Source organism: Pseudoalteromonas luteoviolacea (genome assembly GCF_021654285.1).
GTDB classification, from domain to species: Bacteria; Pseudomonadota; Gammaproteobacteria; order Enterobacterales; family Alteromonadaceae; genus Pseudoalteromonas; species Pseudoalteromonas luteoviolacea_J.
Map to the genome: position 1 here is coordinate 1 of NZ_JAKFZS010000038.1, position 46,395 is coordinate 46,395.

The 46,395-nt window shown below is 41.2% G+C and carries 44 protein-coding genes and 9 tRNA genes; 39 read left to right on the top strand and 14 right to left on the bottom strand.

The annotated features are described in order from the left end of the window. Positions 1–140: 140 nt before the first annotated feature. The 3 genes from L1077_RS24140 to L1077_RS24150 are packed head-to-tail and all read left to right on the top strand — an operon-like array spanning position 141 to position 2,465. Positions 141–533: a hypothetical protein gene (locus tag L1077_RS24140; RefSeq protein ID WP_237139373.1), complete on the top strand. Its 393-nt coding sequence runs from the start codon at positions 141–143 to the stop codon at positions 531–533. Between the two features lie 42 nt (positions 534–575). Next, positions 576–1,094, top strand: coding sequence for an Aca2/YdiL-like domain-containing protein (locus tag L1077_RS24145; protein ID WP_237139374.1), 519 nt, complete (start codon positions 576–578; stop codon positions 1,092–1,094). Positions 1,095–1,097: 3 nt separating this feature from the next. Then, positions 1,098–2,465, top strand: a complete 1,368-nt coding sequence (locus tag L1077_RS24150) for a hypothetical protein (protein WP_237139375.1) — start codon at positions 1,098–1,100, stop codon at positions 2,463–2,465. Positions 2,466–2,533: 68 nt separating this feature from the next. Here L1077_RS24150 and L1077_RS24155 read toward each other — a convergent pair whose 3' ends face one another. Further along, the gene (locus L1077_RS24155; protein ID WP_237139376.1) at positions 2,534–2,947 is read right to left on the bottom strand and encodes a LexA family protein; all 414 of its coding nucleotides are present in this window, start codon (positions 2,945–2,947) and stop codon (positions 2,534–2,536) included. Positions 2,948–3,076: 129 nt separating this feature from the next. Between L1077_RS24155 and L1077_RS24160 the strand changes: the two genes are divergently transcribed. From L1077_RS24160 to L1077_RS24185, 6 genes are all read left to right on the top strand, one after another. Further along, complete coding sequence (locus tag L1077_RS24160) at positions 3,077–4,006, top strand: hypothetical protein (RefSeq protein WP_237139377.1); 930 nt, start codon at positions 3,077–3,079, stop codon at positions 4,004–4,006. A gap of 274 nt (positions 4,007–4,280) precedes the next feature. Continuing rightward, positions 4,281–4,880, top strand: coding sequence for a rhomboid family intramembrane serine protease (locus L1077_RS24165; protein ID WP_237139378.1), 600 nt, complete (start codon positions 4,281–4,283; stop codon positions 4,878–4,880). A 130-nt stretch (positions 4,881–5,010) separates the two neighbouring features. Beyond that, a complete protein-coding gene (recR, locus tag L1077_RS24170) occupies positions 5,011–5,610 on the top strand; it encodes a recombination mediator RecR (RefSeq protein ID WP_237139379.1) in 600 nt (199 codons plus the stop codon). Positions 5,611–5,898: 288 nt separating this feature from the next. Continuing rightward, positions 5,899–6,273 carry a hypothetical protein gene (locus L1077_RS24175; protein WP_237139380.1) on the top strand — a complete coding sequence of 125 codons (375 nt, stop codon included), beginning with the start codon at positions 5,899–5,901 and terminating at the stop codon, positions 6,271–6,273. Positions 6,274–6,434: 161 nt separating this feature from the next. Continuing rightward, the gene (locus tag L1077_RS24180) at positions 6,435–6,986 is read left to right on the top strand and encodes a hypothetical protein (RefSeq protein ID WP_237139381.1); all 552 of its coding nucleotides are present in this window, start codon (positions 6,435–6,437) and stop codon (positions 6,984–6,986) included. Between the two features lies 1 nt (position 6,987). After that, positions 6,988–7,332 (top strand): hypothetical protein, encoded by a 345-nt coding sequence (locus L1077_RS24185; protein WP_237139382.1) that lies wholly within the window; start codon positions 6,988–6,990, stop codon positions 7,330–7,332. Between the two features lie 53 nt (positions 7,333–7,385). Here the strand turns inward: L1077_RS24185 and L1077_RS24190 are convergent, their stop codons facing one another. After that, positions 7,386–7,838: a helix-turn-helix domain-containing protein gene (locus L1077_RS24190; protein WP_237139383.1), complete on the bottom strand. Its 453-nt coding sequence runs from the start codon at positions 7,836–7,838 to the stop codon at positions 7,386–7,388. 189 nt (positions 7,839–8,027) lie between these two features. On the opposite strand from L1077_RS24190, the gene L1077_RS24195 reads away from it, so the two are divergent. Next, on the top strand, positions 8,028–8,330 hold the full coding sequence (locus L1077_RS24195; protein ID WP_237139384.1) for a helix-turn-helix transcriptional regulator: 303 nt from the start codon (positions 8,028–8,030) through the stop codon (positions 8,328–8,330). A 218-nt stretch (positions 8,331–8,548) separates the two neighbouring features. Next, on the top strand, positions 8,549–10,465 hold the full coding sequence (gene htpG / locus L1077_RS24200; RefSeq protein ID WP_237139386.1) for a molecular chaperone HtpG: 1,917 nt from the start codon (positions 8,549–8,551) through the stop codon (positions 10,463–10,465). Positions 10,466–10,603: 138 nt separating this feature from the next. On the opposite strand, the gene tpx is transcribed toward htpG, so the two are convergent. After that, a complete protein-coding gene (tpx, locus tag L1077_RS24205; RefSeq protein ID WP_237139387.1) occupies positions 10,604–11,191 on the bottom strand; it encodes a thiol peroxidase in 588 nt (195 codons plus the stop codon). A 188-nt stretch (positions 11,192–11,379) separates the two neighbouring features. Between tpx and L1077_RS24210 the strand changes: the two genes are divergently transcribed. Beyond that, entirely contained in the window at positions 11,380–12,384 is a 1,005-nt protein-coding gene (locus L1077_RS24210; protein ID WP_237139388.1) for a response regulator, read from the top strand. A gap of 4 nt (positions 12,385–12,388) precedes the next feature. Beyond that, positions 12,389–13,360 (top strand): sensor domain-containing diguanylate cyclase, encoded by a 972-nt coding sequence (locus L1077_RS24215; RefSeq protein ID WP_237139389.1) that lies wholly within the window; start codon positions 12,389–12,391, stop codon positions 13,358–13,360. Between the two features lie 467 nt (positions 13,361–13,827). Here L1077_RS24215 and L1077_RS24220 read toward each other — a convergent pair whose 3' ends face one another. The 4 genes from L1077_RS24220 to L1077_RS24235 form a co-directional block, all read right to left on the bottom strand. Next, positions 13,828–15,336 carry a SpoVR family protein gene (locus tag L1077_RS24220; protein WP_237139390.1) on the bottom strand — a complete coding sequence of 503 codons (1,509 nt, stop codon included), beginning with the start codon at positions 15,334–15,336 and terminating at the stop codon, positions 13,828–13,830. Positions 15,337–15,354: 18 nt separating this feature from the next. Then, positions 15,355–16,641, bottom strand: a complete 1,287-nt coding sequence (locus L1077_RS24225) for a YeaH/YhbH family protein (RefSeq protein ID WP_237139391.1) — start codon at positions 16,639–16,641, stop codon at positions 15,355–15,357. A 22-nt stretch (positions 16,642–16,663) separates the two neighbouring features. After that, positions 16,664–18,586 carry a PrkA family serine protein kinase gene (locus L1077_RS24230; RefSeq protein WP_237139392.1) on the bottom strand — a complete coding sequence of 641 codons (1,923 nt, stop codon included), beginning with the start codon at positions 18,584–18,586 and terminating at the stop codon, positions 16,664–16,666. Between the two features lie 192 nt (positions 18,587–18,778). Then, a complete protein-coding gene (locus L1077_RS24235; protein WP_063361989.1) occupies positions 18,779–19,360 on the bottom strand; it encodes a Fe-Mn family superoxide dismutase in 582 nt (193 codons plus the stop codon). A gap of 235 nt (positions 19,361–19,595) precedes the next feature. Between L1077_RS24235 and L1077_RS24240 the strand changes: the two genes are divergently transcribed. The 4 genes from L1077_RS24240 (at position 19,596) to L1077_RS24255 (ending at position 27,055) form a co-directional block, all read left to right on the top strand. Beyond that, positions 19,596–19,934, top strand: a complete 339-nt coding sequence (locus L1077_RS24240) for a Grx4 family monothiol glutaredoxin (RefSeq protein WP_237139393.1) — start codon at positions 19,596–19,598, stop codon at positions 19,932–19,934. A 433-nt stretch (positions 19,935–20,367) separates the two neighbouring features. Continuing rightward, a complete protein-coding gene (gene gltB, locus L1077_RS24245; protein WP_237139394.1) occupies positions 20,368–24,825 on the top strand; it encodes a glutamate synthase large subunit in 4,458 nt (1,485 codons plus the stop codon). A 10-nt stretch (positions 24,826–24,835) separates the two neighbouring features. Continuing rightward, complete coding sequence (locus L1077_RS24250) at positions 24,836–26,251, top strand: FAD-dependent oxidoreductase (protein ID WP_237139395.1); 1,416 nt, start codon at positions 24,836–24,838, stop codon at positions 26,249–26,251. A gap of 198 nt (positions 26,252–26,449) precedes the next feature. After that, positions 26,450–27,055 (top strand): cytochrome b, encoded by a 606-nt coding sequence (locus tag L1077_RS24255; RefSeq protein ID WP_237139396.1) that lies wholly within the window; start codon positions 26,450–26,452, stop codon positions 27,053–27,055. A gap of 53 nt (positions 27,056–27,108) precedes the next feature. On the opposite strand, the gene recN is transcribed toward L1077_RS24255, so the two are convergent. From recN to nadK, 3 genes are all read right to left on the bottom strand, one after another. Next, a complete protein-coding gene (gene recN / locus L1077_RS24260) occupies positions 27,109–28,785 on the bottom strand; it encodes a DNA repair protein RecN (RefSeq protein ID WP_237139397.1) in 1,677 nt (558 codons plus the stop codon). Between the two features lie 61 nt (positions 28,786–28,846). Beyond that, entirely contained in the window at positions 28,847–29,434 is a 588-nt protein-coding gene (locus L1077_RS24265; RefSeq protein ID WP_237139398.1) for a hypothetical protein, read from the bottom strand. A gap of 62 nt (positions 29,435–29,496) precedes the next feature. Then, a complete protein-coding gene (gene nadK / locus L1077_RS24270) occupies positions 29,497–30,381 on the bottom strand; it encodes an NAD(+) kinase (protein ID WP_237139399.1) in 885 nt (294 codons plus the stop codon). A 94-nt stretch (positions 30,382–30,475) separates the two neighbouring features. On the opposite strand from nadK, the gene L1077_RS24275 reads away from it, so the two are divergent. From L1077_RS24275 to L1077_RS24285, 3 genes are all read left to right on the top strand, one after another. Beyond that, complete coding sequence (locus L1077_RS24275; protein WP_237139400.1) at positions 30,476–31,420, top strand: HrcA family transcriptional regulator; 945 nt, start codon at positions 30,476–30,478, stop codon at positions 31,418–31,420. A gap of 58 nt (positions 31,421–31,478) precedes the next feature. Beyond that, positions 31,479–32,087 (top strand): nucleotide exchange factor GrpE, encoded by a 609-nt coding sequence (gene grpE, locus L1077_RS24280; protein ID WP_237139401.1) that lies wholly within the window; start codon positions 31,479–31,481, stop codon positions 32,085–32,087. 189 nt (positions 32,088–32,276) lie between these two features. Further along, positions 32,277–33,074, top strand: a complete 798-nt coding sequence (locus L1077_RS24285) for a M48 family metallopeptidase (protein WP_237139402.1) — start codon at positions 32,277–32,279, stop codon at positions 33,072–33,074. Positions 33,075–33,112: 38 nt separating this feature from the next. Here L1077_RS24285 and L1077_RS24290 read toward each other — a convergent pair whose 3' ends face one another. The 4 genes from L1077_RS24290 to L1077_RS24305 form a co-directional block, all read right to left on the bottom strand. Then, positions 33,113–33,619 carry a M48 metallopeptidase family protein gene (locus tag L1077_RS24290; RefSeq protein WP_063361979.1) on the bottom strand — a complete coding sequence of 169 codons (507 nt, stop codon included), beginning with the start codon at positions 33,617–33,619 and terminating at the stop codon, positions 33,113–33,115. 259 nt (positions 33,620–33,878) lie between these two features. Continuing rightward, the gene (locus L1077_RS24295) at positions 33,879–34,040 is read right to left on the bottom strand and encodes a hypothetical protein (protein ID WP_237139403.1); all 162 of its coding nucleotides are present in this window, start codon (positions 34,038–34,040) and stop codon (positions 33,879–33,881) included. 306 nt (positions 34,041–34,346) lie between these two features. Then, positions 34,347–34,544 carry a hypothetical protein gene (locus tag L1077_RS24300; protein ID WP_237139404.1) on the bottom strand — a complete coding sequence of 66 codons (198 nt, stop codon included), beginning with the start codon at positions 34,542–34,544 and terminating at the stop codon, positions 34,347–34,349. A gap of 68 nt (positions 34,545–34,612) precedes the next feature. Further along, the gene (locus tag L1077_RS24305) at positions 34,613–35,461 is read right to left on the bottom strand and encodes a DUF72 domain-containing protein (protein ID WP_237139405.1); all 849 of its coding nucleotides are present in this window, start codon (positions 35,459–35,461) and stop codon (positions 34,613–34,615) included. Positions 35,462–35,656: 195 nt separating this feature from the next. Between L1077_RS24305 and aspS the strand changes: the two genes are divergently transcribed. From aspS to L1077_RS24400, 19 genes are all read left to right on the top strand, one after another. Next, entirely contained in the window at positions 35,657–37,438 is a 1,782-nt protein-coding gene (gene aspS / locus L1077_RS24310; protein WP_039607797.1) for an aspartate--tRNA ligase, read from the top strand. Between the two features lie 111 nt (positions 37,439–37,549). Continuing rightward, complete coding sequence (gene ruvC / locus L1077_RS24315) at positions 37,550–38,071, top strand: crossover junction endodeoxyribonuclease RuvC (protein WP_046356426.1); 522 nt, start codon at positions 37,550–37,552, stop codon at positions 38,069–38,071. A gap of 2 nt (positions 38,072–38,073) precedes the next feature. Next, entirely contained in the window at positions 38,074–38,691 is a 618-nt protein-coding gene (gene ruvA, locus L1077_RS24320; RefSeq protein ID WP_237139406.1) for a Holliday junction branch migration protein RuvA, read from the top strand. Positions 38,692–38,693: 2 nt separating this feature from the next. Next, positions 38,694–39,695 carry a Holliday junction branch migration DNA helicase RuvB gene (gene ruvB / locus L1077_RS24325; protein WP_046356427.1) on the top strand — a complete coding sequence of 334 codons (1,002 nt, stop codon included), beginning with the start codon at positions 38,694–38,696 and terminating at the stop codon, positions 39,693–39,695. Positions 39,696–40,514: 819 nt separating this feature from the next. After that, complete coding sequence (tolQ, locus tag L1077_RS24330) at positions 40,515–41,219, top strand: protein TolQ (RefSeq protein WP_039607801.1); 705 nt, start codon at positions 40,515–40,517, stop codon at positions 41,217–41,219. Beyond that, positions 41,206–41,634: a protein TolR gene (tolR, locus tag L1077_RS24335; RefSeq protein WP_039607802.1), complete on the top strand. Its 429-nt coding sequence runs from the start codon at positions 41,206–41,208 to the stop codon at positions 41,632–41,634. The genes tolQ and tolR overlap by 14 nt, the downstream gene beginning before the upstream one ends. After that, positions 41,634–42,572, top strand: a complete 939-nt coding sequence (tolA, locus tag L1077_RS24340; protein WP_237139407.1) for a cell envelope integrity protein TolA — start codon at positions 41,634–41,636, stop codon at positions 42,570–42,572. Before tolR ends, tolA begins: the two co-directional genes overlap by 1 nt. A gap of 9 nt (positions 42,573–42,581) precedes the next feature. Then, positions 42,582–43,940 (top strand): Tol-Pal system beta propeller repeat protein TolB, encoded by a 1,359-nt coding sequence (tolB, locus tag L1077_RS24345; RefSeq protein ID WP_046356430.1) that lies wholly within the window; start codon positions 42,582–42,584, stop codon positions 43,938–43,940. A gap of 41 nt (positions 43,941–43,981) precedes the next feature. Next, positions 43,982–44,515 carry a peptidoglycan-associated lipoprotein Pal gene (pal, locus tag L1077_RS24350; RefSeq protein ID WP_237139408.1) on the top strand — a complete coding sequence of 178 codons (534 nt, stop codon included), beginning with the start codon at positions 43,982–43,984 and terminating at the stop codon, positions 44,513–44,515. A gap of 17 nt (positions 44,516–44,532) precedes the next feature. Next, complete coding sequence (gene ybgF / locus L1077_RS24355) at positions 44,533–45,288, top strand: tol-pal system protein YbgF (RefSeq protein WP_046356432.1); 756 nt, start codon at positions 44,533–44,535, stop codon at positions 45,286–45,288. A 151-nt stretch (positions 45,289–45,439) separates the two neighbouring features. Continuing rightward, a tRNA-Lys gene (locus L1077_RS24360) sits at positions 45,440–45,515 on the top strand. 24 nt (positions 45,516–45,539) lie between these two features. Continuing rightward, a tRNA-Lys gene (locus L1077_RS24365) sits at positions 45,540–45,615 on the top strand. A 22-nt stretch (positions 45,616–45,637) separates the two neighbouring features. Beyond that, a tRNA-Lys gene (locus L1077_RS24370) sits at positions 45,638–45,713 on the top strand. Between the two features lie 27 nt (positions 45,714–45,740). Next, positions 45,741–45,816, top strand: a tRNA-Lys gene (locus L1077_RS24375). A gap of 24 nt (positions 45,817–45,840) precedes the next feature. Beyond that, positions 45,841–45,916, top strand: a tRNA-Lys gene (locus L1077_RS24380). A gap of 25 nt (positions 45,917–45,941) precedes the next feature. After that, a tRNA-Lys gene (locus L1077_RS24385) sits at positions 45,942–46,017 on the top strand. A 22-nt stretch (positions 46,018–46,039) separates the two neighbouring features. Further along, positions 46,040–46,115 (top strand) — tRNA-Lys (locus L1077_RS24390). A gap of 25 nt (positions 46,116–46,140) precedes the next feature. Further along, positions 46,141–46,216 (top strand) — tRNA-Lys (locus tag L1077_RS24395). 25 nt (positions 46,217–46,241) lie between these two features. Continuing rightward, positions 46,242–46,317: transfer RNA gene (locus L1077_RS24400), tRNA-Lys, on the top strand. Positions 46,318–46,395 lie beyond the last annotated feature (78 nt).

Consider the following 46,395-nt stretch of genomic DNA (forward strand, 5'->3'; position numbering starts at 1 on the left):
CTGAAACCCCCGCCAAATCAGGGCTGGTGAAAAAAAACACAAAAAGATTAAAAAATAACTTGCCTTTGTTCGCGATTGCGAACATACTTAATTCGAAGCTTACGCAACGGTGCGAAGCAACTCTAAAGAGAGATTAAACAATGACTACATCTAAAACATTCGAACAAGCTCAGAAGTTCTACACTGAAAATAAAGAAGCGCTCTTAAATGTAATGCTTGAAGAGTTCACAGGTTCTATAGACTTCCAAGAAGAATACAATCAAGTCGCTGTCTGGTTTGATGGCTTTGTTATCTGTTATCAAGACAGCGATATGAACGGAGATGGCAAAGGTGAGCCGCACTGGGATAACGATGGCGCAAACTCAGGTCTTGATGATTTACTGGATATTTTAAAGCTAGATGAAAGATTTACAAAATTAGTTGCTAGCGAAGAGTATTGGGAAAATGAGTATTTGAGAACTTTAATCAATGATTTTTGCTCTAAATACGCAGAGGCAAACGATATAGAGTCAATGTTGTCAAACGAAGATTAATTATATTAAAGCGGCTACGGCCGCTTTTTATATGGAGTATTCATGAGTTGGTCAAAACTAAACAATTTTGAATTACAAGCATTGCGTAAATTGCTGTGCCTTGATGTAAGTGAAGCGGCGGAACTTATCGGGGGTGTGACAAACAGAACATGGCAATATTGGGAAGTTGGAAGAAATGAAATACCTTGCGAAATAGACTATGAGATGTACGGACTTACTTCGCTTCGTAATCAGTTAATAGATAAATCTGTAGAAGAGGTCGAACTCGGAGACTTAGGTCCTTTGCGTTGGTATCACATGTTCGAGCCAAAAAATGGCGAGCGCAAAGACGGCCATATTTATTTTATTGATGACTATCCAGCATGCAATAAAGTGCACTGGCGCCTACACCAAAGCGTTCTTGCTTACCTGTTTGCTGAAGGTGGTGAAGTCGAGCTTGATGCAAACGCCCCATTAAATAAAGAAAGCTATATTTATAAGTGGTTTAATTTCCTTACTGATGAGCAGCTAGAAGATGCGAAAAACGAAGAAATCTTTCGTCAAAAAGGGATTATCGATTAGGTTATGGGTGACATTAAGCAGGAACGAAAAGAGGTGTACAAAGAAGTAGTTAACCACTTTGATGTACACACCTCTGTTTTAATGAAAATACATAATGTAAGTAAAAACGTCATTGAAAAATGGCTGTATGTTGAAAACAGATACCCACCATTTGAAGCGCTGCTTGAGCTTAATCATCTTTTGATTAGGCTAAAATTAGGCCCAGTTAAAAGCCTTGAGCGATTGACGAAAAGACCTATTCACCGAATTAATCAGTACTTAAGTCAATTGGAAAGTTCACCTGTGCCAGGTGGAGTTTTTGAACCTAAACAGAGAGTGACTGAACGGTATTATGAATACGCAGGGGAAGTGATTCAGTTCGATGAAATTCGCAGAAAGCTAAGCTTATCAATCTCTCATCAAACAATAAATAAACGCATTATTGCGGCGGATGTTGAGGTTGGACAATCTATCGATCATGTCGATTTCACTGATCATGGCAGGCGAGGGCCTAAACCCACACTATATATATACAAAGGTATAAAAGCTACAACCGACGATATATCTGATTTGTCTAAAATCGGTATAAAAACGGTTTGTAACATTTGCCAAAACTCAAATTCAGGCGATGATGTAACTCACCTTATTAATGATTATATTTTGCAGTTGGATCGCCAGCCTGCTTATCAAAGGTATGGACTATCAGTCACAGAGTACAATCGGCTTTATAGAAAAATCAGAATTTTAAAGTCTAAAAATGTCAGTATTTCAGTTAAAGACATCGTGGAAAAGGCTGCTGAACTAGGTTTTTCATCAAATGACTATGATGTAATTATTGAAGATGGCGAAGTCGTGACAGCAGACAGTATAAGTATAACTGTGAGGCATGCTTATTTTTTAAATGGTCAACCAACTTCAATTCATGGACTATGCGGTGCCTCAAGCTTTTCAAGAAAGCGAGTAAAGGAGTATTTAGAAGTCAATCAAGTAACACTAGGCTCAGAAGTTGACCTTGAACATATGAAACAGTTCTTTGCTCATCAAGATGCCGAAAATAAATATATAAATAAATATGTTTATAACGGTGAATTACTCACAAAATCTGAAATCGCAAGAAGAACAAACAGAGATCCCAGTTCTTTTACTCGTCCTTTTCAGCAGCTTTCGGATGGTGACGATGTAACTGAGTTAGTTGACAATCTAGGTAGAAAAAAGCGGAATGCGGAGTTTATTTTTAATGGTGAAAGCATGACTCGAAGCGCTATAGCTCAGCGCTTAGGAATTGACTACACTGTGATAGTTAACAAGATGGCTTATTACAAAGTTAAGGCTGGTAACGATGTGACCGAGCTACTTTCTCACTTAGCCGAAAAAGAAGAAAGCAGGACCTAGAGCCACGCTTTCTTTGTCTATATTGGAATATTTATAACTGTTAGTCGTCATTTAAAAGGCAACTCAATTTAGCTTAAGCGGGACTTAAATAAACGACCCGCTCTAAACATACGAACTGAACTTGTAACAACACCCTCAAAGCTAAAATCGTCACAGTCATTAATTTGCACTGGTGGGTATTCTGGTGACGCAGATAACAAACGACCATTTTTAAAATCCAGTATTTTACATACGAACTCGCGATTATAAGACGCAACAATCACATCGCCTTCTTGTGGGCGCGTACTTCGGTCAATAATAAGTAAGTCACCATCAAAGATACCTACGCCCTGCATTGAGCTTCCAGAGGCCATGCCGATAAAAGTAGCGCCTGCATTTGGCATCACTAAGCTATCAATGCCTTGTTCAATTTCTGTGTACTCAGCAGCGCCGTGACCGAAACCTGTGATTCCAGCGCTCGCTTTGATGGGGATTACTTTCATACGTTACCTATACTGTTTATATATACAGTATATATCTATAGGTTGAGGTAAAGCAATAATTGGTGGGTTTGATTGATGCTTTTGTAGTAGGTAGGCATAATTGGCTGCATCACTGAAAAGGACTATATTATGAGCCAAAAAGAGCAGGACCAAACCGACATAGCACAACAAGAAAAGAAAACTTTGCAAGTCATCATTACATCTGTGAAGTTTATTATCCCAATGGTATTGGCTGTGTTGTTACTTACTTATTTTTTAAACTTTAATGGTAGCTTTGGCAATCAAGGGGATTTTGGTGCTTTTGGTGACTTTATTGGTGGGATATTAAATCCAATCCTCACGTTCTTAACAATTGTTATTCTGGTTTACTCTATTCGTTTACAAGTCAAGGAGTTAGAGTTAACTCGAAACGAGATTAAAGAAACTAAAGATATTCACCGTGATAATTTATTGCTCGCTCATGAAAACCTAAAAGCTCAAGAGAAGCAATACGCATTAGAAGTACTTACTGAAAAGATTAAATCTAAGTTGGTGCGAATCGATGAGTTATTGTTAAGCGACATTCAAGCTGAAAATCTATCAAAGACAATAGATTTAGCGTCCGTAGGAGAAACTGATAAAGTTCAAATAAAGCTACCTAGCAACCTCAAGCAATTAAATAAGAATACACCTGAACGAACATTACGATACTTCGAGAGCGATTATCTGCAAGACTACTATTTTCATATGAGTATAAACCTTAGGCTAATGGTATCACCAATAGAGGATATTGATGATTGTATTGCTTATTTAGATAGTATGAAAATGGATCGCATACTGTTAGATGACGTCAGTTTGAACAAGTTGTTTGTGGATATTAAAGTGTTATGCATGACTGTGCGATTAGTGGTTGATTGGGAGTTAGCGAAACCTCGCAAGACAGTTGAAATTAATAAGCATATAAGAGGTTTGCATGATCATCTAAAGGCCTTGGAAGTCTCTATTGATAACTTGCAAGAAAGGCTTAACCCCACACCCAAGCCGCCCCATATGAAAAGCACACCTTTTAAAGTCGATTGATACCATTGGGACATATATGGGACATGAATTTAAAGAGTTTGAAAGAAGCTCAAAGAATCACCACAAAAAATACCTATACTTTACAGTCAGTTAAAAAAGACAAAAGAGCCCAAAAAGGCTCTTTGTATTCGGCTTCAAAATGCCGTTCTAATTAGAAGCGAATTAACTTCTAACTTATCTATAGCGGCTTTTATTTGTCATTTGCAAATTATGAAGACTTCTTCTTCAAGCCGCTATATTATTCCAATTACATCAAGCAGTAAGATAAATTGGAATGCGCATCTCAAAACTTCTTTTTCCAAATAATTTTAAATACGTTCTTTATGCATCTTTGGTAATGGTTATCTTGATGTTTGTAGACTCGTTAGGGTTGCCTGTCGATAAGCTAGGTATTATTCCTCTAAATCAATATCGCCTTACAGGCATTCTCACAGCGCCTTTTGTACACGATTCTTGGTCACATTTGAGTGGGAATCTAGTGGGTTTGTTTATTTGTAGCTATTTAGCTAGTCGCTTACCCAAGTTTGAGACTGCCAGTTTGAGTATAATGCTATTAACTGGGTTGTTTGTTTGGTTATTTGCAGGTAGCGGCAATCATATCGGTGCTTCGGGTATTGTTATGGGGTATTATGGTTTCTTGATTGGTTTGGCCTTTTTTCAACGAAACTTACTAAGTGTGATCAGTTTAGCTTTATTAGCTGCAGCTACTTACTATGCAAATATCAATTTCCTCGGTACATTATTTGATTTTTCTGAAAATATTAGTAGCGAAAGTCACTTATTTGGGTTTTTAAGTGGTGTATTCACCGCTTATTTTTTGAGAGTTAAGAAACAAAAAAATAGTAAGCCCCAAAAATATTCGAATAAAGAGTGAGCATTCAATGATGATTTTTGAACGCTTGGCAGTGACGCTACTTTGATAACTTTCAATCAAGCGCGTGATGACTTATGATCTCATTTTAAAGATAGAAGTAATTGGTGTTGAACACCTAACTTGAGGAAATATGCAGTTATCACCTAAATTAGCGGCTTTAGTAGAAGCGCTAAGATGCTTACCGGGGATTGGACCTAAATCTGCTCAACGTATTGCGTTTCATTTATTGGAAAGAGACAGAGAAGGTGGCTCTCAATTAGGTAATTGTCTAACAGAAGCAATGCAAGATATTGGACACTGTGAGTCGTGCCGTACTTTTTCTGAAACGCCAATTTGTGATATTTGTAGCAGTGTAAAGCGTCAAGACACAGGGCTGCTCTGCATTGTTGAGTCGCCAACGGATGTATTAGCTATCGAGCAAACAGGCCAATATACTGGCTTATATTTTGTGTTAATGGGGCATTTATCTCCTCTCGATGGTATTGGTCCGCAAGAGATTGGCTTGGACAAATTGCAACTGACTTTACAAAAAGGACAAATAGAAGAGGTTATCTTGGCTACAAACCCCACCGTAGAAGGGGAGGCAACTGCACATTACATCGCTGAGTTATGCAGTAACTTAAATGTAAAAGCATCGCGAATTGCGCATGGTATGCCTGTCGGTGGAGAGCTTGACTTAGTAGACGGTATGACATTGATGCATGCATTTTCAGGTAGAAAGATACTGTAATATATACATATTTTGTTAGCCTTTTGTCTAATTCAGATGTATTTTTGAACGGTATTGTATTAATTAACGTCTTTTGGTTAGGTTTGTTTAAAAGTTGTAAAATTAAAAGTTGCAATTAAGTTTAGAGAAATTTATTATCGAGTAGCTGATAGTTTTTACATGATTAGATGGCCAAAAATTTGTTATTTGACCTTATCTTCTTGGTTTTTATAGATACATTATCGTTAAATAACAACCAAAAGTGCTGCTCTAATCCTCTATCTTATCTGGATATATAAGGTTTTCATTGTGATAATGCTCATCGCCGCTACATTGCTTTATATTATTGTTATCGCTATCTGTATTTCAGTGATAATTAAAGGACATAGTTTAAATTTTATTGAGAGAAAAATAAAAAAAGCGGTTGTACAAAACAAAGCTTCTACAGAAAAAGAAATTACCGAAAAGGACTACCATCAAGCATATGAGATAGTTGATGATCTTGCTGTTGTATTGGAATGTGATAATGATATGGTTAAATACAATGGCGTAAAGAGCGTTTTTAAGCGTGTTGAGGCGTTCAGAAATCAAAAGCATGATAACTTAAGTCAGCGACATTCACTGGATGATGTAGCGAAGAAGCCTATTGAACAAAAGAAAGCCAGTTTATGGGTAGTTAAATAATATTATTATGCCTAGTAGAATTAAACTCTGTTATATAAATGAAGTTTTTCATGAGATTAAGTATATGTGAGGTCGATTCTTTTAGTATTCAAACGTAGCAATGCCATGACAAACCTCTGGCAATGCTTACGTTTGTGTATTTAAAACAATAGTTTAACTGTATGAATGAATTGATAGGTATAATAGATTGGATCTTAACTGGATTTGGCTGTTTTATAGTATTTAGTTTCTTTTACCTTTTTAAAGAGCGTTGGGTACAGCTTGTTTTTGCTGGTAATAAAAGTTTAAAAAGCAAATCTGATCATGAGTTACATTCTTGTTTCTTGACCACATTAACAACTGTTGCCATTTTTATCCTGTTTCAGCAACTTTTAGATTTTTTACTTGATTTGCAAATTGATGAATTAGTTAGAAGGCAAATATTTTATTTTATTGCAGCATGTGGTAGTGCATCTTTTATTATTGCATTGACTTTGTTACATGCTATTAGGGAGTGTACTTTTTCACAGGATGCAAGGTATGCCTGCTATTTGTCATATACAGCTATGATTATAAAAACCTTCCAGCTCGTCCTTCACGGATATTTAGATATTGAATGGTCTGCTCCGTACTATATGGTTTCTATATTGATACTTAACACTGCGCAATGCGTTTTAGTTGCTAAATACCCATTTAATTTCTTTATGCAGCGTAAGTATACAAGGGAGTACTAGTATGTCGTTTCTGATCGTTATTTTACTGATACATTGCCTTGTTATTTGCTTTATTCTTGCCTCGATTATTAATGGTCATAACTTGAATACGTTAGAAGAAAAAACAAGAAGCTTATTTATCAAGCCTAACTCAGATGAAGGGGTACCTGAGGAGCTCTATGATGAAGCGTACGAGATAGTTATGGATTTAGGGAAAGCGTTAGAAATCGATAACGATATGACAAAACATGATGCTGTTCAGTTGGCGCTTAAGCGCGTTGAAGATTTTAGAGATGAATCTAAGGACTATCAATTAAAGCCATCTGATGAAGAGCATCAGCACGCAAATTTAAAAGTTGTAAAATAAGTGTATTATTAAAAAATCATTGGTGCATTTATCTGGGCATTAATTTATATACATTAACCAGCCTTTTTATTTTGAATATCAGTTTGTTTATCAAGAAACGGCTCCAAGTCACGAAGTAAAATTTTTCCACAACTCTCAAAATTAACTTCTTTTCCTGTTTTAAACCAACCTAAGTGGCAAATAAACAATAGACTTTCTTTTATTGTCTTAATGAATTGTGTTTCAAAATCTTTGTTATACGATTGGGTTATATTTTCATGTGTTACATTCTGGTTAGATGTGGTCGCATTGGGGCGCTGCTCACCAGTGATTAACCAATGTGCGTGGTTTTCTGTTAACGGGTGTGAAAAAAACTTTTCAATTACTGATAAAGTCGGCTCTCGCTCTCCCTTTTCGTACTTACGATAAGAGGCTGTAGGTATATCTAATATTTCAGAAAAACTGATTTGAGATTCTTCTAAAGAAACCCTTAGTTGTTTCAATCTTGTTGCAAAAGATGTTGACATATAACCCAATCCGATCAATTATTTACTCAGTTGACCCAGATAGCGTACATTAAATGTAACTAGTTGTCTAATTGGGTCGGGGTTAATTTTAATCATTTTTTCTGACGTGTGGCTTAAATATAAGCTTTCATAAAGTCCTGTGTGTTTTGGCAATATGTCAGAGTAGTGATGTAATAATATGGATATGTTATGAGTATAATCTCTAGAAATGAGCGCTCTCGTAGAGCCCAAACACAAGATGCAAAGCGCTATATTCAAATGACGATACGTAGAATGCGTCAAGATATGAACTTAACTCAAGCGCAATTAGGTAAAAGCTTGGTTACTCCTGTTGATCAGGCGACCATATCTAACTGGGAATCTGGTAAAACTGAATTATCGGCTTCTCAGTTGTTAGATGTGATGATGTTGTTTGGCAAGCCTAATTTCTTAATGTTACTTGAGCAGTGTGATGTTCAGAGCAATACATTTGAAGACAAGAGAAGCGCGTAACTCCCCCAGACTCTAGACTAATTTGTGTACTGTGCTTGTTTATAAAAAGGTGCAGTACCAATAAGCGAGTGTTTATCTCTAAGCTTTCATAAAGAAGAACACAATCTGAAAAAAATCTACTCTTCCCCCTTGAAATATAACGCCACAGCACAATATATCTTTTCATATTACGATTAACAGGTTAAAACCTGAGTACCCAATAGATTAGGATATAGTCGATGTCTGATATTAAAAACAAAGAAAATCACCAGTTTGGAACAGATGTAGGTAAACTATTAAACCTTATGATCCACTCTTTATACTCTAATAAAGAGATATTCTTACGTGAGTTAGTGTCTAATGCCTCTGATGCGGCAGATAAGTTGCGTTATTTGGCCCTGCAAAATGGTGATTTGTATGAAGGGGATGCTGAACTTAAAGTAAGAGTAAGTGCTGATAAAGATGCTAATACGGTTACCATTTCTGACAATGGTATCGGGATGACTCGTGATGAAGTGATCAATTCTTTGGGCACAATTGCTAAGTCAGGCACCGCTGAGTTTTTCCAAAATTTAACAGGCGATCAGGCTAAAGATTCTCAGTTAATTGGTCAGTTTGGTGTTGGCTTTTACTCTGCGTTTATTGTTGCCGATGAGGTTACTGTCCGTACTCGCAAAGCTGGAGAGCAATCTGCGATTGAATGGCAATCTAAAGGTGAAGGTGAGTACAGCTTAGTCGAAATTGAAAAGGCAGAGCGTGGTACTGAAATTGTGTTACACCTTCGCGAAGATGAAAATGAGTTCTTAGATGAATTCCGTTTGCGTTCAATCATTACTAAGTATTCAGACCATATTTCGATTCCTGTTGAAATGTTTAAAGCGCCAGTGCCTGAGTCAGAAGGCCCTGACGGTGAAAAGGTTGAAGCTCAACCTGGTGAGTGGGAAGCGATTAACAAAGCGACAGCGCTTTGGACGCGTGACAAATCAGAGGTATCTGAAGACGAATACAAAGAATTTTACAAGCATGTTGGCCATGACTGGGAAGAGCCTTTAACCTGGGCTCACAACAAAGTAGAAGGAAAGACTGAGTACACAAGTTTACTTTATATCCCTAAGAAAGCGCCTTTTGATCTTTGGAATAGAGACCGTCAAACAGGTCTAAAACTGTATGTTCAGCGTGTCTTTATTATGGATGATGCTGAGCAGTTTATGCCAAGCTATTTGCGATTTGTTAAAGGTCTGCTTGATTCTAACGATCTACCGCTTAACGTATCGCGTGAAATTCTTCAAGATAATAAGATAACCCAAGCTATCCGTAAAGGCTGTACATCACGTGTGCTTAAAATGCTAGACAGAATGGGTAAGAACAAAGCTGAGGAATATCAGACTTTCTGGAATGAGTTTGGTCAGGTTATCAAAGAAGGCCCTGCTGAAGATGCAGCAAACAAAGAAGCTATCGCAAAATTACTTCGCTTTAGTTCAACACATACGGATGAGAGCACTCAAAACGTATCTTTAGCGCAGTACATTGAACGTATGCAAGAAGGTCAAGATAAGATTTATTATGTTGTTGCAGATAGCTTTGCTACAGCTAAAAGCTCTCCACATCTTGAGATTTTCCGTAAGAAAGGCATTGAAGTTCTACTTATGTCAGACCGTGTTGATGAGTGGATGATGGGACACCTAACAGAGTTTGAAGGTAAGCAGTTCCAGTCTATTACTCGCGGTGATTTAGATTTAGGTAACCTAGAAGACGAAGAATCTAAAAAAGCGCAAGAAGAGAGCGAGAAAGAAGTCGCAGGTCTTGTTGAGCGTATCACCGCGTCATTAGGTGATAAGGTAAAAGAAGTTCGATTTACGCATCGCCTGACAGATTCACCAGCGTGTGTGGTTGTTGATGATCATGATATGAGTTCTCAGATGCAAAAGTTGATGGAATCAATTGGTCAATCTGCTCCAGAGAGTAAGCCTATCTTCGAGCTTAACCCAGAGCATCAATTGGTTAAGCATTTAAATGATGAGCAAGATGAAGATAAATTTGCGCAGTGGTCTGAAGTACTTCTTGACCAAGCATTGCTTGCAGAGCGTGGTAGCCTAAAAGATCCGGTTGGGTTTGTAACGCGCTTGAACAAATTAATGCTAGATCTTAGTAAATAGCAGACAAAGAGATAATTGTTTAAAGCAGATTTTAGTTGAAAGAGTGCTTTTTCATTACAGGGGCTAGTTAGCCCCATCGATCTAAATAAAAGAGCCAGCATTTGCTGGCTCTTTTATTTAGTATTGAAAACGCTTGAACTAAAGTGTTTTCAAGGTGTCTATCACTTCTTGATAATTTGGTTCAGAAGCTAAATTACTTATTAGTTGCTTGTATTTTACTTTGTGATCTTTATCTAGGATAAATACGGCTCTGCTTAATAAGCCCATATCTTTAATCAATAAACCATATTGCTCCCCGAAATTGCGCCACACCGCATCAGAAAGTGTTTGGACTTTATCGACATTTTCTTGTTTACAAAATCGTTTTTGAGCAAAAGGCAAATCGGTACTTATTGTTAGCATTGCAATATTCGGATAGTTACTTGCAACTTTTTCATTAAAGTACTTAGTTTGCAAACTACAAATGCCGGTATCTAAGCTTGGTACTACACTGATTAAAACAGCTTGCCCTTCAAATTGAGAAAGCGTAACAGGCGTAAAATCAGCATTGACGACTTTAAAATTAGGCGCTTGATCACCTGTTGCTACACCTGAACCAAGTAGGGTTACAGGTTTGCCGCCAGCTGTGACTTTTCCTTTATCAAGTTGGTTCTCACCAAGGGATGCACTGGCAGAAAAGCAGCTCAGTGCGAATATGGTTGTAGTAATAAAGGGGACTTTACGCATAACGTATTCCTTTTTAAATTTTTCGCAATTCACGACAGTGTATTATACTGATTTTATATAACCAAGCTTTGGTAGTAATTTGGATTGTAAATTAATCATGCATTGATTAACATATTTAATCTGAATACTGCTGTTTGATAACTATAATTAGAATTTTGGGTAGTGCACCCAATAGATAGAGAGCTTTTATGTCTACACCCGTCCTAATCTGTGATGATTCAAAACTTGCAAGAAGGCAGCTCGCGCGTTCTTTACCTGACGATTGGGACATCAAAGTAGAGTTTGCAGAACATGGATTGGATTGTATTGAAAAAATTAAACAAATCTCGCCTGAAATATTATTTTTAGACCTTAATATGCCACATATGGACGGGTATGAAGTACTGCAAGCAATTCAAGAGCAAGACTTAAATGTACTGACTGTCGTGGTATCAGGAGATATTCAGCCTAACGCCCATCAGCGAGTCATGGAACTCGGTGCCATAGACTTTATTAGAAAGCCTTGTGATGCTAAAAAGTTGGAAGAAATAATCACACAGCATGGTATTAAAGATAAGGCGATCCGAGAAAGTTTAGTGCATAAACTGGGTGAGCAAGTTGAGCCTGAATTACGTGACATTTACCAAGAAATAGCGAATGTTGCGATGGGGCAGGCCGGTGATTTACTTGCAAGGTTACTCAATGTGTTCGTGGAACTGCCAATACCTAATGTAAACGTTCTCGAGGTCAATGAACTGCACATGGCACTGCAAGCCATAGATGCAAATGCCTCTACATCTGGCGTTTGCCAAGGGTTTATTGGCGGCGGGGTTTCAGGAGAGGCACTGCTGCTGTTAAATGACTCTAGTTTCAAAGAAATTGCATCTTTGATGAAGTATGACGGGGAGTTAAACCAGAAGGTTGAGCTGGAATTACTAATGGACATTAGTAATATCTTGATCGGTGCAATTCTAACTGGGTTATCTAAGCAATTAGACATGCCTTTTAGTCAAGGGCACCCCGTTGTTCTTGGTCAGCACTGTGAAGTATCTGAGTTGGTTAAGGCCAACAAATCAAGGTGGCAGAGGACATTGGCAATAGAAATTAGCTACGGAATTGAACACCATAATATTAACTGCGATTTGATGTTGCTGTTCACAGAAGACTCTCTGAAGACGTTGAGATACAAAGTCGCATACTTATTAGAAGATTAGAATTATGCCTGCATCTGATTTTGATATGAATGAAATCCATTGGTTAATGGATATGTTTAACACGGTAGATGTTGGGTTAGTTGTTTTAGACAGAGACTATCGCGTGTGTGTTTGGAACGGCTTTATGGAAAATCACTCTGGTCTATTGCCCAGTGCAGTAAAAGACAAAGATGTTTTTGATTTATTTCCCAGCATTGATGAGTCCTGGTTTCGTGGAAAAGCCGAGCCTGTTTTTGTGCTGAAAAACCGCTCATTTACTATTTGGGAGCAGCAACCTTATATCTTCAAGTTTAAAAATTATCGGCCAATAACAGGCAAGGCCGAGTATATGTACCAAAACGCAACATTTATCCCTCTTACCACTTTGACAGGGGAAGTGGGACATATCTGTGTGATTCTGTATGATGTTACTGACGAAGCGATGAATAAGCTTGAGTTAGAAAAAGCCAATAAAACATTAGAAGAAATGAGTCGTACAGATGCTTTGACGAAGTTATCCAATCGAGGATATTGGGAAGAATGCTCAAGAACTGAATTCAAGCGATTAAAGCGTAATCATGGTACAAGTTGCCTGCTTATGTTTGATATCGACTTCTTTAAAAAAATTAACGATGTATACGGTCACAGTGGCGGTGATGAGGCGATACGGCATATTTCTGATCTGTTGAAAAAGACATTACGTGAAACCGATGTTGCTGGTAGGTATGGTGGCGAAGAATTCGCGGTGACTCTTGTCGATACTGACGCTGATGGCGCATTGATTTTTGCAGAGCGACTTCGTAGCATGATAGAAAACTCTGTTATTTACTATGATAGTAAAGAAATTAAGTTGACCGTGAGCTTGGGTATTGCTTGTTATCATGATGCGTTTGAAAAGCATGAACAATGGATTGAAGCAACGGATACTGCACTGTACCAGTCAAAGGAGACAGGCAGAAATAAAGTTACTGTGTATGACCCCAGCATGTCACAGTAGTTAATTATTTTAAGCATCATATCACAGTTAATATTTAACGAGGTTACGTCGTAGTTTTTATTTTTAAAGAACTACGACGGTCGAAAAGTTACTTACATTCAATGTTATGATACCAGTTCTTCCCTACTTTAGCTTTATGGTGACGAGGTAGAAATCACAATGCTAGACTAGTGGAACCGCACTTGAATTATCAACACAAAGCGTGTTTTCCCTATAGGTGTGCGCTATGAAGAATGTTATTTATTGATTGCTGTGAATGTTTGTTATTTTGGCGTATAAGCAAGCTATTTTCTAATTTTTAATGTCTATAAAAGTTTTTAAGTTCAATGCTGCTTTTTGAAGTGCTAGGCATGGTCACTTGAATGACATCAAATGAACCATTGATTAAAAAGTGTGGTAGCAGGTTACTAAAAGTAGACTTACAATACAGTTGTATCAAAGTATATGTATTGTAAGTCCGTTTTGATTTAATCGCTGTCAGTGCTTGCTGGCGGGCATTGACCTAGTGTATTTATACTTCCATCATCTTCTACTTGTTCAAGCCTTACCTCAAAGCCCCAGAGCCTGTATAAATGCTTGAGTACTTCTATCTTCGATTCTGCTAGTGGAATTTTATCTTGAGGCACATATCTTAAAGTTAAAGATCTATCGCCGCGTACATCTACTTTGTACACTTGGATATTCGGCTCGTTATTACTGAGGTTATAATGCGCAGATAGACTATTTCTTACTTTCTGGTAGCCAGCTTCATCATGGATAGCCTTCACCTCTAAGTGAGGAGATGACTCTTTGTCCAATATTGTAAATAACTTAAAGTCACGAATGATTTTTGGCGATAAAAACTGACTAACAAAACTTTCGTCTTTAAAGTTTTCCATCGCGAAATGAAGTGTATCTAACCAGTCTTTACCTGCGAATTCAGGAAACCACTCTTTGTCTTCTGCAGTTGGGTTTTCGCAAATACGCCGGATATCAACCATCATATTGAATCCAAGTGCATAGGGGTTTATGCCCGAATAAAACTTACTATTATAGGGCGGTTGGTAAACCACATTGGTATGACTTTGCAAAAATTCCAACATAAACGCATCACTTAACTTACCCTCATCATATAAATGATTAAGGATGGTGTAATGCCAAAAAGTAGCCCAGCCTTCATTCATGACTTGCGTTTGTCTTTGTGGGTAAAAGTATTGAGAGATCTTTCTTACGATCCGAATGATCTCTCGCTGCCAAGATTCCAGTAACGGTGCATTTTTCTCTATGAAGTACAGTATATTTTCTTGAGGCTCAGAAGGGAATTGAGGTAAATCTTCAGTGTTTTCTTGCTTACTTTGTGGAATTGTTTTCCAAAGCTCATTAACCTGAGATTGCAAATAATCTTCACGCTCTTTTTGCCGCTTCTGTTCTTCAAACAAAGAAATTTGCTGTGGGCGTTTGTACCTATCAACACCATAATTCATTAATGCGTGACATGAGTCTAGTAAGTTCTCGACTTCCTCTATGCCATACTTTTGCTCACACTCTGCGACATAGTTTTTGGCGAATACTAGGTAGTCGATTATCGAAGAGGCATCAGTCCATGTTTTAAATAGATAGTTGCCTTTGAAAAAAGAATTGTGTCCATAGCAAGCATGCGCCATCACCAATGCTTGCATTGGCATAGTGTTTTCTTCCATCAAATATGCAATACAGGGATCAGAATTAATGACAATTTCATACGCAAGTCCCATTTGACCACGCTTGTAATTTTGCTCAGTTTGAATAAACTTTTTGCCATAAGACCAATGTGCGTAACCGATCGGCATACCTACACTTGAGTAGGCATCCATCATCTGCTCAGCGGTGATTACTTCGATTTGATTAGGGTAGGTATCAAGTCGATAGTGCTCGGCAACACGAGCAATCTCGGCTTGATATACCTCTAATCTTTCAAAAGTCCAGTCTGGACCATCATTCAAAGGGTTATAGGTCATTAGCGCTTCCCCTCCTGTTTATGCTGCACCTTGCTGTTTTTGGCGATTCTTTTTAAAGAGCTCTCTAAAGATAGGGTAGATATCTTCTACGGAGCGTATGTGCTGCATAGCAAAATTGTTATAGGCCGCAGATAATCCTTGATACTCTCTCCAAAGGCTCTGATGTGCTCTCGTTGTTATCTCGATGTAAGCGTAATAACGCACTACTTTAAGGAGCTTATTTGCAAGAATATCAGTACAGTGAGGAGAGTCATCTGCCCAATTGTCCCCATCAGATGCTTGTGCTGCATAAATGTTCCAATCACCTTGGGAATACCTCTCAGCGACGATTTCGTCCATTAGTTTTAATGCGCTGGATACTATGGTGCCGCCTGTTTCCTGAGAATAAAAGAACTCTTGTTCATCCACTTCTTTTGCTTGTGTATGGTGACGAATATACACAACCTCAATGTCTTTGTAGGTTCGAGTCAAGAACTGATAAAGCAAAATATAAAAGCGTTTTGCCATATCTTTAGTTGCTTGGTCCATTGAACCTGATACATCCATCAAACAAAACATAACGGCTTTGCTGGTGGGGTGTGGGCGTTTTTCATAGTTTCTAAATCTGAGATCGTAATTATCAATGAAAGGCACAGCGGCAATGCGCCTTCTTAAAGTCTCGATCTCTGCTTCAAGTGTCTCTATTTTGTGCTGTGGTGGCACTGGCTCAGCCAATAATGCTTCAAGCTCTTCTTCGAGCTCCTTTAGCTTGTTACGTTTACTGGCTGTCATTGCTATTCGTCTTGCGATAGAGCCTTTTAACGAGCGAACAATATCCAGGTTACTGGGCATGCCATCGTTGCAAAACCCAGCTCGGTGCGTTTTCATTTGTACCAGTTTATCAAGTTGGCTCTTTTGTAAGTTGGGTAACTCCAAATCTTCAAACAACAGATCAAGATATTCGTCTTTAGATATCGAAAAGACAAAATCATCTTGTCCTTCACCTTGATCACTGGCATTGCCTTCTCCTGCACCTCCCCCTTGACCAGAGGGAGGGCGTTGTATTTTGTCGCCAGTACTAAACTGATCGTTACCAGGGTGTATATGCTCACGGTTTCCACCTTTACCTTGATGGAACACAGGTTCACTAATATCACGTTGCGGTATCGATATACTCTCGCCGCTACTAATATCTGTCACACTACGTTTATTAATAGCATCTGACACCGCTTCTTTAATTTGCTTTTTATAGCGTCTAATGAAGCGTTGCCTATTTGGCGTACTTTTATTTTTACCGTTCAATCTTCGATCGATGAAATGTGCCATTGACCACCCTCCAATCGTTAGATTACTGTGATTTCCGAACTCTTAAATACCATTCAGAAAGCAAACGTACTTGCTTCTGGGTGTATCCTTTCTCCATCATCCGGTTAACAAAGTCCTCATGCTTTTTCTGATCTTCTGCCGATGTTTTGGCATTAAAAGAAATAACAGGCAGCAAGTCCTCTGTGTTTGAGAACATTTTCTTCTCAATGACTGTTCTAAGTTTTTCGTAGCTCGTCCATACGGGGTTATCGCCATTATGGTGTGCTCGTGCTCTTAGGACAAAATTGACGATTTCATTTCGGAAGTCTTTCGGATTTGAAATGCCTGCCGGCTTTTCAATTTTTTCAAGTTCTGCATTGAGTGCTGCTCTATCGAAAAGTTGACCAGTATCCGGGTCGCGATATTCTTGGTCTTGGATCCAAAAGTCTGCATATGTGACATAGCGGTCAAAAATATTTTGGCCATACTCAGAATAAGACTCAAGATATGCGGTTTGCAACTCTTTTCCAATAAATTCAACGTATTGTGGAATTAAGTAGCCTTTTAGGTGACTCAAATATCGCTCTTGTACTTCTGCACTAAATTGTTCTCGCTCAATCTGCTGCTCTAGCACATAGAATAAATGCACTGGGTTGGCGGCGACTTCTGCGTGATCAAAGTTAAACACCCGAGATAAAATCTTAAATGCAAAGCGTGTAGAGAGGCCATTCATACCTTCATCAACACCTGCATAGTCACGATATTCTTGATAAGACTTCGCTTTCGGATCGGTATCTTTTAAGCTCTCACCATCGTAGACGCGCATTTTTGAGTAAATACTAGAGTTTTCTGGCTCTTTAATGCGTGATAAAGATGAAAACTTAGCCAGCGTTTCTAACGTGCCTGGTGCGCACTGAGCCTCTTTAAGCTCACTGTTTTCAAGCAGCTTTTTATAAATCTTAACTTCTTCAGACACTCTCAGACAATAAGGTACTTTTACGATAAATACCCTGTCCAAAAATGCTTCATTGTTTTTGTTGTTTTTAAAGGTCTGCCACTCAGATTCGTTGGAGTGCGCGAGAATAATGCCATTAAATGGTAATGCGGATATGCCCTCAGTACCGTTGTAATTACCTTCTTGTGTTGCAGTTAATAGTGGGTGCAGCACTTTAATAGGTGCTTTGAACATCTCAACAAATTCCATTAGGCCTTGGTTTGCTAAACATAGCGCCCCAGAATAGGCATAAGCATCTGGATCATTTTGGGCAAAATGTTCAAGTTTACGGATGTCCACTTTACCTACCAGTGCAGAAATATCCTGATTATTTTCATCACCAGGCTCTGTTTTGGCAATCGCAACTTGGTCAAGAATTGAAGGGTAGCGTTTGACAACTTTGAACTTACTGATGTCGCCGTTGTATTCGTGTAACCGCTTGGTAGCCCATGGAGACATAACCGTTTTAAGGTAACGTTTCGAAATGCCGTATTCTTTTTCTAGTAACTCACCATCCTCTTGAGGGTTGAATAAGCTCAAGGGGTGATCGTTAACAGGTGAACCTTTAATTGCGTAAACAGGCACCTGTTGCATTAGATACTTTAGCTTTTCAGCTATAGATGATTTACCACCACCAACGGGCCCGAGCAAATACAGCACTTGTTTACACTCTTCTAAACCTTGAGCGGCGTGTTTTAAGTATGAAACGATTTGTTCAATGGCATCCTCCATGCCATAAAATTCGTTAAAAGCAGGATAACGTGCTATCACACGGTTTGAAAATAGTCGACTCAGTCTTGCATCTGTTGATGTGTCGATCATTTCTGGCTCGCCGATCGCCATGAGCAACCGTTCAGGCGCACTGGCGTAAGCAGCCTTATCCTCTTTACAGATTTCAAGAAATTCAGCAATTGTGAATTCTTCTTCTTTTGCTGCTTCGTATCGGGATTGGTAATGCTCAAATATTGTCATATCAAACTCCAATAACCTGTTAAATAAAATGCGTGGGCTAAAATGCTAGGCGTACTTAAAGCTTAGTCAGGTTCTGGGATATTTGCTTAAAAAATATGAGAATTTAATGTGATAGAGGTTTTTGATGAGGGGTAAAAAAGGCGCTTACGCGCCTTGTTTATTGCTTAAATTGGTACAGTTATACTGTTGTAATTAAGCTAGATTTTGGTTAGCAAAATCCCAGTTTACAAGCGACCAGAAACCTTTTAAGTACTCAGGGCGAACATTGCGGTAATCGATATAGTAAGCATGCTCCCAAAGGTCAACAGTAATAAGTGGTGTTACACCATCTTGTGTCAACGGAGTTTCTGCATTTGATGTATTAATGATGTCCAAAGAACCATCAGCTAGTTGAACTAACCAAGTCCAGCTTGAACCGAAGTTATTTACTGCTTTGTCGTTGAAAGCGTCTTGGAATGCCGCAAATGAGCCCCATTTTGCGTCAATCAGTTCTGCTACTTTACCTTTAGCTTCGCCACCACCATTTGGTGCAAGGCTGTGCCAGTAGAAAGTGTGGTTCCAGATTTGTGCTGCATTATTAAAAACGCCGCCTTCAGAGCTAACAATAACTTCTTCTAGAGTTTTGTTTGCAAAGTCAGTACCTTCTACTAGGCCATTCAGCTTAACAACGTATGTGTTGTGGTGTTTGCCATGGTGGAATTCTAAAGTTTCTTTAGAAATATGTGGCTCTAATGCATCGATAGCATAAGGAAGTGACGGTAGTTCAAAAGCCATTTTAATCTCCATTTTTATGTTGGATACTCTAAACAGTTAAAAAAGATGCCATTGCTAGGGCACTTTTAAGTACGTTTTAGTGCTATATAGTGATACTATAATTCCTGAGTATTTTACTCAAGTTTTGGTAAACAGCAATGCCCGAGGCCAAGACTTGTAGTGTGAATTTTTCGTATGCGTTAATTTTGAGCAAAATGTTGCATGCGAACAGCTAATATCGTCATTTGAGGTATATATGGAAACCATTGATAAGATCAAACAGCAAATTGCAGAAAACCCAATTCTTCTATATATGAAGGGATCTCCTAAGTTACCTAACTGTGGTTTTTCTTCTCAAGCTTCGCAGGCGTTGATGGCATGTGGAGAGCAATTTGCGTATGTAGATATCCTTTTAAACCCAGATATCCGTGCAGAGTTACCACATTACGCAAACTGGCCAACATTCCCACAGCTTTGGGTAGAAGGCGAGTTAATCGGTGGCTGTGACATCATCATTGAAATGTTCCAAAAAGGCGAACTTCAACCACTGATCACTGAGACAGCTGCTAAAAATAAAGAAGAAGCAGCAGAGTAATCATGCCGCTATTTCTGAAGAGCCCGAATTTATTTCGGGCTTTTTTGTGTCCGTAGTATTTACTTTCCAATCTCTAAACTCAAAACCCGTGTTTACCTCCCTATATGTTGAAGAAATATCAAATATTGCTTCAGTGAATATTTATTCATTTATTCATTTCTTTACGTTTACGTAAACTGTTCTTTTTTCTTTTCTATAAATCAAAAGTTTAACATTTGATACCGGTGTCAATTCTTTTTAAGGAACTAAAAAGGCCATTTAGTGCATTATATTAAATTTTGGTTACGTTATAGGGTCGTTGAAAAATATTCAATGTAGTGAATATTTATTCGATACCTTGTTGACTCTCTTTGATTTCAGCGCTAATTTTGAATATCTGCCAGTAAATCGTCGAAGTCATTCAAGCTGGCAGGTGTAGCAAGGGGAGGGGTCTATGTTATACGACTCGGCATTAGAAAAAGATAACTGCGGGTTTGGTCTGATTGCACATACACAAGGCCAAGCAAGCCATAAATTAATACGTACAGCGATCACGGGTCTTGATCGTATGCAGCACCGAGGTGGGATAGCAGCAGATGGTAAAACAGGTGATGGCTGCGGTTTACTGTTGCAAAAGCCAGATAGTTTCTTTCGCGCGATAGCAGCCGAAAATGAATGGCGATTAGGCAAAAACTATGCAGTTGGTATGGTTTTCCTAAACGCTGATGATGCATTGGCGCAGTCTGCTAAACGTATTATTAATGAAGAACTAGAAAAAGAAACGCTAAGTATAGTCGGCTGGCGAGTGGTGCCTATTCAACCTGATATGTTGGGACCAATTGCTAAGTCACAATTACCGCAATTTGAACAAGTGTTTGTCAGTGCGCCTGAAGGCTGGCGACCAAAAGATTTAGAGCGCCGCTTATATGTTGCAAGGCGGCGAATTGAAAAACGCATTACATCGGATGAGCAATTTTATATTGCTAGTCTTTCTGGCCTTGTCACTGTGTATAAAGGGTTGATGATGCCTGCAGATTTACCAAACTTCTATTTAGATTTGGCTGATCTGCGTATGACTAGCGCCATTTGTGTTTTTCACCAACGATTTTCAACAAATACTCAGCCTAAGTGGCCACTAGCACAACCATTTCGTTATTTGGCACACAATGGTGAGATTAACACCATCATGGGTAACCGGCAGTGGGCGCGTGCTCGCGCGTATAAATTCTCATCGCCTCTTTTACCCGATCTGCAACTGGCAGCGCCCTTTGTCAATGAAGCCGGTTCTGATTCATCAAGCTTAGATAATATCTTAGAACTATTTTTAGCGGGTGGAATGGATATTTTCCGAGCTATGCGTATGTTAGTACCGCCTGCCTGGCAAAAAAACCGTGCTATGGATGATGACCTTTGTGCATTTTATGATTTTAATTCAATGCACATGGAGCCTTGGGATGGACCTGCGGGTATCGTGATGTCTGATGGTCGCTTTGCAGCATGTAACCTTGACAGAAATGGTTTACGACCTGCGCGCTATGTGGTTACACAAGATGGTTTTATTACAGTCGCTTCAGAGATTGGGATCTGGGACTATGAAGCAGATGAGGTAGTTGAAAAAGGTCGAGTAGGGCCTGGTGAACTGCTGGTTGTTGATACGCTTCATGGTAAAATTTGGCAATCTTCAGAGATTGACCAGGATCTTAAAGCAAGGCATCCATATAGAGCTTGGCTCGAACAAAATGTACAGCGCTTAACGCCATTTGAGCAACTCGATGAGAAAGATGCAGGGCAAAGAGACTTTTCTGAGGAAACATTACTGACCTATCAAAAGCAATTTGGTTACAGTAATGAAGAAGTTGAGCAGGTGATAAGCGTAATGGGCGCAAATGGCCAAGAGGCTACTGGTTCAATGGGAGATGACACGCCATTTGCTGTGCTCTCGCAAGGGACTCGCTCAATTTATGATTATTTTAGACAAAAGTTCGCGCAAGTAACTAACCCGCCAATTGATCCATTACGTGAAAATCACGTGATGTCATTGGCAACATGCATCGGTCGTGAGCAAAACGTATTTAATGAGACCACAGGTCACGCGAAGCGATTGCAGTTTGATTCACCCATCTTGACGTATTCAGATATCAAGCAACTCATTGAAGCAGATGACGCTCACTATCAAGTTGGCAAAGTAAATCTTAATTATGCACCAGACGAAGGCTTGCAAAATGCCATTGTGCGCGTGTGTGATGAGGCTCAGCAAAAAGCTGCCAGTGGCTGTGTGATGATTGTGGTGAGCGACAGAGATATTGCTAAAGGCCAATTGCCAATACCGGCAGCCATGGCGGTAGGTGCCATTCAACAGCGTTTGGTGAATGAAAACCTGCGCTGCGACTCTAATATTATTGTGGAGACGGGCAGTGCGCGAGATCCGCATCAATTTGCTGTACTACTAGGCTTCGGTGCGACAGCAATTTACCCTTACTTGGCTTACGAAACGCTCGTTTCATTATGTGATAAAGGCGTGATTAAAAAATCATATCGAGATGTGACGCTGTCTTATCGCAACGCAATAAACAAAGGCCTGTATAAAATCATGTCGAAAATGGGCATTAGCACCATTGCGTCATATCGTTGCTCTATGTTGTTCGAAGCAGTGGGCCTTGCTGACGATGTTGTCGAACTCTGCTTTAAGGGAGTCGTGAGTCGTATAAAAGGCGCAGACTTTAGCGACTTTGAAGCTGAGAGCAAGTTGTTAAATCAATTGGCGTTTAGCAAACGTAAGTTATTGAGTCATGGTGGATTGCTTAAATTTGTCCACGGTGGTGAATATCATGCTTACAATCCAGACGTCGTGCAATCATTACAAGTAGCTGTTAAGTCGGGTAAATACGAAGACTATTTAAAATACGCAGATATTGTTAATAATCGTCCAGTCACTAATTTAAGAGATTTATTGAAATTAAAACCAGCACATAACGCGGTTTCAATTGAAGAGGTGGAGCCTGCAGAGGCTTTGTATAAGCGATTTGACTCTGCAGCGATGAGTATTGGTGCACTTTCTCCCGAAGCGCACGAGGCGCTGGCAATAGCGATGAACCGTTTAGGTGGTTTTTCAAACTCAGGAGAAGGTGGTGAGGATAAGCTGCGATTTGGCAACGAGAAAAACTCTCGTATCAAACAGGTTGCCTCAGGTCGTTTTGGCGTTACACCTCACTATTTGCAAAGTGCCGATGTGATCCAGATAAAAGTAGCGCAGGGTGCAAAACCAGGTGAAGGTGGGCAATTACCGGGTGAAAAAGTCACGCCATATATAGCAAAACTCAGGTACTCAGTACCGGGAGTTACTTTGATTTCACCTCCCCCGCATCATGATATTTATTCCATTGAAGATCTAGCTCAGCTTATTTTTGATTTGAAGCAGGTTAATCTTAAGGCGATGATCTCGGTAAAGTTAGTATCAGAACCAGGTGTCGGCACCATCGCAACAGGGGTAGCTAAAGCGTATGCTGATCTGATCACCATCGCAGGTTATGACGGTGGTACGGGTGCAAGCCCCCTTACATCGGTTAAATATGCGGGTTGTCCGTGGGAGCTAGGTCTTGCAGAAACGCAGCAAGCACTGGTTGAAAACGGCCTACGTCATCGGATCCGTTTGCAGACTGATGGTGGGTTAAAAACGGGCTTAGACATCATCAAAGCCGCTATTCTAGGAGCTGAGAGTTTTGGTTTCGGTACTGGTCCTATGGTTGCGCTAGGTTGTAAGTACTTACGTATCTGCCACTTAAATAATTGTGCCACAGGTGTCGCCACACAAGATGATACGTTGCGTCAGCGTCATTACCATGGCTTACCAGAGATGGCGATGAATTACTTCAAGTTTATTGCACAGGAAGCACGTGAATTAATGGCTACCTTAGGCGTGACTAAACTTACGGACTTAATTGGTCGCACTGACTTACTGGAAGTACTTGAAGGCAAGACGAGTAAGCAGAAAAAGCTGGATTTATCGCCAATTTTGGCCAAGCCGAATAACCCAAGTAAGCAAACCTTGTACTGTAGTGCGGAAAATACCTCGCACTATCGAGGTGAGTTAAATGAATCTTTGCTCAATAAGGCACAGCAAGCCATCGACGACAAGAGCGGCACTTCACTGGTCAGCCGGATTAAGAACACAGATCGATCAGTAGGCGCGATGTTGTCAGGTTATATTGCAAACTTATACGGAAATCAGGGAATGGCAGCAGATCCAGTGGCAATTGAGCTACACGGTACTGCTGGGCAATCATTCGGTGTGTGGAATGCTGGTGGTTTGGAATTAACCCTTGTTGGTGATGCAAATGATTATGTTGGCAAGGGCATGGCAGGTGGAAAGTTAGTGATCAGGCCACCACTTGGTTCTAGCTTCAAGTCTCATCAAGCGACGATTGCTGGAAATACCTGTTTATATGGTGCAACGGGCGGAAAGTTATTTGCTGCTGGAAAAGTCGGTGAGCGCTTTGGTGTACGTAACTCTGGTGTGCACGCTGTCGTTGAGGGTTTAGGCGATAACGGCTGCGAGTATATGACAGGTGGCGTAGTGTGTGTGCTTGGTCAAATTGGCGTGAACTTTGGTGCCGGTATGACAGGGGGCTTTGCATACGTTTTAGACGAAGAAAACGATATGGATAAACGCTTTAATCCAGAATTAGTAGAGGTATTGACGTTAGATAACTTGCCTTCTCATCAAGAGCATTTAAGAGGCATGATTGCTGAGCATTTGGAATGCACAGGTTCTGATAGAGCTGAGCAAGTACTTGCTAACTTTGAATTATATGTACCTATGTTTAAGTTAGTGAAACCTAAGTCAAGTGATGTAAAGAGCTTACTTGGACATCGAGCGCGCAGTAGTGCGGAACTTAGAGTGCAGGCGCAGTAAAGGAGGAGTTATGAGCGAAAACGTTTACCAATTCATCGATGTTCAGCGTGTTGACCCAAGAAAGAAACCGATCTCAACACGCAAGAGCTCTTTTGTTGAGATTTACGAGCCTTTTTCAGGGCAGCAAGTGGATTCACAAGCTGACCGTTGTTTAGATTGCGGAAACCCATATTGTGAATGGAAATGTCCAGTTCACAACTATATTCCACAGTGGTTAAAACTGATCCGCACTGGGCGGATTTTTGAAGCGGCAGAGTTATCTCATCGCACAAATAGCTTACCCGAGGTATGCGGACGAGTATGCCCACAAGATAGACTTTGTGAAGGGTCTTGTACTTTGAATGAAGAGTTTGGGGCTGTGACCATTGGTAATATCGAAAAGTACATTACCGATACGGCCTTTGCCCAAGGTTGGAAACCTGACCTTTCGTATGTTACTTGGACAGACAAAAAGGTTGCCATTATTGGGGCGGGACCGGCAGGGCTTGGTTGTGCTGATATTTTAGTCAGAAATGGCGTTAAAGCAGTCGTATACGATAGAAATCCAGAGATTGGCGGTTTACTTACGTTTGGTATTCCCTCTTTTAAGTTGGAAAAAACAGTAATGGAAAAGCGTCGTGAGATCTTCACTGAAATGGGGGTTGAGTTTAAGTTAAATACGGAAGTTGGCAAAGACGTGACAATGGACGAGTTAATTGCCCAGTATGACGCTGTGTTTGTCGGTGTGGGTACTTATCAATATATGCGCGGAGGCCTGGAGAATGAGGATGCTAAACAGGTATATGATGCCTTACCATTTTTAATTGGTAATACAAATCGTGTGATGGGCTATGATGAGTCACAGCAAGCTTATATTAGCATGGCGGACAAGCGTGTAGTGGTGCTGGGTGGTGGTGATACTGCCATGGACTGCGTAAGAACTTCTGTGCGTCAAAAAGCCAAATCAGTGGTATGTGCCTATCGTCGTGATGAAGAAAATATGCCGGGCTCTAAGCGTGAAGTTAAAAACGCAAAAGAGGAAGGAGTTAATTTTCAATTCAATGTGCAGCCTAAGGGCATAGTATTAAATGAGCAGGGCAATGTGACAGGTGTGCAGATGATCAAAACAGAGCTTGGTGAGGCTGACAGTAATGGCCGTCGACGAGCTCAGGAAGTCGCAGGTTCAGAGCATATAATAGATGCAGATGCTGTCATCCTTGCGTTTGGTTTCAAACCACACAACCTAGATTGGCTCGCTCAGTATGATGTCGAAATTAATCACTGGGGCGGGATCGTCGCGCCAGAGCAGGGAGCCTTTACACATCAAACGAGTAACCCCAAGATTTTCGCTGGTGGTGATGCAGTAAGAGGCTCTGATCTGGTTGTAACGGCAATTTTTGAAGGCAGAAACGCCGCTGAAGGTATTTTAGATTACCTTGAAGTATGACCAAAAACTTAAGATAACTTAGTACTTTGCTTAAAGCCTCATCATTCTAATGATGGGGCTTTTTTTGTTTTAGAGCCGCTAACACCTGACCATTGCCCTTACGTTCTAATTTTTTGGATACCTTGTCCATAATTAACCGCAATACAAGGGTTGTGTTTAGCATTATCATAAGCTTTAAGATTAAACTTAAGTAGCAAAATGATTGAGGTATTTATGGCGTTTAAAAATAGCGATACAGACTATGGCAGTATTGCCAAATGGATCCATTGGCTCATGGCTATGTTATTTTTAGCAGCATACGTAAGCGTTTATTATCGCCAGTGGTTTACAGAGGCCAAAACGCCTGAAAACTGGACGGTATTGCAATTACATTTATCATTTGGCGTATCGATAATGGGCATTGTGGTATTGAGATTGGTGTGGCGAGCAATGAATAAATCACCAAAGCCTGAGCCAGGTACTAATTTGGAGCATTTAGCTGCGCATATAGGCCATTACGCCCTCTATGCGATCATGATTATCGCGCCGATCACTGGGTATATTGGAACGGGAGTGCATACTGAGTTTTTCTTTTTATTCGATATACCAAAGTTTTCAGATACAGCGCTGTTTCAATATCTTGTCGTTGAAAGTTGGGGGCTGACTTTCAAAGAGTTTGAGAAGCCGATTGATTTTATTCATAAAGAAATTTTAGGTGCATGGCTTATGTGGATATTGATTGTCGGGCATGCCGGGGCTGCATTGTTCCACCATTTTGTGAAAAAAGATCGGACCCTTAAAAAAATGACCTCAAGCGCGCCCTAATCATTTCATGAGAGGTATCAATCTGGATACCTCTTTGCTTGTCTACCGTGGCTTTAACAGCCCTGTACACTGAGTAGCTCTTTGGCACTGGCTCGCGTGGTATTACTTACGCTGTCACCACCGAGTAAGCGGGCTATTTCATCTACTCGTTTTTGCTTGTCTAGCGGCACCATAGAGGTGTAAGTTTGCGCATTTTCAACTGCTTTTTGCACAAAAAACTGTTGATGACCACTGCAGGCAACTTGCGGCAAGTGCGTTACACAAATAACTTGTGTTGATTTACCTAATAAACGCAATTGCTTTCCTACCTGAGACGCAGTAGGGCCAGAGATACCCACATCTACTTCATCGAAAATCAAAGTAGGTGTAGTGACTTTATTTGCGATAATCACTTGAATTGCTAGACTTATTCTTGACAATTCACCACCTGAAGCAACTTTAGCGAGTGGCTGCATCGGCTGACCCGGGTTAGTAGATACCAAAAACTCAATATTATCCATACCGAGTTCATTGGGGCGTCGATCTGTCTCTTTGCTAAGCTCAATGGCAAAACGGCCATTTTCCATAGAAAGTTCGTGCATACTGTTCGTGATCAGCGTGTTGAGTGTGCTCGCAGCAACGGCACGGCTTTCACTTAGTTGGCTAGCAGAAATGTGATAAGCGTGTAATGCTTCTGCAATTTCATGCTCTAAGTCGTCGATACGCGCGTTATCTGAACAGATGTTATCTAGCTCTTGCTTTAAAGCAAAGTGGTGAGCCGCGAGCTGATCTGGTTGAATTTGGTGTTTTCTTGAAAGCGCCATCGCTTGCGTGATCCGCTCTTCGATTTCTTGTAAACGGATAGGATCTTGCTCAACGCTTTCACCATAGCTACGGATCTCTCGGCAGGCTTCTTCTAGTTGTACAGCCGCTTCGCTGAGCATTTGAGATATACCTTCTAAAGATTTATCTAACGTACTCAGCTCACTAAAAGTTTGTACACTGTGTTGAAGTTGGCCAAGTACTGTTTGGTCATCTTGTTCATACAGACTCATTAGCTCACGTTGCGAGCTCTCCACTAAAGTTTGGGCGTGGCTGAGTCTGTTATGTTCAGCTTCAATTTGCTCAAACTCACCCTCTTGAAGCGCAAATTCATCGAGCTCTTCAACTTGATATTCAAGCAGTTGCTTTTTTGCTGCTTGTGCATGTTGCTGCTTTAACAAGCTGGCGTGTTCTTTTTGCAATTTGTGATAGTGGTTATATTGGGTTTTGACCGCGCTTAGCAGGTTATGGTGACCTGCATAAGCATCGAGTAAGCCAAGCTGATGCTCGGGCTTCAACAGCAATTGGTGAGCATGCTGTCCGTGAATGGCTATCAACATTTGGCCCAGCTCTTTAAGTTGAGCGGCCGTTACTGAGGAGCCATTGATAAAACTTTTACTGCGACCATTTCGTGTGATCACGCGACGTAAAATACAGTTTTGCTCCTCATCATCGAGCAGTAACTCAGACAGAAATTTTTGTGCTTGTGGCAGCTTACGAATATCAAATTGCGCAGAAATTTCTGCTTTACTACTTTCAGGGCGGATCGCATTTGCATCAGCGCGTTCGCCAAGGCAAAGGGATAGGGCATCAATTGCTATCGACTTACCTGCACCGGTTTCGCCAGTAATGGCTGTCATGCCGGAACGCCAATCGATGTTAAGTTCACTGACTATGGCAAAGTTTTTAATTTGCAAACTAGTAAGCATGCTGTATATCCAAACAGTATTTTACTGTTAATTTATACAGCATTTATTAAAAAATCAACTTTTAATTGATGACGTCAGCTGCCTGTCTTGACGGAGGGGGCGCTTGTTCACTGCTATCGTTAGACACGGCTTCAGGTTCAGTTCCTACTTCTGGCTCAGCCTCAGGCTGTATCGCTTCGTAAGAATCTGGTGTCTGTATTCGAGATATCAGCGCTGGCAGAATTTCTGTATAAAAGTTTTTGTTGTAAGCAATACCAGCTGAAGGCAATTCAGCAGCAAATAAAAACAGTTGTTCGGTTAATAAATCTACCGTGTCATTGCTGCGGCATTTGTTTAATTCTGAGCCAACTTGGCTTAATAAATGCTCACTAACTCTTTCTAGGCGTGCCAAGTTTTCTTCATTATGCGCTTGAACTACGAAAAAATTGCCGACAATAGCGTTAAATTTTGGTGCATGCTTGGGTCTGATCAGTTTACAGTCAACATACTCCGCTATTTTTCTTTTATACAAAGAGGTAATGTCTTTTACGCGCTCATTAAAAATTTTCTTCTCAGCGTCACGGGCTTTTTGTCGATTGTTTTCAATGACCATGTATACGCCGAGGATAGTGATGAGCAATACTATCGATACAAACACTATGTAAGTCATGTTGTCTTACTTTTCCCTAAATTAGAAAATAAATCTGTCCTATTCTGCTTAACAAATTCACTTTAGTAAAGCCTACTGCCCCAATTTAGTTTTTCTCTAAGAACATGGTAGTAGGAATAGCTTGTTGGATGAATAAGTCTCAGTTTTTGTGCTGCTTTTTTAATCACCACTTCATCTCCAGGTAGTAGTGCTAAAACTACATGACTGTCACAACTGACCTGCAGGCTTGCGGTATTTTCAGGGCTGAGTTTAAGTTTTATTTGTTTATTTGCATCCACGACCAAAGGTCGACTGGATAGTGTATGTGGGAACATGGGAACCAAGGCAACTGCATTGAGTTCTGGTGTCAGAATGGGCCCGCCACCAGATAATGAATATGCAGTAGAACCTGTCGGTGTGGTTACTATTAATCCGTCTGAGCGCTGTGAGAAAACAAATTGCTCATCAATAAAGGCTTCAAACTCGATCATGTGCGCAACTTTATCGGCATGGAGTACAGCTTCATTGACTGCCAAATTGGCGCTTTTTAGCTGAGCATGGCGATATACTTCCACTTCTAACAAGAAGCGATGCTCCTCAACAAACTTACCACTGAGTACTTGTTCAAGTGCGGGTTCGAAATCATGTGGATTTAAATCGGTTAGAAAGCCAAGGTTTCCGCGGTTAACACCGATCACTGCAACATCAAAACGGGCCAACACTCTTGCAGCGCCAAGCATATTACCGTCACCACCTACCACAACAGCAAGGTCGCACTTTTCTCCAAGTTCGACAAGGTCGAGCAACTGTTCATCTTGTAGAACGTCCAGTTGTTTGCCTGCTCGACGTTCTACAAAAACTTCATAGCCCAATGCTTGCAAAAATGTATAAAGGCGATGTAAGGTCTGAGCCGCGCCGTCATGATTCGGTTTGCCAATAAGGCCGATGGTGTTAAATGGAGTGCTCATTTTTAACGCAAATCCTTGGTATGTAAACTCCCTCCAAGATTATCTTAAAATTGAAGCGCTTGAAACTTTGAAATTCGTCCCAACATAAAGAATTATGAAATTAAGTGCTCGTGATAAACAAGTTTTCTCCGCGGTTATGACACTTTACTGTAATGGTGAGGGGCAGCCTGTCGCGTCGAGTAAAATTGCAAAAATGAAAGGTATGGCCATTTGCTCGGCAACGGTGCGCAATGCGATGGCGCGTTTAGAAAATCATGGACTACTCTTCTCACCCCATACATCGGCGGGGCGTGTGCCATCTGACGTTGGCATTAAGTATTGGCTACAAGAATATTTTGAACTCGATAACATAGCGACCTACTGGCAGCCAGAGCAGGAACACTTAGTCACTTTAGCGCATTCATTGAGTCAGCATTATCAGGTGTGTTGTGTGGTAGGCTTACCTCAAGTTAGTAGTCAACAAGTGTTTCGCGTTGAAGTGTTGGACTTTGACCGCAAGCATTGGTTGGTACTGCTTATTGATAAAGCGGGGCAATCACAGAATATTTGTATCAATAAGCCCACAGACAACTCAGATGAAATGCGTTATCAATTTGCACTGTGGATGAACACTGTATTTAGTCAGCACACGCTAAAAGAGGGACTGCATCGAATGCGCGCGATGGCCAATACGGCGATGCCAGATTGTCGGGCGCTACTCACTCAGTGGACGCGTGAACTCAGTTTGCAGTTGGGTACTGATAATAGCATCGTGGTTGGAGAGCGGCATATCTACAATCGACTCGGTAAGAGTAATGAGATTAGTTTAGGGGTGCCTTTTTTACATCAGATAGAAGACAAGCTGGCTTTTCGTGATGGGTTATCTGTCATACTTGGTAGTGAAGTAGATGCGGACAATTTATCGCGGTACGTTATTTTAAGTGTGCCTTATTTTATGGACCAAGAATATCAAAGTCGATTTTGTGTCGTGTGTCCAGCTGAGGCACCAATTGAAGCAATAATTGACGAATTTAGTCGGTTAGAGCAAAAAGACTCTTGAAACTAAAAAATCAATCCCCATAATTACGGCAGTTGTAAAGAATCGGAGAGTAACTTTCATGTCTGAGCAGACAAAAGCACCAGAGCAGGAACTAGAAACTGCACAAGAAGAAGTAGTAGAACAAGCTGCTGAAGCGCAAGCACAGGAAGGAGCGCCACAGTCTGAACAAGGCGAAATAAGCCCTGAAGAAGAAATTGCTGGTTTATACGCTGAGCTTGAAGCTGCAAAGCAAACGATTGAAGGCCAAAAAGATGGCGTAGTTCGCGCTGCAGCAGAAGTAGAAAACATGCGTCGTCGCGCGGCACAGGATGTTGAAAAAGCACATAAGTTTGCACTAGAGAAGTTCTCAAATGAACTATTACCAGTGATCGATAACCTTGAGCGCGCTATTGAATTTGCTGATAAAGACAACGAAGCAACGAAATCTATTCTTGAAGGCATTGAGATGACGCTGAAGAGCTTCTCTGATGCACTTGGTAAGTTTGGCGTTGAAGAAGTTAACCCGCAAGGCGAAGCTTTCTCACCTGAATTCCACCAAGCAATGTCTATGCAGCCAAGTAATGATGTTGCGCCAAATACTGTATTAGCTGTTATGCAAAAAGGCTATAAGTTGAATGGTCGTCTACTTCGCCCTGCAATGGTTATGGTATCAAAAGCGGCTGAATAAACCGTTATTTGGTCCAAAGAAGCCCGCATCAAGCGGGCTTTTTTATTGGATTTTTTTCACCTCAACTCCAATGTGCTTTATTATTAATAGAACAGCAATAGAGTTATTCTATTTTGGTCGAGGGTGCTGTCTTATTGATATGCAATTTGATAAATAGAGTAGCGATAAAAGAAATGAGTAGGAAGTAATATGAAACGAGTTGTTGCTTGTGTTATTGCAGCGATGTTTTTAGCTGGCTGTAAAACATCGCCGACCGGAAGAACCCAAATAATGCTGCACTCAGAGCAAAAAATGAATGAACTGGGATCAGCAGGCTTTGAGCAAATAAAGGCAGATCAAGCGATAGAAGCAGATCCTAAAACGAACCAATATGTGCAATGCATAGCCGATGCACTTATCGCTCAGCTACCTAACAAATATGCAGAACAAAGATGGGAAGTGGTGGTGTTCAAAGATGACAGTGCCAATGCATTTGCACTGCCTGGTGGCAAAATAGGCGTTCACACAGGTTTGTTAAAAGTAGCGCAAGATCAGCATCAACTTGCTGCGGTAATGGGTCATGAGGTAGGACATGTGATTGCGCAGCATGCCAATGAGCGAATGACACAAAGTGGGTTAGTTCAGGCTGGCTTGCAATTGGGCAATACCATGATGGAAATGAATAACGTGCAGTCGCGCAACGTCATAATGCAGGGGCTTGGTGTTGGTGCTCAAGTGGGCTTAACCTTACCTTTTGGCCGTGCACATGAAAGTGAGGCTGATGTGATAGGGCTAGATCTTATGGCCAAGGCGGGCTTTAAACCTATTGGTGCCGTTGAGCTTTGGCAAAACATGGAAAAACTAGGCGGAGATAGGCCAATGGAGTTTTTATCTACACACCCATCGCCGGATAACCGTATTGAAAAGCTCAACAGTAAAATGGCTGAGGCGAACACCTTGTATAGAGCTGCCAAGCAAAAGGGGCTTAGCCCGCAGTGCCGTGTGTGAGGCAATATTGGGTTAGCACTGATTTGCTTTGCTTCAGATCATTTATAAAAGTTAAGTGCTAACTCATCTAAGACGATAAAGAGGCGTAAATCTAGCTCTAATTGATGATAATCAGGCTCCATGTTACAGCACAGTTTATAAAACGCTTTGTCATGTTCGGCATGTTTAAAGTGCGCTAATTCGTGAACAATGAGTGCGCGTAATATGGCTTCGGGCGCATATTTTAGTTGGTTGTTTAAAGCTATGTCGTAACGTGCTTTGAGTTTTTGGCCATGACGATGCTGTTTGTGAGTGTGTGTGCCAAGCGTCCCCTTCATCATGTCTGTATGTTTAGTGAAGCTGACATTATTTAATCTTGGGGTATTTTTCAAAAAGCGCTGCTTAATATCAGTACAGTATTGATACAGCGCTTGCTGGTTTTGTAGTTGGTGGCTGCAAGGGTATTTATTTTTGAAATAGCTTTGTAATTTATGCTCTTTTATCAAAGAAGCAATTTGTGCTTGTAAGCTGTCAGGATAGTGCTGGAAATACTTTAATTGCTGCATTGTTGTGCTTATATAATTTTGCGGACATTCTGCTAAGTATTATAACTTCTTGGGTGCTTAAATTAACTGCTTTGGGCATAGTGGCTGCAGTAAATATACGTTTTGCACTGACAGAGTATAACATTTGCAAAGGTATTCCAGTGAAATCGCATTCATTTATTATGGAAAAGCTCGATATGTACAGGGAGTGAAGAGGGTGTTGAAACACCCTAAATTATCAATTTGATATGTAGTAGAAAGCTAAATCTTAATTTAGTTATCAGCAGATCTGGCAGCAGCTAGAAGTACCACTATTATCTTCTGTAGGAGGCAATTGAGCATGAGCTTGTCCGCCAGCGATACCTTTCGTTTGTGCATTTGGCAGGCGAACCTTGTCATGTGATAGTGTCTTTACTTGTTTTTTTTGTAGCTTTAGTAACATGGTTTTTCCTTCTTATTTAATTTAAGAACCAATTTTACGCTGCCATTGACTTTCAATTATGTCAAGTACTTACGGTGAACGCCAATGTGTATTATTGGTTTATTAAAGCGTGTGAGGCTTCACAATTAGTTGCAAAACCTAAAGTAAACGGTTTTATTTATGTTAGAGCGTTGAAATTATCTGTAGCGTGCGAAACATAATGGGTACCTCGAAGAGGTTTTAACTTTAAAAATGGGAGTATATCTAGTTAGAAGGGGTTTTGCGTTAGAGAGGTGGAAGTGAGTGCTAGGCACTCACCACATAGCATTAATTGGTTTCTAACGTGCAACAGTCTGAGGCACGTGAGTTGCCTCCTGGTAAGGCAAAGACTGCCTGACAACAGTCCGAAGCGCGTGAATTGCCACCAGATTTTCCGCCCGCAACATCATGCGTTTGCGCGTCAGGTAAGCTGGCTTTGTCATAGGATAAGGTTTTTACTCGTTTTTTTTGTAGTTTTAGTAGCATGGTCAATCCTTCACTATTTTTATTATAACCAAATCCAACATGCCAGTTTACGTTCGAACTGTCAAATTTCACAATAATGTTTGTTGCTGCGGTTGTTTTTCCGCAGGGAAAGGCAGTAGCACCTTGTGGTCAATTCCTAAGTCTTGAATAAATTGTCGCGCTAACAGTGGTGCGTCGTAGTTGTCCGCAGTGTGAAAAAAGACGATGGGCTCTTTACCTTCAGCGAGCCATGTATGGATTTTTTTGAGCCAAGGCTGATAAAATGGGCGATTATTTTCAAGTGCAGAGCAACCTACGAAACGCAACATAGGCCGCTCACCGGTTGCAATGACGTTGACAGGGACTCGGGGCTTTTTACGTTGTGCATCTTCAATCGCTGGTGTGCTTGGCGCTTCACTAAATAAAGGGCGCGTATCCATCATGATGCGATTAATGCCTTTACTCATCAAAAATTGGTTTAAGCGCTTTTCATTATCGTCTTTACGAAAAAATGCTAAGTTGCGTACTTCTATACCTAGACAAAGTTCACTGGGTAATTGAGCCACAAAGTTTTGTATCCTTGGGAGATGCTCGGGTCCACAACTAGCAGGTAGTTGTAGCATGACCATACCTATTTTTTCGAATAGTGGCGAAAAGAGGGTTAACCATGTTTCTAGCTCTTTGTGACAATTTTGCAGCGCGAGCTCATGCGATATTTGTTTAGGTAGCTTAAAAGTGAACCTAAAATCATCGGAAATGGCATTTTTCCATTGTAAAACGGTGTCAGGTTTTGGGTTAGCGTAAAACGTTGTATTGCCTTCAACACTATTAAACATGGTGTCATATTCACTGAGCATGTTGGCATTACTACAGTGCTGACTAAAAAAGCGTCCTTTCCAGTGCGATGAGCTCCATTGTGGGCAACCTAAATACAACATAGTTCTCTTCATTAGTGTTTTTTTCGAGTTTAACAAATTGAGAGTACCTAAAAAAATCAACTTTGCGAAGATTCCTTGCTTTATAAGGATGACAAAGCCCCCCAGTTTTATATAATTGGCGATTATTTTTGTTAATTACGATAGCTATAGGCTGGATAGCACTTTTTCATGCAAGCCTAAGCAAATAGGAACGATATGCGCTCTATATACTGCGGAAATTTAAATAAGGACCACGTAGGTCAAGAAGTCGAATTATGTGGTTGGATCAATAAGCGCCGTGACTTAGGTGGATTAATTTTCGTCGACTTAAGAGACCGTGAAGGCTTGGTTCAAGTTGTTTTTGACCCAGAAGTTGAAGGCTTGATGGACGTTGCAAATACGCTGCGTCAAGAGTTTTGTGTGAAAGTGACAGGTAGTGTGCGTGCAAGACCTGACAGCCAAGTTAACAAAGACATGGCAACCGGTGAAGTTGAAATCTTGGGCACAGGCCTTGAGATCATTAACCGTTCTGAGCCTTTGCCGTTAGACTTTAACCAGCAAAACTCAGAAGAGCGTCGTCTAAAGTACCGTTATTTAGACCTTCGCCGTTTAGAGATGAGCGATCGTATTAAGCTACGTGCAAAAGCATCAAGTTTCGTGCGTCGTTTCTTAGATACTAATGATTTCCTAGACATTGAGACACCAGTACTGACGAAAGCAACACCTGAGGGTGCGCGTGATTATTTAGTACCAAGCCGTGTACACAAAGGCAGCTTCTACGCATTGCCGCAATCACCACAGCTGTTCAAGCAGTTGTTAATGATGTCTGGATTCGACCGTTATTATCAAATCGTAAAATGTTTCCGTGATGAAGATTTACGTGCTGACAGACAACCAGAATTCACCCAAATCGATTTAGAAACGTCATTCATGAGTTCTGATCAAGTGCGTGAAGTCACTGAGCGTATGATCCGTGAAATGTGGCAAGAGCTACTAAACGTTGATCTTGGTGAGTTCCCAACCATGCCATATGCTGAAGCGATGCGTCGTTTTGGTTCAGACAAGCCTGACTTACGTAACCCATTAGAGCTTATTGACGTTGCTGATATTGTTAAAGATGTCGAGTTCAAAGTTCTAGCGGGTCCTGCTAACGATGAAAAAGGTCGTGTTGCAGTACTAACAGTCCCAGGCGGTGCTGAATTATCTCGTAAGCAAATCGACGAGTACACTAAGTTTGTAGGTATTTACGGCGCGAAAGGCCTTGCTTGGATGAAGGTTAATGACCGTGAAGCAGGCATGGAAGGTGTGCAATCACCTATCGCTAAATTCCTAAATGAAGATGTGATCAGTGCATTACTAGAGCGCACTAACGCGCAAACAGGTGACATCATTCTATTTGGTGCAGATAAGCGCAACGTGGTGAACGAAGCGATGGGTGCACTGCGTCTGAAAGTTGGTTTGGACAGAGAGATCACTGATCTGAACAAGTGGGCGCCACTTTGGGTTGTTGACTTCCCAATGTTTGAAGAAGATGACGAAGGTAACTTGCACGCGGTACATCACCCGTTCACAGCACCAAAGGACATCAGCGCACAAGAGTTAGAAGCAAATCCAGCTGTGGCGATTTCTGATGCGTACGATATGGTGCTTAACGGCTATGAAGTCGGTGGTGGTTCTGTTCGTATCCACAATAACGAGATGCAACAAGCAGCATTCAGAATTTTAGGTATTGAAGAGCAAGAGCAGCAAGATAAGTTTGGCTTCTTACTTGACGCACTAAAATACGGTACACCCCCACATGCTGGTTTAGCGTTTGGTCTTGACCGTCTAGTAATGCTTCTATGTGGTACAGATAACATTCGTGACGTGATTGCATTCCCTAAAACAACTCAGGCGTCTTGTTTAATGACCAATGCGCCAAGCGTTGCAAACCCAGATGCACTGACTGAGCTTGCAATTGCAGTACAAGCACAGCAAGAACAAAGTGAAGAGCAGTAGTCACTGACTTACTTTGAAAAGGCGGCTTTAATAGCCGCCTTTTTTGTTTAACAACTGGAAATCCATACAGTATTTTGGCATGATGTTGAAAAAAGCAAAGAGGGCAGTGCCTTGGCAGTTATTTTGGGCATAGACCCTGGTTCGAGATTTACAGGTTATGGTGTTATTGAGCATCAAGGTGCAAAGTTTAAATACTTAGGTAGCGGCTGTATTAAAGTTGGAGAGCATGATTTTCCGACTCGATTAAAAATGATCTTTCAAGGCATTAGTCAGTTGATAGAACAGTTTTCTCCAGACAGCTTTGCGATAGAGCAAGTATTTATGGCACATAACCCAGACTCAGCGCTGAAGCTTGGACAAGCTAGAGGTGCCGCCATTGTTGCAGCCACTATGCAAGATGTGGTTGTACATGAATATTCGGCAAGGCAGATCAAACAGGCTGTGGTGGGCACCGGTGGAGCAAATAAGTCTCAGGTGCAAGAAATGGTAAAACGCATTTTAAAATTACCGGGCACCCCACAAGCAGATGCTGCCGATGCATTGGCAATTGCAATTTGTCATGCACACTCTGAACAAAACTTAATTCGCTTAGCAGGCAATGCTAAAAAGACAGTTCGTGGAAGGTTAAGATAATTATGATAGGTAAACTCAGTGGTACTTTATTAGAAAAGCAGCCGCCAGAAATTCTCATTGATGTAAATGGGGTAGGCTATGAAGTACAAATGCCGATGACTTGTTTCTACGAGCTGCCAAGTACGGGTCAGCCAGCAGCGATTTTCACACACTTTGTTGTTCGTGAAGACGCTCAGCTGTTATTCGGGTTTAATAACAAAACAGAGCGTGCTTTATTTAGAGAGCTGATTAAAGCAAATGGTGTGGGCCCCAAACTTGCGCTCGCTATTTTGTCAGGTATGTCAGCTGAGCAATTTGTGCAGTGCGTAAATCATGGTGATGCATCTACGTTAGTTAAAATTCCAGGTGTAGGCAAAAAGACCGCAGAGCGTCTAGTCTTAGAAATGAAAGACAAGTTAAAAGACTTTGGTCATGACTTGTTTACGCCATTTAGTGATAAGGCTGTTATCCCGCCACAGGACGATCCTACTGTGGGAAATTTACCCGCTGATGACGCCATTGCGGCGCTAGTGGCGCTGGGCTATAAAGCTGCTCAGGCACAAAAAGCAGTTAAAGCTGTTAAAGGCGATGGTTTAGATACTGAAACCATTATCAAAGAAGCGCTTAGGTCTATGATGTAATTATGATAGAAGCTGACAGACTAATTGAGCCCGAAGTTCAGGGTAATGAAGAACAAATTGATAGAGCGATTCGCCCAAAACTACTGAGTGATTACACGGGGCAGCCTCATGTGAAACAGCAAATGGAAATTTTCATTGAAGCTGCGCGCACACGTGAAGAAGCGCTGGACCACTTATTGATTTTTGGTCCGCCTGGGTTAGGTAAAACAACCCTTGCAAATATTGTAGCCAATGAGTTGGGTGTGAACATTAAAACAACATCAGGCCCAGTACTCGAAAAAGCGGGTGATTTGGCTGCTATGTTGACCAACCTTGAAGAAGGTGATGTGTTATTCATTGATGAGATCCATCGTCTTAGTCCGCAAGTGGAAGAGATTTTATATCCAGCGATGGAAGACTATCAGTTAGATATCATGATCGGAGAAGGGCCAGCAGCACGTTCTATCAAATTGGATTTACCGCCATTTACATTGGTTGGTGCGACGACTAGAGCGGGATCGTTGACTTCACCGCTCAGAGACCGTTTTGGTATTGTGCAAAGGCTTGAGTTTTACTCAGTGGATGACTTGTCACAAATTGTCAGCCGTTCTGCACATTTTTTAAATTTAGAAACAACCGAAGAAGGCGCCCGTGAAGTTGCCAAAAGGGCACGCGGTACGCCGAGGATCGCAAACCGCCTGTTACGTCGTGTCCGTGATTTTGCTGATGTAAAAGGTGATGGCAGCGTTGATAAAACCATTGCTAACCAAGCATTAGATATGGTTGACGTCGATAAATGTGGTTTTGACTATATGGACAGAAAGTACTTGCTGGCCATTATAGAGAAGTTCACCGGCGGACCTGTGGGCCTTGATAACCTTGCTGCGGCAATTGGTGAGGAGAAAGAGACGATAGAGGATGTGATAGAGCCATACCTGATCCAGCAAGGCTTTATACAACGTACGCCGAGAGGGCGAATAGTATCCGACCGAGCATATCTACACTTTGACCTTTCTAAAGAATAGCAGCGATTAAGCCATCGTACTTACGATGGCTTTTTTAATTGTATTCATTTGAATTTGCTAGCCCTTCAATCTGAACTTAAATTTCAGGCAAAAAAAAGCCCGCACATATGTGCGGGCGAAAACAACAAGTTGAAGGAAGTAATCCAGGGAACTGATGAGTCTGTTAAGGTTTTATCCAAAAGGTTCTCATCAAAAGCAACAGAGTAAATCAGAACTCTATCACTCGGTAACTGGCTTTGCATTGCGTTAAGCAGTGCGCTCAGTACAGGGTGTATATTAGAGATCTTATGGATTATTATCAAACTAGAAAAATTATATCTTTCAGATAAAAATAACTAATGCGAATGCTATTTACCATTTTTTACATTGGTAGAATATGCTGATATCAGTAGGTGTATCTAATTGATTTAAATGAATTTGTACTATTTATGCGCAAAATGTGAATATTAGATAATTTGTTGTTAATTGGTATTACCAATGGTGTTTTGAGCATTTATTCGCGCAAAGTGAATAAATCCCTTACTTTATGCATTCTGAGTAAATAATTACGCTTGCTTTGTCGGTTAGGAATAAAAATGTTAATTAATCAGTAAAAGCGGAAAATAAAATGATTTAAATGCTGAAACAAACATATGGGGTTATAAAGGTCTTGCTAACTTAGACATTGTGCTATTTATCGACATTTAAGCTAATTTTATAGCTTTGTCGTTGTAAGGCCTTATTTGTGTGGTTAAACTACCTGAACCTTTTGTCGTGCTTGAAGTCTATCTGTTTAAAGGCGCCATGCCGGGTACACAATATTATTAGGAGTGTTAAAACGTGGAATCGGGTTTAAATTTCATCGATCTAATTTTAGAAGCCAGTGTGTTGGTTCAACTTGTTATGTTGACACTCGTTGGTATGTCCATCGCGTCATGGGCGATTATATTCCAGCGCCGTTCGGTGATAGCAGAAGCGCAAAGCGAAGCCCGAAAGTTTGAACAACAATTTTGGTCAGGTATGGACTTAGGCAAATTATACAATGAAATCACCGCTCGCTCAGGCAGTTCTAAAGGGTTAGAAGCACTGTTCGTGGCAGGATTCAAAGAATTTGCAAGACATAAAAAGAATAATACAGGCTCGGCGAACATGATTTTAGATGGCACACACCGTTCTATGCGTGTTGCTTTATCCCGTGAAGTAGAAAAACTAGAAACCAGTTTGTCATTTTTAGCAACCGTTGGTTCTATTAGCCCTTACATCGGTCTATTCGGTACGGTTTGGGGTATTATGACGGCATTTATCGCTTTGGGTAATGTGCAGCAAGCAACGCTGCAAATGGTCGCGCCCGGTATTGCAGAGGCACTGATTGCAACAGCAATGGGTTTATTTGCTGCGATACCTGCGGTAATGGCTTATAACCGATTCGCAAAACACGTTGAAAAGCTAGAAGTAAACTACGCCAACTTTATGGAAGAGTTTGCCAATATCTTGCATCGTCAAGCTGCCACATTAGTGGAGACGAAAGCCAATGTATCAGCCTAAAAAAAGAAGACCGGTTGCAGAGATCAATGTTGTTCCCTACATTGATGTCATGCTGGTGCTGCTGATCATTTTTATGGCGACAGCACCGCTTATTACCCACGGTGTCAAAGTGGATTTACCACAAATGCAGGAGTCTGATTTAGTCGAGACTAAAGATGCGCCGCCTATTATTGCCAGTATCGATGCAGAAGGCCGTTATTACGTGTCTGTTGGTACCGATCCTGAAGCGCCAATGGATGCAGTTGAAGTTGCCGCGGTAATTAAATTAAAGTTGCAACAAAATCCGGATACGCCAGTGATGATCAAAGGTTCTGGTCGTGTTTCCTATCAAGAAGTTTTGTTGCTTATGGACTTTTTGAAAAATGCCGGTGTGCCTTCTGTTGGCCTGATGACCAAATCGTTTGAGGATAATTAATGGATGCGTTAACAAGCGGAATTATCAAGTCGTTTCTGCTTCACATCGCGTTAGCGGGTATGTTGTTTGCCTCAGCTAATTTGCAAATGTCTAAGCCTACGGTAATGCAGGTGCAATTAAACCCAGTTATGCAAGAAGAGCAGGAAAAAGCGGTTTCTGCTATTTCTGTGGACCAGCGTGCAGTCGAGCGCAAAATTGCAGAGCTCAAGCAAGCTGAAGACGCTCAAAAGCGTGCAGAAGAAAAACGTATCCGTGATTTAGAGCGTCGCGCGGTACAAGCACGTAAAGATCGTGAAGCGGAAGCAAGGCGCATTAAAAAGCTTGAACAGCAACGTCAAGCTAAGCTGGCTGAAAAGCGCAAAGCTGAAGCCCAAGCGAAAAAAGCCCGTGAGGTCGAGCAAAAGCAGCGCGCTGATGCAGAAAAGGCCAGAAAAGAAAGGCTACAAGCTGAGCAAGCTGCAAAAGCGGCAGCCGAGAAACGTAAATCTGAAGAGGATCGCTTAAGACAAGCAGAAGCCCAACGTAAGCGTCAAGAAGAAGAGGCGAAACGTAAAGCAGAAGCCGCTGAGCAAGCACGTCAAAAAGCATTGCAAGAGCAGCTGTTGCAAGAGCAGTTAGCACAAGAGCAGGCTGCACGTGCGAAAGTGAGGCAGCAACAAGTACTTGGCGAAGTGGACAAATATAAAGCCCTGATCATGCAGCGTATTCAGTCTAACCTATTAATAGACGAAAAAATGAAGGGTAAGCAGTGTCGTTTGAACATTCGTTTAGGCTTCAATGGCTTGGTTACTCAGGCTAATTCGTTAGGCGGAGATAAGTTAGTATGTGAAGCGGCACTACGGGCCGTTCGCATGGCAGATACACTGCCTGTTTCAAAAGACAAAGATGTGTTTGAACAACTTAAGAATATTAATTTAACGATTAAACCCAATCTTTAAAGGAAAACCATGTTAAAGCATTTAAAAAACATAGTTCTGGTTTTTGCTTTCAGTATGACAACACTTGCCCATGCGGCGTTAGAAATTGTCATCACTGAGGGCGTTGACAGTGCACGCCCTTTAGGTGTGGTGCCATTTAAATACATCGGTAACGGTGAAGCCCCTTCAGAGATTAGTTCGGTTGTTGCAGCAGATTTAATGCGTAGTGGTAAGTTTAAAGCGGTATCGGAAGATCAGATGCCGCAACTGCCAACCACAGATGAAGAAGTAGACTATGACGCCTGGGTTAATTTAGGTGTTGAAGCGATCATTGTGGGAACCATCACCCAACAGCCAGCGAATCGTTATTTGGTAAAATATGAATTGATTGATGTTTTACGTGCGCAGATCACAGGTGGTGAAACGCGCATGATGAGCAACGGCAAGTTAATGAAAAGCCAAGACCATATTTTGGAAAGCCGTCAGAGCGTGATTGACAGTGATTCATTTAGATACTATTCACATCAGATAAGTGATGTAGTTTATGAAGCCCTGACTGGTGAGCGCGGCGCATTTAGAACGAAAATTGCTTATGTGATTGTGCGAGAAGAGCAAGATAAGCCTTATCAGCTTGTGGTTGCTGATTATGACGGTTTTAATGAGCAAGTCTTACTGCGCTCAAAAGAGCCACTGATGTCACCTGCATGGTCACCTGATGGTAATAAATTAGCGTATGTTACCTTTGAAAATCGTCAATCTCAGGTCTATGTTCAAGATATATACACTGGTAAACGTGAAAAGTTAACCAGCTACCCAGGCATCAACGGTGCACCACAGTTCTCGCCAGATGGCTCACAAATGCTGGTCGTATTATCTAAAGACAAAGGCGGTGCGACAGAGGTGTACTTGATTGACTTAGAAACACGCGTCGAAAAGCGCTTAACTAAGCACAGAAGTATAGATACTGAGCCAAGTTGGCACCCAAATGGCCGAGAAATTGTGTATACGTCTGAAAGGGGTGGTAATGCCCAGATTTATAAGTTAAATTTAGATACTGGTAGATCTAGACGCGTCACCTTCGATGGTGATATGAACTTAGCGGGTTCAATTACGCCAGATGGTAAGCAATTAGTAATGGTAAATCGCACATTAGGTCAGTACCATATAGCAAAGAAAGAATTTGATTCAGGGCTGTTTCAGGTGTTAACTCGTACGAGACTCGATGAATCACCGAGTATTGCGCCGAACGGCTCTATGATTATTTACAGTACCCTGCATAATAATAAGCAGGTTTTGGCCCTGGTGTCGATGGACGGTCGCTTTAAAGCGAGATTGCCAGTACTTGACGGGCAAGTGAAGGCACCGGCCTGGTCGCCGTTTTTACAGTAATATTTACTGGTTAGACTTATAAAGATATAGGAATATACTCGATGCAACTTAACAAAACTTTAAAGGCTTTATTGGTAGCGTTGCCTGTAATGACTTTAGCTGCATGTAGCTCATCATCTGGTGATGTTGATGGTGGTGATAGCCAGCAGACAAATGCTTCTTCTAACAGCAATGACAAGGTTGATGTAGGCACAATTAAGCCTCAAATGACTGCAGAAGAGAAGCTACAGAAGAAATATGCTGATTTGCGTCAAGAGCAAATCGTATACTTCGACTTTGACCGCTCTACAGTACGTAGCGAATATGTTGAGTTACTACAAGCACACGCAGACTTCCTAGTGAAAAACCCAAGTGTAAAAGTACTTGTTGAAGGTCACGCAGATGAGCGTGGTACACCTGAGTACAACATCGCACTAGGTGAAAGCCGTGGTAAGTCAGTTGCTAAATACCTTGAGAGCCTAGGTGTTTCTGAAAGCCAAATCTCTGTAGTGAGCTACGGTGAAGAAAAGCCAATGGTTAAGTCGCGCACAGAAGAAGCTTTTGCTAAGAACCGTCGCGCGGTATTGGTATACTAATTTAGACAAGAGATGTTATGAAGCCGAAAACTATTTTGGCAGCCATCATCTTTCTTAGCGGGAGCTCCCAGGTTTTGGCAGCTCCCGCTACTGTTTATGATGCTGCAAATAATCAAAAGTCGCTTGAACAGCGCGTTGCCGAACTCGAAAAAATGATGACAAATCGTAATCGAGTACAGGCAGACCTTCAATTACAGTTGCAGCAATTGCAAGACGAAGTTAGCCAAGTTCGAGGTTTTACTGACGAGCAAAGCTATAAACTGGAAAAAGTATTGCAGCGCCAACGTGAGCTTTATCAAGAAATTGAAAACCGCGTTAGCCAAGTGTATGAGCAAACCAAATCTGACATTGCTGCGACGGCTATTCCTACTGTCGGCGAGCAAGCGGTGAGCTCTAACCTATCTGAGAATGAAGCTTATGATCGCGCGGTTGCTCTGATCATGAAGGATAAGCGCTATGATGCGGCGATCCCAGAGTTTCAAAGCTTTTTGCAACAATTCCCAGAGTCAGTATATATTCCTAATGCGCATTATTGGTTAGGCCAGCTACAATCTATAAAAAGCAAGCCTGCTGAAGCGATTAAGCACTTTACCATTGTTGTTGAGCAGTTCCCTGACTCAAATAAGCGCCCTGATGCGATGTTGAAGCTTGGCACATTGGCTGCGAATGCCGGAGACAAGGCAAAAGCGACGCAATTGTTCAATGCGTTGATAAAAGAATACCCAAGCACCACTGCTGCAAAATTAGCAACAGAGCGTTTATCTAAGCTGTAATAAGCTGCTTTATGAACACTGTGGTGTAAAAATAGGCGCTTAGACATAAAATTTAAAAAAAACAGCGTAATTCAGTTGCACTAGAATTTTAAATAAGTATTATAAGCGCCCGCAGCAGGCGATACGTTATAAACATCTTGCTGCAATGAGTGGGTCATTAGCTCAGTTGGTAGAGCAGTGGACTTTTAATCCATTGGTCGATGGTTCGAGTCCATCATGACCCACCACTTTTGCTTAATTTTGATATGAGCGGGTCATTAGCTCAGTTGGTAGAGCAGTGGACTTTTAATCCATTGGTCGATGGTTCGAGTCCATCATGACCCACCATCAAGCTTAAAATATCCCGAGCGGGTCATTAGCTCAGTTGGTAGAGCAGTGGACTTTTAATCCATTGGTCGATGGTTCGAGTCCATCATGACCCACCATTTTAAGTGTTATTCATATCCCCGAGCGGGTCATTAGCTCAGTTGGTAGAGCAGTGGACTTTTAATCCATTGGTCGATGGTTCGAGTCCATCATGACCCACCATTTAAGCATATCCATATCCAGAGCGGGTCATTAGCTCAGTTGGTAGAGCAGTGGACTTTTAATCCATTGGTCGATGGTTCGAGTCCATCATGACCCACCATTAGCTTAACCCTGGATATCAGAGCGGGTCATTAGCTCAGTTGGTAGAGCAGTGGACTTTTAATCCATTGGTCGATGGTTCGAGTCCATCATGACCCACCATTAAGCTTAAAATTTCCCGAGCGGGTCATTAGCTCAGTTGGTAGAGCAGTGGACTTTTAATCCATTGGTCGATGGTTCGAGTCCATCATGACCCACCATTTAAGCTTAATCAATTTCCCGAGCGGGTCATTAGCTCAGTTGGTAGAGCAGTGGACTTTTAATCCATTGGTCGATGGTTCGAGTCCATCATGACCCACCACTATTAAGCTAAAAATTTCTTGAGCGGGTCATTAGCTCAGTTGGTAGAGCAGTGGACTTTTAATCCATTGGTCGATGGTTCGAGTCCATCATGACCCACCATTCAAGTCTAAAACTTCCCGAGCGGGTCATTAGCTCAGTTGGTAGAGCAGTGGACTTTTAATCCATTGGTCGATGGTT

Coding starts and splice junctions, on each gene's coding strand:
- L1077_RS24185 (WP_237139382.1), top strand. CDS start 6,988: ATGTCGTTTCTGATCGTTATTTTACTGATACATTGCCTTGTTATTTGC.
- L1077_RS24290 (WP_063361979.1), bottom strand. CDS start 33,619: ATGCAGCAATTAAAGTATTTCCAGCACTATCCTGACAGCTTACAAGCA.
- L1077_RS24230 (WP_237139392.1), bottom strand. CDS start 18,586: ATGACAATATTTGAGCATTACCAATCCCGATACGAAGCAGCAAAAGAA.
- L1077_RS24300 (WP_237139404.1), bottom strand. CDS start 34,544: ATGCTACTAAAACTACAAAAAAAACGAGTAAAAACCTTATCCTATGAC.
- tolB (WP_046356430.1), top strand. CDS start 42,582: ATGTTAAAGCATTTAAAAAACATAGTTCTGGTTTTTGCTTTCAGTATG.
- L1077_RS24165 (WP_237139378.1), top strand. CDS start 4,281: ATGCGCATCTCAAAACTTCTTTTTCCAAATAATTTTAAATACGTTCTT.
- L1077_RS24220 (WP_237139390.1), bottom strand. CDS start 15,336: ATGACCTATAACCCTTTGAATGATGGTCCAGACTGGACTTTTGAAAGA.
- grpE (WP_237139401.1), top strand. CDS start 31,479: ATGTCTGAGCAGACAAAAGCACCAGAGCAGGAACTAGAAACTGCACAA.
- aspS (WP_039607797.1), top strand. CDS start 35,657: ATGCGCTCTATATACTGCGGAAATTTAAATAAGGACCACGTAGGTCAA.
- nadK (WP_237139399.1), bottom strand. CDS start 30,381: ATGAGCACTCCATTTAACACCATCGGCCTTATTGGCAAACCGAATCAT.
- L1077_RS24225 (WP_237139391.1), bottom strand. CDS start 16,641: ATGGCACATTTCATCGATCGAAGATTGAACGGTAAAAATAAAAGTACG.
- ruvB (WP_046356427.1), top strand. CDS start 38,694: ATGATAGAAGCTGACAGACTAATTGAGCCCGAAGTTCAGGGTAATGAA.
- L1077_RS24150 (WP_237139375.1), top strand. CDS start 1,098: ATGGGTGACATTAAGCAGGAACGAAAAGAGGTGTACAAAGAAGTAGTT.
- L1077_RS24295 (WP_237139403.1), bottom strand. CDS start 34,040: ATGTTACTAAAGCTACAAAAAAAACAAGTAAAGACACTATCACATGAC.
- pal (WP_237139408.1), top strand. CDS start 43,982: ATGCAACTTAACAAAACTTTAAAGGCTTTATTGGTAGCGTTGCCTGTA.
- recN (WP_237139397.1), bottom strand. CDS start 28,785: ATGCTTACTAGTTTGCAAATTAAAAACTTTGCCATAGTCAGTGAACTT.
- L1077_RS24155 (WP_237139376.1), bottom strand. CDS start 2,947: ATGAAAGTAATCCCCATCAAAGCGAGCGCTGGAATCACAGGTTTCGGT.
- L1077_RS24250 (WP_237139395.1), top strand. CDS start 24,836: ATGAGCGAAAACGTTTACCAATTCATCGATGTTCAGCGTGTTGACCCA.
- L1077_RS24265 (WP_237139398.1), bottom strand. CDS start 29,434: ATGACTTACATAGTGTTTGTATCGATAGTATTGCTCATCACTATCCTC.
- L1077_RS24240 (WP_237139393.1), top strand. CDS start 19,596: ATGGAAACCATTGATAAGATCAAACAGCAAATTGCAGAAAACCCAATT.
- L1077_RS24210 (WP_237139388.1), top strand. CDS start 11,380: ATGTCTACACCCGTCCTAATCTGTGATGATTCAAAACTTGCAAGAAGG.
- L1077_RS24215 (WP_237139389.1), top strand. CDS start 12,389: ATGCCTGCATCTGATTTTGATATGAATGAAATCCATTGGTTAATGGAT.
- ybgF (WP_046356432.1), top strand. CDS start 44,533: ATGAAGCCGAAAACTATTTTGGCAGCCATCATCTTTCTTAGCGGGAGC.
- L1077_RS24160 (WP_237139377.1), top strand. CDS start 3,077: ATGAGCCAAAAAGAGCAGGACCAAACCGACATAGCACAACAAGAAAAG.
- L1077_RS24140 (WP_237139373.1), top strand. CDS start 141: ATGACTACATCTAAAACATTCGAACAAGCTCAGAAGTTCTACACTGAA.
- L1077_RS24190 (WP_237139383.1), bottom strand. CDS start 7,838: ATGTCAACATCTTTTGCAACAAGATTGAAACAACTAAGGGTTTCTTTA.
- tolR (WP_039607802.1), top strand. CDS start 41,206: ATGTATCAGCCTAAAAAAAGAAGACCGGTTGCAGAGATCAATGTTGTT.
- recR (WP_237139379.1), top strand. CDS start 5,011: ATGCAGTTATCACCTAAATTAGCGGCTTTAGTAGAAGCGCTAAGATGC.
- L1077_RS24285 (WP_237139402.1), top strand. CDS start 32,277: ATGAAACGAGTTGTTGCTTGTGTTATTGCAGCGATGTTTTTAGCTGGC.
- tolA (WP_237139407.1), top strand. CDS start 41,634: ATGGATGCGTTAACAAGCGGAATTATCAAGTCGTTTCTGCTTCACATC.
- L1077_RS24235 (WP_063361989.1), bottom strand. CDS start 19,360: ATGGCTTTTGAACTACCGTCACTTCCTTATGCTATCGATGCATTAGAG.
- htpG (WP_237139386.1), top strand. CDS start 8,549: ATGTCTGATATTAAAAACAAAGAAAATCACCAGTTTGGAACAGATGTA.
- tpx (WP_237139387.1), bottom strand. CDS start 11,191: ATGCGTAAAGTCCCCTTTATTACTACAACCATATTCGCACTGAGCTGC.
- ruvA (WP_237139406.1), top strand. CDS start 38,074: ATGATAGGTAAACTCAGTGGTACTTTATTAGAAAAGCAGCCGCCAGAA.
- L1077_RS24180 (WP_237139381.1), top strand. CDS start 6,435: ATGAATGAATTGATAGGTATAATAGATTGGATCTTAACTGGATTTGGC.
- L1077_RS24195 (WP_237139384.1), top strand. CDS start 8,028: ATGAGTATAATCTCTAGAAATGAGCGCTCTCGTAGAGCCCAAACACAA.
- gltB (WP_237139394.1), top strand. CDS start 20,368: ATGTTATACGACTCGGCATTAGAAAAAGATAACTGCGGGTTTGGTCTG.
- L1077_RS24275 (WP_237139400.1), top strand. CDS start 30,476: ATGAAATTAAGTGCTCGTGATAAACAAGTTTTCTCCGCGGTTATGACA.
- L1077_RS24145 (WP_237139374.1), top strand. CDS start 576: ATGAGTTGGTCAAAACTAAACAATTTTGAATTACAAGCATTGCGTAAA.
- L1077_RS24255 (WP_237139396.1), top strand. CDS start 26,450: ATGATTGAGGTATTTATGGCGTTTAAAAATAGCGATACAGACTATGGC.
- L1077_RS24305 (WP_237139405.1), bottom strand. CDS start 35,461: ATGTTGTATTTAGGTTGCCCACAATGGAGCTCATCGCACTGGAAAGGA.